Below are 56,653 nucleotides of genomic sequence, written 5' to 3'. Positions count from 1 at the left end.
CTCTCCGACCGGCTCGCCGTCGACTTCACGCTGCCGATCCCCGACGGCATCGAGATCGACGACATGGAGATCGCCGGTCCGGGTGGTTCGTTGCGGATACACCGTCGTCGGCGGACCGTAGACCGGCTGCGCATACTGCTGTGGCTGACCGTACGGCGGGTACTGCGGGGGGACGGTGCCCGGGCCCTGCCGCACCGTGATCGTGCGGCCGATGTGCTGTCGGTAGGGATCGGGCAGTCCGTCTGCGCCGGAATCGCGCCGTTCGACGTAGGCGAGCAGGTCGAGGTCGAGTCCCTCGCGGCGCATGCGGCAGTCGATGTAGATGAGGGCGGTCGCACTCGACTGGACCACCACGAGCACGGCCTGGAGCAACAGCGTCAGCACCTGCGTCGTCAGGAGCACGACGACGACGCCGATCATCTCGGAGACGGTGGGATCACCCGTCGGCGCGAGGACCGTCGTCAGCCCCGTCGAGAGGAAGGTCATCGGGATGCTGACGACCTGCGCGACCGCTCCGAAGACCAGCGAGATCACCAGGATCACACCCAGGGCGACCCAGAATCGACCGCGGATGAGCGTCCAGGATCGGACGATCGCCTGCCCGATGGTGGCGTGCTCGATGATGATCGCGGCCGGGGCGAGGAGCAGCTTGATCGTGAGCCAGTAGATCAGGGGAATCGATCCGAGGATCACGAGGACGGTGAGCCCGATCGCGATCGGCGGTGAGGCGATGCCGATCGCCACCAGAGCGACGACGGCGACCGCCACCGCAGCGATCACCGCGAGGGTGAGCACGAGCGCATATCCGATGAGGCGCCACACGATCGGCTTGACCTGCTGCCACAGCGCGCCGAGCGTGAGCTTCTCCGCGACAGCGGCGTGGGTGACCTCGACGACGACGATCCCCTGGACGATCACTCCCAGGGCGCCGGCGGCGAGGCCGAGCACGATGCCGGCGATCAGGGTGATCGCCACCGACCCGGCGAGCACCGTGTCGAACTCCTCGGTGCCGGGCGTCAGCGTGTCGAGGCGCGTGAACGACGCGATCGCGACGCCGGCGACGGCGACGATCACGACGAGGTAGGCGAGGGTCTGAACGACCAGGGCGAACCCGAGCAGCACTTTGGGGTTCTGGCGCAGCGCTGCGAACGAGCGTCCGAGGATCGTGCCGAACGACAGCGGGTGCAACGGGATGATGCCGGGTCGAGAAGCCGGTGTCCAGGCCGGATAGGCGGTCACGCGTTCCCCCTCATGCGTCGCGGTGTCGCGCGGCCCACATCGGCGCGAACCGTCCTATCGTGTCATATCGCGCCGACGTCTCAGCCGCGCATTCGGCGTGCGCTCAGGCGGCGTCCACTACTCTGTGGAGAGCGCATGGGGACGCCTCTGCCGAGCCCGTGCCGGACGCAAAGGACGAAGCGCGCGAAATGACTTCACGCATCCTGGTGGTCGACGACGACACCGCCCTCGCCGAGATGATCGGCATCGTGCTGCGCACCGAGGGATTCGACACGGTGTTCTGCGCCGACGGCGCGAAGGCCGTCGACACGTGGCGCGCCGAGCGACCCGACCTGATCCTCCTCGATCTCATGCTCCCGGGCATGGACGGCATCGAGATCTGCACGCGCGTCCGCGCCGAGTCCGGCGTCCCGATCATCATGCTGACGGCGCGCACCGACACCGCCGACGTCGTGAAAGGCCTGGAGTCCGGCGCGGACGACTACATCGTCAAGCCGTTCAATCCCAAGGAGCTCGTCGCGCGCATCAAGACACGCCTGCGCCCGACCGGCCAGACCACCGGCGACACCCTGCGGATCGGCGACCTCACCGTCGACGTCGCCGCTCACGAGGTGCGCCGCGGCGACGCCGCGATCGCGCTCACCCCGCTGGAGTTCGAACTGCTCGTCGCGCTCGCGTCGAAGCCTCAGCAGGTCTTCTCTCGCGAGATGCTGCTCGAGCAGGTCTGGGGCTATCACTACAAGGCCGACACGCGCCTCGTGAACGTGCACGTCCAGCGCCTGCGCGCCAAGGTCGAACTCGACCCCGACAACCCCAAGATCGTCACGACGGTGCGCGGCGTCGGCTACCGCGCCGGCGCGGTGGTGTGAGGTCGGCGTGACTTCCGCCGGTGCGGGGGTCTCGGCATCCCGCTCGTCGATGGCGGCCTGGCGCGACTGGCGCGCGTGGCCGGACTCGCTCTCCAGCCTCTGGCGTCGGTCCCTCCGCTTCCGCACGATCGTCGTCACCTTCGGCCTGACGGCGCTCGCCGTGACCGTCGCGTGCGTGTGGATGGCGCTGCTCATCCGCAACGACCTCTTCGACTCCCGACTGGTGCAGGCACAGGCCGACGCGCAGCGGGCGACGGTCGCCGCCCAGGAGACGCTCGACAGCGCAGCGGTGCAGGGCGATGCCGTCCAGCTGCAGAACCTCATGACGAGCGTTCAGGGTGCGCTGTCGCGGCAGTCCGCGAGCGACATGTTCGCCGCGTTCCGCATCGGCCCGCCGTCGGCGATCGCGCCGCTGAACTTCACGAGCGATCCCCGCGCCGAGGAGATCATCAGCGAGGCACTGCGCGATCGCGTCAGGCTTGAGGAGGGCACCGACCTGCAGTGGTGGCAGTCGGTGGGTCTTCCGGCCGACGACGGGAGCGAGATCCCCGGAATCGTGATCGGCCAGCAGCTGCAGGTGCCGGAGGTCGGCCCGTACGAGCTGTACTTCGCCTACGACATGCAGGACGCATCGCAGACCCTCGGATTCGTGCAGGGCACCCTGTGGTTCGCCGGCATCGGGCTCGTGCTCCTCATCAGCGCCATCGCGTGGTTCGTGCTGCGATCGGTGACGGCGCCGATCGCCGAGGCCGCCGAAACCAGCGCGAAGCTCGCGGCCGGCGAGCTGCGGGTGCGACTCCCGGTGCGCGGCGAGGACGAGCTGGCGACCCTCGGGCGCTCGTTCAATGCGATGGCCGACAGCATCGAATCGCAGATCAAAGAGCTCGCCGACCTGTCGCTCGTGCAGCAGCGCTTCGTCTCGGACGTCTCGCACGAGCTGCGGACGCCGCTGACGACCATCCGCCTGGCGGCGGACATGATCAACGATCAGCGTGACGAGTTCGATCCCGCCACTGCGCGGGCTGCGGAGCTCCTCAACGCGCAGGTGCAGCGATTCGAGACTCTGCTGACCGATCTGCTCGAGATCAGCCGCTACGACGCGGGCTCGGTGCAGCTCGAACTCGAGCCCACGAGCCTCGCCCATCTCGCCGAAGACGTCATCGCCTCGATGCAGCAGCTCTCGGAGCAGCACGGCACCGACGTGCGCCTCGTGGCACCCGGCGGATACTCGCCGGTGGACATGGATCCCCGTCGCGTGCGGCGGATCGTGCGAAACCTGCTCGGCAATGCGATCGAGCACGGCGAGGGCCGCCCCATCGTGGTGTCGGTCGACAGCTACCGCGAGTCCGTCGCCCTCGGCGTGCGCGACTACGGACTGGGCATGAAGCCCGAAGACGTCGATCGGGTGTTCGACCGGTTCTGGCGCGCCGATCCGTCGCGCACGCGCACGATCGGCGGCACCGGCCTCGGCCTCTCGATCGCGATCGGCGACGCGCGCCTGCACGGCGGCGAGCTGGCCGTGTGGAGCGAACTCGGCCGCGGGACCAACTTCGTGCTCACGGTGCCCCGTCAGCCCGGCGGGCTCACCGGACCATCCCCGATCCCGGTCGATCCGGGCGACGACGCCGTCGCGGCGCTGGACGACCTCGGCCTCACCCAGCCGATCGACGTCCTCGACATGGACGAGCTTCGGGCGCTCGACGGCCGCGATGCGACGAGACGCGGGGGTGCGTCATGAGGCGCCTGCGCAGTGCCCTCCTCGCGGCCCTCGCCGCGGTCGCCGCTGTCGCGCTCAGCGCGTGCGCAGGCCTGCCGACCAGCGGCACGGTCCACCCGGGCCTGCAAGCGGGCGCGACCTCGTCGCAGTCCGAGTCGTTCTTCATCCCCGATCGCCCGCAGCCGGGCGCGACGCCCGAGCAGATCGTCGAGGGTTTCATCCGGGCCGGCGCCGGCCCCGGGGCGAACGGGCAGTGGGATCGCGCCCGCGAGTTCCTCGCGCCGAGCCTGCGGTCGCAGTGGAAGCCGGAGGCGCAGGTCACCATCGACCTGCCGGGTGATCGCGTCGCCGTCGCGCCCGAGGACGGCCGCGTCGACCTCGCCCTCATCGCGGTCGCGACCGTCGACGAGCGCGGCACCTATCAACGGACGGAAATCGGCGCCCGCTCGCTCCCGTTCCGCCTCGCGCAGCAGGCAGACGGGGAGTGGCGCATCACCGAGGCGCCTGACGGCGTGGTGCTCAGCCGCGACTTCTTCCCCAGCGTGTTCCACCGCTACTCGGTGATGTACTTCGATCAGACCTGGGAGTACCTCGTGCCCGATGTGCGCTGGTTCCCGACGTCGAACGCAGCCAGCCGCATCACCGATGCCCTCGTCAACAAGGCCCCGAGCGATTGGCTCGCGGCATCCATCTACAACGCGTTCCCCGACAGCGTGTCGGCGCTGCCTGCCGTCCCCGTCTCGGCGGGCTCCGCCCAAGTCGAGCTCAGCGATACCGCGCTCGCCGTGGAGCCCGCGGTCCTCGATCGCATGCTCACCCAGCTCGAGGCGAGCCTCGCCTCGGCGGGAGTGACCGATGTCGAGATGGAGGTGGGCGCGGCGCCGCTGACGGCATCGCCCGTCGAGACCCGGTCGACCCGCGTGCCGGCGGTTCCGCTCGTCCTCACGGCGGACGGCTTCGGGTTCCTCACCGGCGATGCGATCGATCCGATACCGGGCCTCTCGCCGGCGGTCGAAGCGGCCCAGCCCGTCGCAGTGCAGATTGCGCCCGACCGTGATCTGGCGGCACTGCGCCTCGCCGACGATTCGGTGGTGCGCGTGGGGGCGAACGGCTCGTACGAGACGCTCGATCAGCGCGGATCGCTCGTGGATCCTTCGATCGACCCGTTCGGGACGGTCTGGAGCGTGCCGGAGGATCGTCCTGCCGAGGTCGTCGCCTTTCTCGAAGACGGCCGGCGCCTGGACGTCGCCGATGCGTGGCCGGGAGCCACCGGCATCGCCGCGATGGCGGTGTCGCGCGACGGCACCCGGATCGCGGCGGTGATCGGCTCGGGCGGGAGGACGGCGCTCTGGGTGGCGGGCATCGAGCGCGACCCCGACTCGGTGCCGGTGCGCCTGGGCGATCCGGTGCAGCTCGCCCTCATCGCGGGCACCGGTGTGGGGATCGCGTGGCTCGACGACCTCACCGTCGGCGTGCTCTCGCACGAGGGCGAGGCCTCGGCGATCCTCGAGCAGGTCGTGGGCGGCCCGGCGAGCACGACGGCCGCAGCGGCGTCGATGGTGCAGATCGCGGGCGGAACGTCGCTGTCGACGGTGCGCCTGCGCGCCGCGGACGGCATCCTCTACGTCAAGCGCGCGACGAACTGGGAGCAGACCGCGGCCGACGTCCTCGTGCTCGCCACCCAGCAGGGCACGCCCCGCTGAGGCCGGTTCCTCCCCAGCGGGGGAGTGCGCGGCGACTCTCCCCGATCGTGCGATCGGACGCGTGCGCAGAGCGTCGCACGGCGACGATGGGGCGATGGATGCCGTCCCGTCGGTGCCGCAGATCGTGCGCGCTGCCCTCGCCGACGCTCTCGCGCTGGTGCTGCCGGTCTCGTGCGCGGGGTGCGATGAACCCGACGTCGCGCTCTGCGCGGCGTGCCGCGCGGCCCTCGCACCGTGCCCCGTCCGCCGCGAGACCGCCGGCGCGGGCTCCCTGCCGGTCGGGGGCGGCCTCGCCTTCGAAGGTGTCGCTGCCCGGGTGATGCGCGCGCTCAAGGAGGACGGGCGCCTCTCGCTCGCCCGTCAGCTCGCCCCTGCGCTGACGGCGGCGGTCGCGCGGGCGGGTGGCGGTGACGCGCTGCTCGTGCCCGTGCCGACCTCGCGAGCCTCGTTCCGCCGCCGCGGCTTCCGCGTGCCCGATCTCATCGCCGCTCGCGCGGGGCTCTCGGTGACGCGGGCGCTGCGGCCCGTGCGGCGCGTGGCCGATCAGCGTGGCCTCGGCCGACTCGAGCGCCGGGGGAACGTCGCGGGCAGCCTCGTCGCGCGGGGCGTGCACGGTGTGCGCGTGGTCGTCTTCGATGACGTCGTGACCACCGGCGCGACGCTCGACGAGGCGGTGCGGGCGCTGCGCGCCGCCGGCGCCGACGTCGTGGGCGCGGTCGCGGTCGCCGCGACGCCTCGGCGCACGCCCTTCACCGGGCGCATCGCAGTCACATCCGAAACTCACAGGTGACATGGGCGGGGTGCGCGGCTACCTTGGGGGGACAAGGCGACTGAAGGTCCGCCCTTGGCCGGGTGGACCGGAACAAGGAGGTCAGGGATGGATACCAGCATCGTCGGCGTGGGAGTGGGGATCACAGATCGTTTCCGCTCGGTGGTCGAAGACAAGGCCGCCCGCATCGAACACCTCGCGCCGCGCGCTCAGCGCGTGGAGGTCAAGGTCACGCATCGCGCGTATCACAACGGCCGTGTCGAGGACGACACGGTCGAGCTCACCCTCAACGGGAAGGGACCCATCGTCCGAGCCGAGGCCACCGACGGCGACAAGTTCGCCGCTCTCGACATGGCTGTCGACAAGCTGTGCGAGCAGCTGCGCCGGGCCAAGGACAAGCGAGTCGACGCGCGCAACCACCCGCGTGGCGCGAAGTTCGAGAAGGGAACCGGTTCGCTCGAGGGCATCGACGTGCAGCCCGCCTCGGTCGAGTTCCTCCGCGCTGTCGCGACGGGAGAGATCCCCATCATCACCGGCAACGAGGAGGAGGCGGACTACACCCCCGTCGTCATCCGCACGAAGGAGTTCCACCCTGAATGGATGTCGGTCGAAGAAGCCGTCGACCGCATGGAGTTGGTCGGTCACGACTTCTTCCTCTTCGTCGATGCCCGCACCGACCACCCGAGCGTCGTCTACCGTCGCAAGGGCTGGGACTACGGCGTGATCTCGCTCACGACGCAGGCAGCGCCTGAGGCGGTCGCCTCGTAAGCGCACGGCGTCCGGCGGACGCCCACTGACTCACTGATCGGATGCCCCGGCCCACCAGGCCGGGGCATCCGCATGTCGTCAGTCGAACATCCCGTCGAGGAGGCTCCCGATCACGAGGCCGCCGAGGATGCCGCCCATGAGGTCGTTGCCGCCGCCGCCGCGCCGGCCGCCGCCCCAGCCCTGCTGCTGCGGACCGCCCCACTCGCCAGGGCCGCTCTGCGGGCGTGACGAGTCGATGTCACGCTGTGCGAGCTGAAGCGCCTCACTCGCGAGGAACGCGGCTCGTCGGGCCATCGCGAATGCCTGCTCGCGGTGGTCCTCATCGATGAGGGTGGTGGCGGCGGCCGACGTACCGAGGTAGCGGTCGAGGTCGATGCGCGTGCGCTCGGCCTCGGCGAAGCGCGTGCGCGCGTCGGCGCCGATCCAGCCGCGGTGCCCCGCGATCACGTCGCGGACCACGGCGAGCTGCCGGTCGGCGTCGTCGATCGCGTGCCGTACGTGCTCGAGTGGGGGGATCGGTCGCGCCGCGCGCTCGCGGGCCGTGGCGATCGCGGCATCCAGCCCCGCGTTGGCCTCGCGCAGGCGCGTCAGCAGTTCGAACGGGTCGGTGTTGACGCCCGCAGCGGGAAGCGAGGCGAGAGCTGACTGCAGCGCCGCGATCGCGGCGGTGACGGCGGGGGTCGCGGGCTCTTTGAGGGCGACCGCGACGTCTTCGCGCGAGTCCTCGACGATCGCGGCGAGGGTGGATTCGGCACGCAGCGCCTCGACCTCGAACGTCTCGACCGCGTCGATGAGCGTCTCGGCGCGACGGGCTGCCTCGGTCGACGCCTCGAGCGCCATGTTGGCCTGCTCGCGCTGCCCAGCCTCGCGCCGGCGCTCGGCGATCCCCGCACTGTGCTCGGCGAACCCGAGCAGCTGCTCGGCCTCGGCCGGGTTCGCCTCGACCTGTGCGAGCGCGTGCGCGGAGTACCGCGCGCCGAGGCGCTGGACGGTCTCGCGGGCGTGGGGGATGCGGGTGCGGAGGCGCGCAGCATCCGCCCTCACCTTCGCGATGATCTCGGGCGCCCGACGAGCGCGGGCGATCGGCTCGGCGAGAGCGGTCGTGCGGTCGTCGAGGAGCTCTTCGGCCCACTCGCACAGCTGAGCGATGCGGGCATTGCGCGTGCGCAGCTCTTCGGGGGTGTCGGGGATCTCGTCGTGGTTCAGCTGGTGCAGGTGGAACGCCTCTTGCATGTGCGTACGCACCGCGTCCAGCGCCTCACGGAGGTCCTTCGTCGCACCGGGGCCGAGTTCCGCCTCAGCGAAGGCGAGTTCGTCGGTCGTCAGTCGGACGCGCTCATCGGCGGCGACGAGCGCCGACCGTGCGCGCCGTGCGAGGTCGGCGTCCTGTGCGTCGAGTTCTTCTTTGTCACGCTTGCGTTTGCCCCAGAATCCGGCCATGGATCGATCCTACGGGCGCTCCTGGGGAGCAGGCTGACCGCTGTGAGCGGATGCCGGTCCCGAGCCGTGCGGCTAGTGCCGGGGCTTGCGCGCCGGACGGTCGTCGCCATCGCGGCGGCGGCCGCCGGGGCCGCCGGTGTCGAGGCGCAGTTCGATGAGCTTCCCCGAGATGCGCGTGTCGGCGAGCTTGGCGAAGGTGTCACGGGGGAGATCGGACGGCAGCTCGACGAGCGAGAAGTCGGGGCGGATCTGAATCGCGCCGAAGTCGTCGCGACGCAGTCCCCCCTCGTTCGCGAGCGCGCCCACGATCTGGCGCGGCTCGACACGATGGCGCTTGCCGACGGCGATGCGGTAGGTCGCCATGCCCTCACGGGGCTGGCGCGGGCGGCGCTCGGGGCGCTCGCCGCCGTCGGTGCGATCGAAGCGGCCGGGGCGGTCACCGCGGTCGGTGCGGTCGGCGAAGTCGCGCTGAGGGCGGGCGGGCTCGGGCTCGAGCAGCAGCGGCGACTCGCCCTGCGCGACGACGGCGAGGGCGGCGGCGACGTCTACCTCGGGCACGTCGTGGTTGCGCACGTAGTGTGCGATCACGTCGCGGAAGCCGTCGATGCGGTCGGTCTGGCCGAGCGCGGCGGTGATGCGGTCGTCGAAGCGTGCGAGGCGTGTGACGTTGACGTCTTCTGCCGTCGGCAGCTGGATCTGGGTGAGCGGCTGGCGCGTCGCGCGCTCGATCGCGTTCACGAGCCCGCGCTCGCGGGGCGTCACGAAGCTGATCGCGTCGCCCGAGCGGCCGGCGCGACCCGTGCGGCCGATGCGGTGCACGTACGACTCGGTGTCGGTGGGGATGTCGAAGTTCACGACGTGCGAGATGCGCTCGACGTCGAGACCACGGGCGGCGACGTCGGTGGCCACAAGGATGTCGAGCTTGCCCGACTTCAACTGGTTGACGGTCTTCTCGCGCACAGGCTGTGCGACATCGCCGTTGATCGCGGCGGCGGAGTAGCCTCGGGCGCGCAGCTTCTCGGCGACCTCTTCGGTCGCGCTCTTGGTGCGGGCGAAGACGATCATGCCCTCGAAGTTCTCGACCTCGAGGATGCGCGTGAGGGCGTCGATCTTCTGCTGCCACGACACGATGAGGTAGCGCTGGGTGATCGTCGCCGAGGTGGTGGTCTTGGTCTTGACCGTGATCTCTTCGGGGTCGTGCAGATACTGCTGCGACATCCGTCGGATCGCCGCGGGCATCGTCGCTGAGAACAGCGCGACCTGCTTGGTGTCGGGCGTGTCCTTGAGGATCGTCTCGACGTCTTCGGCGAAGCCCATCTTGAGCATCTCGTCGGCTTCGTCGAGCACGAGGTACTTCAGCTCAGACAGATCGAGGGTGCCCTTTTCCAGGTGGTCCATGATGCGGCCGGGGGTGCCGACGATCACGTGAACGCCGCGGCGGAGCGCCGACAGCTGCACGCCGTAACCCTGCCCGCCGTAGACGGGGAGCACGTGCACGCCCTTGACGTGCGAGGCGTACTTCTCGAACGCCTCGCACACCTGCAATGCGAGCTCGCGCGTGGGGGCCAGCACGAGGGCCTGCGGGGTCTTCTGCGACACGTCGAGACGGTCGAGGATCGGCAGCGCGAAGGCCGCGGTCTTGCCGGTTCCGGTCTGGGCGAGACCCACGACGTCGCGGCCCGCGAGCAGCGTCGGAATGGTCGCCGCCTGGATCGCGGACGGGGTCTCGTAGCCGACGTCGCGGAGTGCCTTGAGCACCGCTTCGCCCAGGCCGAGGTCGGAGAACGTCATCGCTGCGGGCTCTGCGGGAGCCTCGGCTTCGATCGGGGCGTCGGTTTCGGTCACGCTTCAGGGTAGTGCGTGCGGCCTGTGAGGCGACAGGATGCCGCGCCCGCGGCATCCGAGACGCGTGGCCGAGCCGCGCTCAGCGCGGCCGTGTGCTCGCGAGTGCGAGCTCGGTGATGTCGATGGGCTCCGTCGGCGGCAGGCTGATCGCCGCGGGATCGATGGCGGAAGCGGTCGGTGTCATGACTCGTCCTCTCTGATGGTCTGATGACTCACTGGGTAGTGTCCGGATCGCCCGGATTCGTCTCACGCGATCGCGGTGCGGCGGGTGAGGTCGGGATGCCGGGGCGGCACGAGCCACGCGGCGAGCGTCACGCCGATCGGCAGCCCGAGCCCGAGAAGGGCGAGCCACACCCATGGCGTGTCGGCGATGTCGAACGATGAGGGGTTGGCCATCGCGAGACCCCAGATCGACAGGTACCCGGACGCAGTGCCGAGCAGCGCGCCGATGCCGACGATGACCATCGCCTGCCACGCGTTCACGTTGCGTCGCAACATGGTGCTCCCGCCGACCGCGGTCAGCGTGGCATCATCGGGGCGCCGCTCGAACCGCGCGAGACCCAGGACGACGGCACTGGCACCGAGCACGAGCACGACGGTGACGCCGAGGATCAGCCACAGCCAGGGATCGATCGGCGCAGGGCCGGACTCGACCTGGGCATACAGTCCGGCATCCGCGCCGACGCGCATGTCCTGCGTCTGAGCCGTGATCTCGTCGATCGTTCCTTGATCGAGCGGCACAGCGTAGGTCGCGATGAGCTGTGACGGCACGTACGCGATGCCGAGCGCAGCCGCCGTCTCGGGTGTGACGATGATCTCGAACGGCTGCTGGTGTCCGACATCGATGAACGCGACCTCGAGCGGGTGCTCGGCTTCGGGGTCGATTGCGGCGTCCTCGCCCGGAGTGCCGTTCCACGCCATGAGGCTGTTGTAGCTCTCGGCCGTCCACTCCGTCAGGACGACGTGATCGTCCTCCGTGAGGAAGTCGCGGTTGGTGGCGACCGCCGCGCCTCCGCGCAGCGCGGCAAGGACGTCGTCGCTCAGGGTGGCGCCGAGGGCCGTCTCGATGTCGTCGACCGCGATGATCGAGAGGTTGCCTGACGCAGCGTCGTAGGGCTGGACGCACTCTCCCTGACAGTCGCCGTAGCCCTGACGTGCGACGGCGAAGTACGGTGCGTCGGGATCGACCGGCTGACCGGTGGCGTCCGTCTCGGGCCAGGAGATCGTCGATACGAGGGCCGTCGCCTGCGGACTCGTCGGCGCGACGACATCGGTCGCCGCATCGACCAGGGCGGCGGAGTCGGCGGACCCCATCTGCCACATGCCGACCACGAGGGCATCCTCGGGCGCCTGATACCAATGCTGGCGTGCGCTCTGTGCTGCGGTCAGAGCGGTCGACGAGAGGGCGAACGAGGCGGCGAACACGCATGCGCCGATCACGGCGAAGGCCGGCACGACGCGCGAGGGTGTGGCCGCGGCATCCCGACTGGCGATCCGAGGCGCGAGCCCGAGGGGAGTGAGGATGCGCGAGATCTGCACGAGCAGCCAATGGGAGGGGATGAGCGCCCCGATCTGGAAGACGAGCGGGCCGAGCACGACGGCGTAGAGCGCCGTGAAGAACAGGGGACTCTGCTGGTCGCCGTCCTCACCGAGCGCCAGCGTGCCGCCGATCACGAGCACCCCGGCGACGACGGCGCCGAGCCCGGTGAACATGACGATCAGCCCCCAGAGCGGGCGGTGCGGCCGAAGCAGCGCCGGGCGCCGCGCGCCTCGGAGCGCCGACAGCGTGTCGCCCTTCGTGGCGGCGCGGGCGGGTGCGGCCGCCGCGAGCGTTCCGACGATCACGGCGAACACCAGGATCGGCAGCACCAGCATCCACGGCAGCTGGAATCCGAAGTTGCCCCAGAAGGTGCCCTGCGCTCCGCGATCCGTGATGAGGAGCGCCAGCGCGGCGCCGGCCGCACCGACGACGGCGCCGAGAACGCCGCCGACCATGCCGAGCACAGTTCCCTGCAGCAGCACGATGCGGAACACATCGCGGCGTGATGCCCCGACACTGGCGGCGACCGCGAGCGCGCGCTGCTGGCGACGGGCCGCGACCGAGAACGCGGCGCCCGCCAGCAGCACCACGATGTAGCCGCAGATCGCCGCGGCGATCGAGCCGACCAGCAGCACCGTCCACAGTGGGGTCTCGCCTCCACCCCACTCACTCAGGCGCGCATCCGCCGGTGGGTCCATCACCAGATCGCGGGCGTAGGCGACGTATCCGGCGTGGTTGAGCTCTTCGAGCTCTGCGAGGGTCGGCTGCCAGTTCTCGGTGTACCAGCGCACCATCGCGCCGTCGGCGGCGATGTCGGCAGACTGCTGCGGGAGGAACAGCTGTTCGACGGATGCTTGTGCCGAGACCGACCTCATCGTGCCGGTGATCATCATCGAACGACCCGTGTCAGGGAACACGACATCGTCGCCGATCTGGGCATCGAGTCTGTCCAGCGCGCCGGGCGACACCATCATCTCGTCAGCGGCAGTGGGGGCGGCGCCGTCGATCAGGACATACATCCCCTCGAACGCCGGATCCCACACATCGCCGACCGTTGTCGGCAGCCAGCCCACACCGCGGGCTGTCTCGACGCCGACGGTGACGTATGGGCTCACCTCGAAGACGGTCGTGCCAGCGGGGATCGTTTCGGGCGGCCCGACCGGCGCAGGTTCTTCGGGGTTCTCCGGCGCGCCCGTTTCGTCGCGATCGATGTCGGAGTTCCACGGTTGGTCGACGGCCTGCCAGCGACTCGGGTCGGGTCCGCCGACGATCTCGATCCAGGCTTCGTTCTGGCCGAGTTCGACGGTCACCTTCTGCTCGGCGCTCGGCACGTGACTCTGCCAGAACACGGCGGCTCCGGTGAGCCCTGCGACCGGAAGGGCGACGAGCAGCGCGACCAGGGCGCTCGAACCCTTGGCCCGCCACGTCTGGCGTCGCGCGATCCTGATGTCGGCGCGCCAGCGCGAGGATCGCGACGGGCGCCGATCGGCAGGCTCGGCGGTCGCGGCGGCTTCCGTATGCGCCTCGAGTACCGCAGTCATCGGGCGGCCAGCAGCGTCTCGGCGCCGTCGCGTCGCGATTCGTCGATGATGCGGCCGTCGCGCAGGAACACGATGCGGTCGGCGAACGCCGCGTGGCGCGCCTCGTGGGTCACGAGGATGCCGGCGGCGCCGGCATCCACCCGCGCGCGCAGCATCTTCAGCACCATCTCTCCGGTGACCGAGTCGAGCGCGCCCGTCGGCTCGTCGGCGAGGATCAGCCGACGCCCGCCGACGACGGCGCGGGCGATCGCGACACGCTGCTGCTGGCCGCCCGACAGATCGTCGGGGTAGGCGTGCAGCTTCGCTTCGAGCCCGACCGAGGCGAGCGCGTCCCGACCCGCCCGGCGCGCCACTCGGGGTCGGAAGCCGTCGAGCTCGAGGGGCAGCGTCACGTTCTCGAGCGCCGTGAGGGTCGGGATGAGGTTGAAGTCCTGGAACACGAACCCGAGCGAGCGGCGCCGCAGCGCCGCGAGCTGCTTGGGGGTCTGCGATGAGAGGTGCTGACCCTCGATCACCACTTCGCCCGTGGTCGGAGTCGCGAGCCCGCCGGCGATCGACAGCAGCGTGGACTTGCCCGAGCCTGACGCGCCCATGATGGCGACGAGTTCGCCCTGAGAGACTTCGAGGTCGACTCCCGAGAGTGCTGAGACCGCAGTCTCACCCGAACCGTACTGCTGCGTCACGCCGATGAGGCGGAGGATGCTTTCGGTCATCGAACGGATCCCGTCGCAGCGGGCGTCTCGGTGATGGCCGGATCTTTCGCAGGTCTCCCGCGCTTGGGTCGGTCGGCCGACAGCGTGAGGGCCATCGCATGCTCCGGATGCAGTGCGAGGCGCTGCTCGGTGTGGTCGAGCCAGCGCACCTCGGCCTCGGCGGCGAAGATCATCGAGTCGACCACGAGCGACCACGCGAGCTCTTCGGGGCCGTCGGGATTGCTGCCGGCGTACTTTGCGCGATTGAGCTCCTGCAGCTGCCCGAGGGACGCGCGCCGCTGCGCGTGGATGATCTGCGCGACGTCGACGCCGGGAAGGGTGGACGCCACGGCCAGCTTGATCGCGAGTTCGTCGCGCGTGCCGGACGACCGTTCGACGGGAGAGGCCAGCCAGTCGCGAACCTCGGACGATCCGGCATCCGTGATTTCCCAATAGACGTGGCCCTGCTCGTCGGTGTCGCCCTTGACGACGAGGCCGTCGCGCTCGAGGCGGTCGAGGGTGTTGTAGATCTGGCCGACGTTCAGGGGCCAGGTCGACCCGGTGCGCCGGTCGAACTCGGTTCTGAGCTGATAGCCGTAGCACGGCCCCTGATCGAGGATCGCCAGCAGGCTCTGTCGCACCGACATCGTCGTCTCCCGTCATTCCCGATGCATACCGGGTATCTAGTTGCCGAGTATATACATACCGAGAAACGCGGTGTCCAGCATCCAGCCCATTCCAAGATCACAGGCGGGTAACATGGGCGGGTATGCCCGGGAGTCTGAGCCCGGGCGGCATCGGCGCCGATTCGCGCCGCACCTGACAGATGGAGATCGTCCTGTGGCCAACCCCCTCGAGAAACTGCTTCGCGCCGGCGAGGGCCGCATCCTCCGGCGGCTCCAGCAGGTCGTGAAGGCCGTCAACGCCCTCGAAGAGGACTACGCGCAGCTCACCGACGACGAGCTGCGCGGCGAGACCGTAGAGCTTCGCGCCCGTCACGAGGCCGGCGAGACGCTCGACCAGCTCATGCCCGAGGCGTTCGCGGCCGTCCGCGAGGCGGCGAAGCGCACGCTCGGCCAGCGCGCGTACGACGTGCAGATCATGGGCGGCGCAGCCCTCCACCTCGGCAACATCGCCGAGATGAAGACCGGTGAGGGCAAGACGCTCACCGGCGCCTTCCCGGTGTACCTCAACGCGATCGCCGGCAAGGGCGTGCACGTGGTCACCGTCAACGACTACCTGGCGTCGTACCAGTCCGAGCTCATGGGCCGCATCTACCGGGCCCTCGGCATGACGACGGGCAACATCGTCGCCGGCCAGACTCCCGAGGTGCGTCGCGAGCAGTACAACGCCGACATCACCTACGGCACGAACAACGAGTTCGGCTTCGACTACCTGCGCGACAACATGGCGTGGCGCAAGGAAGACCTCGTCCAGCGCGGTCACTTCTTCGCGATCGTCGACGAGGTCGACTCGATCCTCATCGACGAGGCCCGCACCCCGCTGATCATCTCGGGGCCGTCGTCGGGTGAGGCGAACCGCTGGTTCGTCGAGTTCGCCAAGATCGCCAAGACCCTCGAGGTCGGCGTCGACTACGAGGTCGACGAGAAGAAGCGCACCATCGGCGTGCTCGAGCCCGGCATCGAGAAGGTCGAGGACTACCTCGGCATCGACAACCTCTACGAGTCGGCGAACACCCCGCTCATCTCGTTCCTCAACAACTCGATCAAGGCGCTGGCGCTCTTCAAGCGCGACACCGACTACGTCGTGATGAACGACGAGGTCATGATCGTCGACGAGCACACCGGCCGCATCCTCGTGGGCCGCCGCTACAACGAGGGCATCCACCAGGCGATCGAGGCGAAGGAGGCGGTTCCGGTCAAGGCCGAGAACCAGACCCTCGCCACCGTCACGCTGCAGAACTACTTCCGCCTCTACGACAAGCTCGCCGGCATGACCGGTACCGCCGAGACCGAGGCGGCGGAGTTCATGTCGACCTACCAGCTCGGCGTCGTGCCGATCCCGACGAACAAGCCGATGATCCGCAAGGACCAGTCCGACCTCGTCTACAAGAACGAGCAGGCGAAGTTCGCCCAGGTCGTCGAAGACATCGCCGGTCGTCACGAGCTCGGCCAGCCGGTGCTCGTGGGCACGGTCAGCGTCGAGAAGAGCGAGTACCTCTCGCGGCTGCTCGCCAAGAAGGGCATCAAGCACGAGGTCCTCAACGCGAAGAACCACGCGCGCGAGGCCGAGATCGTCGCACGCGCCGGGCGCGTGGGCGCCGTCACCGTCGCCACGAACATGGCCGGTCGCGGCACCGACATCATGCTCGGCGGCAACGCCGAGTTCCTCGCCGTGCAGGAGATGCGCGCCAAGGGCCTCGACCCCGTCGAGACCCCGGACGAGTACGAGTCCGAGTGGGACGCCGTCTACGAGACGATGAAGGAGCGCGTCGCCGAGGAGAGCACGAAGGTCGTCGAGGCGGGCGGTCTCTACGTGCTCGGCACCGAGCGCCACGAGTCGCGCCGCATCGACAACCAGCTGCGCGGTCGCTCCGGCCGTCAGGGCGACCCCGGCGAGAGCCGCTTCTACCTCTCGCTCACCGACGACCTCATGCGCCTGTTCCAGTCGGGCGCCGCCGAGGCGATCCTGGCGCGGACGAACTTCCCCGACGAGGTCGCGATCGAGTCCGGCATGGTGACGCGCGCGATCAAGTCGGCGCAGAGCCAGGTCGAGGCGCGCAACGCCGAGATCCGCAAGAACGTCCTCAAGTACGACGACGTCCTCAACCGTCAGCGCGAGGCGATCTACTCGGACCGCCGGCACATCCTGCAGGGCGACGACATCGCCGACCGCGTGCAGCACTTCATCGAAGACGCCATCAACGCCGTCATCGACGATCACACGGGCTCGGGCCACAACGAGAGCTGGGACTTCGACGCCCTCTGGACCGAGCTGAAGACGCTGTACCCCGTGAGCGTCACGATCGACGAGGTCGTGGCCGAAGGCGCCGGACGCCGCGGTGGCATCACCGCCGAGGGGCTTCAGCGCGAGATCCTGTCGGACGCGATGATCGCCTACGGCAAGCGCGAGGAGACGCTCGGGACCCCCGCCACGCGCGAGCTCGAGCGCCGCGTGGTGCTGCAGGTGCTCGACCGCCGCTGGCGCGACCACCTCTACGAGATGGACTACCTCAAGGACGGCATCGGCCTGCGTGCGATGGCCCAGCGCGACCCGCTCATCGAGTACCAGCGCGAGGGCTACCAGATGTTCCAGGCGATGATGGGGCAGATCAAGGAGGAGTCGGTCGGCTACCTCTACAACCTCGAGGTCGAGGTGCGTCGCGCCGGCGAAGGCGACGCGCAGGTCGAGGCCAAGGGCCTCGGTGCAGCCCCCGTCGAAGGTCAGCGGCTGCAGTACTCCGCGGCCAACGACGCCGGCGAGGTCGAGGTGCGCAACGACCGCGGTCAGGTGCAGCAGGCGGCGACCAATCGCCTCCGCCAGGCGGCGGCGCAGGCTGCTCCGGCTGCCGCACCGGCGGCCGAGCCCCAGCGCGGTGCGTTCGGGCAGAAGACGGATGCCGCGGCCCCCGCGCCCGCGCAGCAGGCGCCGCAGAACCGCGCGCAGCGCCGGGCGGCCGAGCAGCGCAAGAAGTGATGCGGCGCGGGTCAATGCCGCGAAGCGGCGTTGAGGCGTGCCGGATCAGATCGAGTAGCGCCGCGTAGCGCCGCGTATCGAGATCTCATGCGGGCCACGGGCGGTCGATTGGCCTCGGCATCCCGCCGATATCCTGGGGCGATGAGTCCGCTTCGCACCCTCGATCAGTCCAGCAAGCTCAAGGATGTCCTCTACGAGATCCGCGGGCAGGCCCTGGTCGAGGCCGATCGGCTCGAGGCCGAGGGTCACACGATCCTGAAGCTCAACACCGGCAACCCCGCGGTGTTCGGATTCGAGGCGCCGTTCCAGATCGTGCGCGACATGATCGAGGCCGTCCCGCACTCGCACGGCTACAGCGACAGCCGCGGCATCATGTCGGCGCGGCGTGCGATCGTCTCGCGGTATGAGGAGGAGCCGGGATTCCCGGCCTTCGACCCCGACGACGTCTACCTCGGCAACGGCGTCTCCGAGCTCATCACCATGACGATGCAGGCGCTCCTCGACGAGGGCGACGAGGTGCTGATCCCGGCGCCGGATTATCCGCTGTGGACGGCGATGACGAGCCTCGCCGGCGGGACGCCCGTGCACTACCGCTGCGACAACGACAACGGCTGGCAGCCCGATCTCGAAGACATCCGCGAGCGGATCACGCCGCGCACGAAGGCGATCGTGGTGATCAACCCGAACAACCCGACGGGTGCGGTCTACACGAAGGAGGTGCTCGAGGGCATCGTCGAGATCGCTCGCGAGCACTCGCTGCTGCTGCTGTCGGACGAGATCTACGACCGCATCGTGTTCGACGATGAGAAGCACATCCCGCTCGCGACCCTCGCACCCGACCTCCTGTGCCTCACCTTCAACGGGCTGTCGAAGACGTATCGCGTGGCCGGCTACCGCTCGGGCTGGCTCGTGATCACCGGGCCCAAGGCGCACGCGGCGGGGTTCCTCGAGGGCATCCAGCTGCTCGCCTCGACGCGGCTGTGCCCGAACGTCCCCGCGCAGTTCGCGGTGCAGGCGGCGCTCTCGGGCGTCCAGTCGATCGACGCCCTGATCGCTCCGTCGGGGCGGCTGCACGAGCAGCGGGATGCCGCATGGAGCGCCCTCGAGGCGATTCCGGGTGTCTCCTGCCTCAAGCCGCAGGGGGCGTTGTACGCCTTCCCGCGACTCGACCCGAACGTCCACGAGATCCGCGACGACGGCAAGCTCGTCTACGACTTCCTCGTCGCCGAGCATGTGCTCCTCGTCCAGGGAACCGGCTTCAACTGGCCGACTCCCGACCACCTGAGGATCGTCACGCTCCCCGAGGCCCGTGTCCTCACCGAGGCGATCGAGCGCCTCGGCAACTTCCTTTCGTCGTACCGCCAGTGACCCTTTGACGGATGCCGCGGCATCCGTCAACCCCCTCGCCCGACGCGGCCGGTCGGCGCTAGCGTCGAGGAATGGCCATCCAGATGAATCAGGCGGCCTTTCGCCACGCGCGCACCCTGGTGCGCGACGGCAGGGTTGTGAAGGACGAGCAGGGGGACTGGTCCGAGGCTGAACCCACCCCCGATGAAGAGAACGCGTTCATCGAACGCGAGGGCTGGAAAGCGTACGGCCGATGGCACCTGGGCTGCGACGGCCGCGAGAGCGAAGAGACCAAGCAGGCGTACTCATTCCCGTTCGGCGACTTCCGCAAGGTGCATCGATCGGGTGTGATCGCCGCGGAGAGCCGCGCGGGCCAGCACGGCCACCTCGAGATCCGCGACGCATTGAAGGCGCTGCTGCGGCTCATCGACGAGGTGTGAGCCCGCACGGACGGCGCGAGAAGAGACGACCGGGCGGCCACATCGTTGGGGCCCGCCCGCCCGCCGGTCGGGAACGCGTGTCAGAGCAGCGCGAGCGAGGTGGCGCGCCAGCGGCCGTCCATGCCCTCGAGGCGCACCGCGACGGCGCGCGTTCGCGCCGGTCCCTGCACGACGACGACCGATTCGACGACGCCGTCGGCGGGCGATTGGCTGCGCAGCGCCAGGATCGCGTGCACGGGCCGCCGGGCGGGGACTCCGCGGGCGCTGCGAGCCCGCGCCGACAGATTGGCGCGTGTGACCAGCTTGCGATACGGATCCTCGGTGAGCCAGCGGGCGAGCTGATCGACCTCGCGCACCCCCGAGAGCACCTCGAGGACGCCGACGGTGAGGTTGCGCAGGAACGGCTCGGGGTCGGGGAGGGCGTGCTGGGAAGTGCGCTGCGGCGCGAAGAACTCGGCGAGTTCGTGCGCGTCGCCGGGCGCGCGGAATGCGCGGGCTGAGCCCGCGGGCGTCGTTGCCATGGGTGCCTATCTCGACAGGGGGGATGTCTTGCGGACAGTAGAACACACGGAGAACTCACAGGAAGAATCGGCGAGGGCTCCTGTGGATAACTTGTGATGCAGTCGTGATGAAGTGCCCTACCCTCACTGGGTGCACTGGGACCGCTTCTTCGACGACCTCGAGGATCAGCTCGCCTCTGAATGGGAGGCCGAGCGCGCCGCTCTCGACACCGAGGCGGAGCGGCTGCGGCTGTCGCGCGTGACGCTGCGCGATCGGCTGACACTGCTCGCCGAGCGCGATCCGAGCGCCGCGGTCCCGACTTTCGAGCTCGCGGACGGCACGATCCTTCGGGCCGCGGTCAGCGGCGTCGGAGCGGACTGGGTCGCACTCGCCCTCACCGAGGGGCGGCCGGCCGGGGCGCTCGTCCCGCTCGGGGCGCTGGCGTCGATCGGCATGGCCCATGCCGAACTGCTGCGCTCGGCGCGACCCGCGCCGTCACGCTCCTCCCTCACCGAGCGGCTCACCCTCGGGTTCGTGCTGCGCGACCTCGTCCGGCGCCGTGCGTCGGTGACCGTCCACACGGCATCGGGTCGCACCCTCGCGGGCACGATCGACCGGGCCGGGGCCGACCACCTCGACCTGGCACTCCACGAACCCGGATCAGCGCGCCGTGCCGACGCCGTCACAGGCCACCGCCTGGTGCCGTTCACGGCGATCGCGTGGGTGCGCGTCGACGGTGCCGGCTCGCTCGTCTGAGCGGCGCGGCGCTGACCTCCGGTGCTCAGTCGGGGTTGCGGACCACGCCGGTGCCCCAGAGCTCGGGGAAGCTTGCGGCGCTCGACTCGCGCCACAACGCCATGCGGCGGGCGATCTCGGCCTCGTCGTCGAGGTACGCCGTCACGCTCGACTCGTCGATGCGCCAGCGTGCGGGAGCACCGACGCGTACGCCGCGCAGGCGGCTCTCGTACACGAGGGCCATGACCTCGTCGACGGTCACACCGAGCACCTCGGCCACTTGGGCCGGGGCGAGCAGACGCACGTCAGACGTCGGGTTCTCGGGCATGACCCCCATTATGGCCCCGGGCTCTCGGCCGGGACCGGACGCCCGGTCGCCTGTGGATAACGACGAAGGCCGTTCCGCGGCGTGGGTCACCATGGTTGTCATGACCGCACTCGAGCCCGCCCGCGCCGTGCGCCGCGCCTTCTGGGGCGACGCCCGCTTCTTCCTCGGCATCCTGCTGATCGTCGCTTCCGTGGCGGGCGTGTGGTTCGTGGTCTCGGCCTCACGTCAGACTGCGCCGGTGTTCGCGGCGACGCGCACGATCGTGCCGGGAGAGGCGATCGGCAGCGGTGATGTGCGCGCGGTAGAGGTGGCGCTCGGACAGCTCCGCGACCTCTATCTGTCGGAGCGCGAGCTCGACGCCGGCCTCGTCGCGACCCGCACGATCTCCGCCGGCGAGCTCGTCCCGGCGGATGCCGTCGGCGACGCGGCTGAGGCCCGCACAACGAGTGTCGTGGTGCGCAGTGCCGTCGACGTCCCTGCATCGGTCGAGGCGGGGACCGTCGTCGAGGTGTGGGCGGCGCCACTGGACGAGCACGGCGATTTCGACGTGCCGCGCATCCTCGTCCCCGACGCGACCGTGGTCTCCGTCACGCGCGACGACTCGATGCTCGGCGGCGGGGCGGCAGCGCTGGAACTCGTGATCCCTCGCGCCGACGTCGCCGCCACCCTCGCGGCCATGGCCGACGAGTCGGCGCTCTCGGTGGTGCCGACGGCGGGCGCCGGCTCGTGAAGGTCGTCGTCGCCGTCGACGACGGATCGGCCTTGGCGTCGGCGCTCACGCGCGAGGGCCACGACGTGATCGCCGTGGTGGCTGCATCCGCCCTGGTGCTTGCGACGGACGATCGGATGCCGGGCGACGACGTCGAGCGCGTGCTGCGCGCGGTCGCGAACGCCGAGGCTGTCGTGCTCGAGGTGACGCGCTCGACGATGAGCGCCGCGGTCGTCGCGATGTGCGACCGCGCGGGCACCCGCATCGTGCCGCTGTGCGCGTCGGTCGGTGAGGAGCGCGTCGCAGCGGCCTTCGGCCTCGAGAGCCCGGTGCCGTTCGATGCGGAGCCGTGGCACATCTCAGCGGCGCTCGACGCGATGCCCGTACGATCGCACGCGAGCGTGACCGGGGCCGAGCGCGCCGACCCGCCGGCGTCGCCGACGGAGCCGCCGCTGCCACGGGTCATCGCGGTGTGGGGACCGGCCGGCGCACCCGGCAGATCCACCCTCGCGATCGAGCTCGCCGCCGAACTCGCCCGCGGCGGGCGGCACGTCGCGCTGGTGGATGCCGACACCCACGCGCCCTCGATCGCGCTCGCGCTCGGCCTCGCCGACGAGGGGCCGGGGTTCGCCGCCGCCTGCCGGCAGGCCGAGATCGGCGGACTCGACGTGCGCGAGCTGTCGCGCATCAGCATCCCACTCGGCCGCACGGGCGTCGAGGTGCTCACGGGGATCAACCGGCCCTCCCGGTGGCCCGAGCTCACCGACGCGCGCGTGAGCGGCGCTGTGGCGGTCTGCCGTGACTGGGCGGACTTCACCGTCGTCGATGTGGCCTCCTCGCTCGAGCGCGACGAGGAGATCGTGAGCGACTTCGACGGTCCGCGCCGGAACGCCGCGACTCTTGCGGTGCTGCGCACTGCCGATCTCGTCGTCGCCGTGGCCGGCGCCGATCCGCTCGGCGTCTCGCGCTTCCTCCGCTCCTACCCCGACCTCCGCGCCACGATCGGGGCGACGCCTGTGGCGGTCGTCGCGAACCGGCTGCGCCCCGGCGCGCTCGGAATCGACGCCCGAGGCCAGGTGCGGCGTACGCTCGACCGCTTCGGCGGCATCGGCGAGGTGTGGTTCCTGCCGCAGGACCCGCGATCCGCCGACGCTGCTCTCCTGGCGGCGCGCCCCATCGCCGACGTCGCCCCGAAGTCGCCGCTGACCCTCGCGGTGCGCCGCTTCGCGGGTGAGGCGATCGCCGCTCCGACCACCGCGCAGCGCGCGGGTCGCAGCATCCGTCGCACGGCGAAGCGCGCCGCCTGAGGGTGATCGGGGCGCGCCGTCGCAGGATTTCCCGGCCCAGGGGAGAGGCGCTCTAGGCTGGACGGATGTCGACCCTCAGCGATCTCGTCTACGCCCAGGGCCGGTCGAGCGAAGCGGACGTGGAGTGGCTTCACCGCCTCGCCGGCGACGGACAGCTGCTCGCCGACCTCGCCTTCGCTGACATCGTGCTGTGGGTGCCCACCGCCGACGACTCGTTCGTCGCCGTCGCGCACACCCGGCCGAGCGGCGCGGCCACGCTCTTCTATCGCGACATCGTCGGCGATCGGGTGCGCCCGCAGTGGCGCACGCAGGTCAAGGACGCCTTCCAGACCGGCCGCATCGTCGACTCGGCGTCGCCCGACTGGTTCGAGGAGACCCCGACGCGCGTGCGCGCCGTGCCGGTCGTCCGCGCGAAGGGCACCGAGGTGCAGACGCTCGGCGTGGTGACCCGCCACACGAATCTCGGCGAGGCCCGCACGCCGTCGCGCCAGCAGATCACCTTCAACGACTGCGCGGACGACCTGTTCGGCATGGTCGCGTCGGGCGAGTTCCCCGATCTGTCGGCGCCGACGGCTCCGCGCCGTGGCGCCCCCCGCGCATCTGACGGCCTCATCCGCCTCGACGTCGACGGTGTGACGACCTTCGCCAGTCCGAATGCGCTGTCCGCCTTCAACCGCCTCGGCTTCGACGACGAACTCGAGGGCGAGTCCCTCGTCGGCGTCGTGACCAGCATCCTGCCGACCAAGCGCCAGTTCGACGAGTCGCTGCCGGTCGTGGTGACGGGACGGGCGCCGTGGCGCACCGACCTCGAGGCGCGAGGGGTGACCGTTTCGCTGCGGACGATTCCGCTCCGCGACCACGGCACGCGCGTCGGTGCGATCGTGCTGTGCCGCGACGTCACCGAGATCCGCCATCAGGAGCAGGAGCTCATCACGAAGGACGCGACGATCCGCGAGATCCACCACCGCGTCAAGAACAACCTGCAGACGGTCGCGTCACTGCTTCGCATCCAGGCGCGCCGGTCGCACTCCGAAGAGGCGCGCGATGCGCTCACGCAGGCGATGCGCCGCGTCTCGGCGATCGCGGTCGTCCACGACACGCTCTCGGAGGGCCTCGCGCAGAACGTCGATTTCGACGAGGTGTTCGCGCGGGTGCTCAAGCTCGTGGCCGAGGTCGCAGCGGCCCCCAATACGCGTGCGCGGACGCACTCGCGCGGACTGTTCGGGACGCTCCCGAGCGAGTACGCGACGCCGCTCGCGCTGGCGCTCACCGAACTCGTCACCAACGCCGTCGAGCACGGGCTCGCCGGGCAGGAGGGCGACGTCGAGATCATCGCCGAACGCACCGACGAGCACCTCGAGGTGCGCGTGCGCGACACCGGCTCGGGCCTGCCCGAGGGTCAGGTCGGCCGGGGGCTCGGCACGCAGATCGTGCGCACGCTCATCCAGGGCGAGCTCGGCGGCACGATCGACTGGCACACGATCACCGGAAGCGGCACCGAGGTGACGATCGAGATCCCGCTGCGCTACATCGAGCGCGCGAAGAGCTGACGGCTGGGTCGGACGCCGCGGCATCCGACCCGTCCTGGGTCAGGAAGCGCGACGGGCGCGAGCAGCGCGACGCTTGAGCGCGCGACGCTCGTCTTCGGAGAGCCCACCCCACACGCCCGAGTCCTGGCCGGTCTCGAGTGCGTACTGCAGGCAGATCTCGGTGACGGTGCACCGGGCGCAGACGGACTTCGCCTTCTCGATCTGATCGACAGCCGGACCGGTGTTCCCGACGGGGAAGAACAGTTCGGGGTCGACGGTCAGGCAGGCGGCTTTGTCGCGCCAGTCCATGGTGGTGCTCCTTGTGACGATGTGTCGGTAATTGCGGTGGGCCCGGATTCGGGTCCGGTACCCTGTGGGGGTGCGAGTCTTGCTCGCCCCACGTCACTGTGGGAGCACACGGCTTCAACAATCGTCCCATAGCGGTTAACCGGAAATCAAGGGTTGATCAACGTGTCTCTGTGCACGTTGCTGTGGATCTGCTCCACGCAGTGGAGGAATCGCACAAACGAGCCCGGTCTGGGCGGGAAGGTGGGTAAGAATGCGGACAAGTGCGTCCGGATACGCCGCAGCGGTCGTCGTCGCGCTCGAGGGAGTCGGGATCGCCGCTCTCGTCGTGTGGCAGATCCTCGCGATGGTAGCCGGCGACACCGGCTCGCTCGCCAGCTCGATCGCACTCGTGGTGCTGACAGCGGTCGGCGCCGTGGCCGTGCTCGCATTCGCCGTCGCGATCTGGCGCGACCGGTCATGGGGCCGTTCGGGTGGCATCGTCACGCAGGTGCTCATCCTCGCGGTCGCGCTGGGCGCCGCGACCGGCGCGTACGCCGACCCGCTGTCGGGGCTGGTGCTGGCGGCGCCGGCGATCGTCGCCCTCGTGCTGCTTGTGCTCGCCGTCCACGCGGCCGGTCGCGCCGCGAAGGACGCGGCGTCGGCCTGACGCTTTTCAGACGCCGAGGAGTCCGCGCACCCGCGCCACATGGCCGGTGGCCTTGACGTTGTAGAGCGCGTGCTGCACGACGCCGCCGGCGTCGATCACGAACGTCGAGCGGATGACTCCCTCGACGAGCTTTCCGTAGTTCATCTTCTCGCCCCACGCGCCGTAAGCGTCGTGGACCGCGTGGTCCGGGTCGGAGAGCAGGTCGTAGGGGAGTGAGTCGCGCTCGCGGAACTGCCGGAGCGTCGCGGCGTCGTCGCGCGAGATGCCCAGGACCGTGTAACCGGCGGCCTGCAGGGGCACGAGGCTGTCGCGGAAGTCGCAGGCCTCGGTCGTGCAGCCCGGGGTCATCGCCGCGGGGTAGAAGAACAGGATGACTCCGCCGCCGCGGAGGCCCTCGAGCGAGACGGAGCGCTCGTCCTGATCGGTGAGGGTGAAGTCGGGAGCGGGGGAGCCGGTTTCCAGGAGTGCAGTCGCCACCCCTCCACCCTAGGCGCCGCGGCCGCCGCCGGACGAGGACTTGTCGGCGAACGTCTCCAGCAGTCGCTGGAGAGAGTCGAGCCGCGCCGCGCCGCGGGGGCCAAGCCGGCCCGCCTGGAGCGCCTCGATCATGGCGCAGTCGGGCGCGTCAGGCAGGTGGGTGCACCCGCGAGGGCAATCCTCGGCGATCTCGGCGAGTTCGGTGAACGCGCGCAGGATGTTGGCGGTGTCGACGTGGCCGAGGCCGAATGAGCGGACGCCCGGTGTGTCGATCACCCAGCCGTTGCCCGCCTCGCCGACGTACCGCAGCGACACGGTCGAGCTCGAGGTGTGGCGTCCGCGCCCGGTGACCGTGTTGACGTGGCCGGTCGCGCGGTGCGCGGCGGGAACAAGGGCGTTCACGAGGGTCGACTTGCCGACGCCCGAGTGCCCGACGAATACCGTCGAGTGCCCCACGAGCGCCGCGCCGATCCGCTCGATCGGCATCCCGCCGGTGTCGTCGTCGGACTCGCGCGCGCTCGTGAAGACTTCGAGATCGAGCCCGTCGAAGTGCGTGAGGAAGGCCGTCGGGTCGGCGAGGTCGGTCTTGGTGACCACCAGAAGCGGACGGATGCCGGCATCCAACGCTGCGACCAGATATCGGTCGACGAGTCTTTCGCGGGGCTCCGGGTCTGCGGCGGCGACCACGACGAGCATCTGGTCGGCGTTGGCCACGATCACCCGCTCCACCTGGTCGGTGTCGTCGGCGCTGCGCCGCAGGAGTGAGCGGCGCTCTTCGATGCCGATGATGCGCGCGAGTGTGCCCTCCGAGCCGGTGCGATCGCCGACGACCCGGGCGCGGTCGCCCGTGACGATCGGCATCTTGCGCAGCTCGCGGGCGCGGGTGGCGAGCACCGTGCGCTCGTCGGGACCGTCCTCGTCGGCGAGGACCGTATAGCGACCGCGATCGACCCCGAGCACGCGCGCGATCTGGGCGTCCAGGTGCGCCGGACGGCGCTTGGTGCGGGGCTTGTTCGCCTTGGGATTGGGGCGGACCCGCACGTCGGCCTCGTCGAACTCGGGTTCGTCGTCGTCGTCGGGATCGTCGAGCCAGCTCACGATGCCTGCATGGCCTCCGCCGGGACGCTGCCCGGAGTGTCGCCGGCGTCGAGCATCCGCTGCCACAGCTGCGGGAACTCCGGCATGGTCTTCGCGGTCGTGCCGATATCGTCGACCTCTACGCCCGGGACCACGAGCCCGACAAGAGCGCCGGTCGTGGCGAGGCGGTGGTCGTGGTGGGCGCGCCAGCGTCCGCCGTGGAGCGGGCGGGGAACGATGCGGATGCCGTCGGCGAGCTCTTCAGCCTCGCCGCCGAGCGCGCGCAACTCTCCCACGAGGGCCGCGATGCGGTCGGTTTCGTGCCCGCGGATGTGGCCGATGCCGTGCAGCGTCGAGGGTGCGTCCGCGAAGGCTGCCAGGGCGAAGATCGTCGGAGTGAGCTCGCCCGCGGCCGAGAGATCGAGGTCGACGCCGTGGATCCCGGAGCCGGCGGTGACCGTGAGGGCACCGCCCCGGCGAACGACTCGGGCGCCCATGAGCGCGAGGATGTCGGTGAGCATGGCGCCGGGCTGCGTCGAGTGTGCGGGCCATCCGGTGACGGCCACCGAGCCGCCCGCGATCATCGCGGCGGCCAGGAACGGTGCGGCGTTGGAGAGATCGGGCTCGATCGCGATGTCCTTGCCCCGCAGCGACCCCGGCGGCACGATCCACTCGCCCGGAGCGGGGCGCTCGACGTGGATGCCGCGGTGGGCGAGCGATTCGACGGTCATGTCGATGTGGGGGATGCTGGGCAGCCGCTCGCCGGAATGGACGAGGTGAAGGCCGACGTCGAACCGGGGGGCCGCCAGCAGAAGGCCCGAGACGAACTGGCTCGACGCGCTCGCATCGATCGTGACCTCGCCGCCGCGCACGTGACCGTGGCCGCGGACGATGAAGGGCAGGGTCCACCGCGCGCCGTCGTCGATGTCGACGCCGATCTCGCGGAGGGCGGTGATCATGGCGCCCATCGGGCGGTGCAGGGCGCTCTCGTGAGCGGTCATCGTGACGTCGCCGCGCGCGAAGCCCCCGAGGGCCGCGACGAAGCGCATCACGGTTCCGGCCTGCCCGCAGTCGATCTCGGTGCTGCCGCGCAGCGGCCAGACCGGGGTGACGACGATGTCGTCGCCGAGTCCGCCTTCGCGCGGTTCGAGCTCGATTCCGACGCCGAGGGCCCGCAGCGCCTCGACCATGCGGGCGGAGTCGTCGGAGTGGAGCGGCGCGATGAGTCGGCTCGGCCCGTCGGCGAGGGCCGCCAGGATGAGCTCGCGGTTGGTGAGCGACTTGGACCCCGGAACCGTGACGGTCGCGTGCAGTGGTCGGGTGGCGACCGGCGCACGCCAGGGTCCGCGCGCAGCGGGCGCGGAAGCGGGGGAATACCCATCGGCTGTCATCGGGTTCTACCCTACTGAACCCTGCCGCCGGGGCAGGTTCTGACAAACCGAAGCGGAGACGGATGATCGCCACTCTCGATCGCACCGACACCGGAACCGACGCCGAAGCGGTCCTCGCGTTCCTTCCTCCGGACTCGGAGGCCGCCGCCGTAGACTGGCGCGTGATGACCACCACCGATGACGAGGCCCAGGCCCAGCGACCCCAGGACGCGCGCACGCAGTTCGAAGAGCAGGCGCTGCCGTTCATGGATCAGCTCTATGCCGCGGCGATGCGCATGACGCGCAACCCCGCCGACGCCGCTGACCTCGTGCAGGAGACCTTCGTGAAGGCCTTCGCGTCGTGGAAGACGTTCACGCAGGGCACGAACCTCAAGGCGTGGCTGTACCGGATCCTCACGAACACCTACATCAACACGTACCGCAAGAAGCAGCGCGAGCCCTACCAGGGCACGATCGACGAACTCGAGGACTGGCAGCTCGGCGGTGCCGAGTCGACGACCGCGACGAGCACTCGCTCGGCCGAGGCCGAGGCGATCGACCACATGCCGGCCTCGGTCGTCAAGGACGCGCTGCAGTCCATCCCCGAGGATTTCCGGCTGGCGGTGTACCTCGCCGACGTCGAGGGCTTCGCCTACCAGGAGATCGCCGACATCATGAAGACCCCTATCGGCACGGTCATGAGCCGCCTGCATCGTGGCAGGCGCATGCTTCGTGAACTGCTCGCCGACTATGCGAAAGAGCGCGGCATCACCGCCGCCACGAGGAGCACGAAATGACCGACTGCGGCTGCGACAAGGCGCGGCGAGACCTCGAGGAGTACCTGCGCAACGAGGTGTGCAAGACCCAGCACGCCGACATCGCCGAGCACCTGGAGCACTGCCCCGGATGCCGCGATGAGGCCCTCGTGTCGCGCACCCTCACCGAGGTGGTCGCGCGCGCGTGCAAGGAGAGCGCTCCCGAAGAGCTGCGCGATCAGGTTCTCGCGAAGCTGCGGGCGGTCCAGGCCGCGCACTGAGCCTCGTCAGGGCTGCGGCGCGAACACCGTCAGCGAGCGCGGGACGACATCGATCGTGAGCGGCAACGCGCCGATCGGATCTCCGTCCGCGTAGGCGGTCACCCCCGGCGCCGAGAGCCGCACCGAGCGCACGCGTCGCGTCGTCACCTCTTCGAGACTCGTATGCGTGCCCCGGTAGACGCGTGGCAGCAGGCGCAGCAGTCGCAGCCGCCCCGCCGGGCGCACGAGGATGAGGTCGAGCAGACCGTCTTCGACGTCCGCGTCGGGACAGATCGGAATGCCACCGCCGTAGCTGGTGCCGTTGCCGACGGTCGCCATCACCCGGTCGCCCGTGAAGCGCTCGGTCGTGCCGTCCGCCAGCACGGCCTCGATCTCGTAGGGAATGCCTGCGAGGGTCAGGAACTCGATCAGGATCGCGATGTTGTAGCGCGACCCGCCGCGCGGCCAGCGCATCGCGTTGGCGCGGTCGTTCACCTTCGAATCGAATCCGCTTGCGAGGACGCTGCCGTAGAACGCGGTCGATCCGTCCTCGCGCGTGACGCGTGCCAGGTCGATCGTCCGGGTCGAGCCCGTCACGATCGCGGCGGCGGCGGCTGCGGCATCCATCTGGCGAAGCCCGAGCGCCGTGGCGAAGTCGTTGCCGGTGCCGGCGGGGATGATGCCGAGAGGGATGCCGGTGCCGGCGAGCTCCTGGATCGCGAGGTTTACCGTGCCGTCGCCGCCCGATACCGCGACCGCGTCGACGCCGAGGTCGATCGCGGTCCGCAGCAGCGCGCTGGATTCCGCGGCGCTGCCACCGCTGACGATGCTCGTCTGCACGCCGTGCGCGCGCAGGTGCTCGGCCGCCTCCATCGCCGCTCCCGTGTGCGCACCGGAACGGGCGGCGGGATTCGTCAGGAGTGCCAGCTTCATGCGTTCGGTTCCCCGCTATGGAGAACTGCCGCTGGGACGACGAGCGCTCCCGGGTTCATGATCCCCCGCGGATCCACGACGCTCTTGACGGCGCGCAGGATCTCGGTGCCCAGGGTGCCGATCTCGGCCTCGAGATACGGGCGGTGGTCGCGGCCGACCGCGTGATGGTGCGTGATGGTGCCGCCGGCCTCGCCGATCGCCTGGGAGGCGGCATCCTTCGCGTCCGCCCATTGCGCCTGGGGATCGGCGGTGAGGGCCGACACGACAGTGAAGTACAGCGACGCCCCCGCGGGATACACGTGCGAGATATGGCACATCACGATCGGCTTCGTGCCGCGGGCGGCCAGGCTCGCCGTGAGGGCGTCCGTGACGGCGCTCTTGAGGAGGAGCAGGTTCGCCCACGTCGTCGCCGTCTCGAGGGTCTCGGCCAGGACGCCGATGTCGAGCAGGCTGTCGCGCAGGGCGGGCGAGGCGAAGCGGCCGCGCTCCCACGATCGGGCGGGCTCCGCGCCGCGCGACTTCGCGCCGTGCGCGGCGAAGACGGCGTCGAGGGCGGCGAGCGTCTCAGCGGCATCCCGGTCGGTCTCGCCCTCGCACGTGGCGACGGCGAGAGCGCCGCGCGTTCGGGTCAGGTGCCCGCCGAGCATCGCATTGACGCGCGTCTCGGGTTCGTCGCTCAACCGGAGGACGGTGGGACGGATGCCGCGCTGCGTCGCCTCGCGGACGGCGTCTGCGCCCGAGCGGAAGTCGGGGAAGGTCCAGGCGCCGTAGGCGGTGGCCGCCGGAATCGGCCGGATGCGCACGGTCACCTCGGTGAGCACGCCGAATGCCCCTTCGGATCCCAGGAACAGCTGCCGAAGGTCGGGGCCGGCAGCGCTCGCGGGCGCACGGCCGAGCTCGAGGTCGCCGGCCGGCGTCGCGATCCGCAGTGCATGCACGAGATCGTCGAAGCGCCCGTAGCCCCGCGATGCCTGCCCGCTCGAGCGCGTCGCGGCGTAGCCGCCGAGCGAGGCGTAGGCGAAGCTCTGCGGGAAATGGCCGAGCGTCCAGCCGTGCGCGGCGAGGAGCTCCTCGGCCTGGGGTCCGGTCGTTCCGGCGCCGAAGGTCGCGAGCCGCGACGATTCGTCGAGCGCGAGGAGCGCGGCCGTGCGCGCGAGATCGAGTGCGACGACCGCGCGGTGCGCGCCGGATTCCGGATCGACGCCGCCGACGACCGAGGTGCCGCCGCCGAACGGGACGACGGCGATCCCGCGCGCGTCGCATGCGGCCAGTACCGCGGCGATCTCGGAGTGGTCCGCGGGCGCGATGATCGCGTCGGGCGCGGTCTGCGGGTCGTCGAGCCGACGGCGGAGGAGATCGGGCGTGCTCTTGCCTCCGAGATGCAGCATCCGGACGTCGTCGTCGCGGGTGGCGTTGGCCTCGCCGACGAGGGCTCCGAGCGCAGCGAGGTCGGCGTCGGGGAGGGCCGACGGAGTGAGAATCGGTCGCCGGCGCCGCGACACCGGATGCGCCTTGCCGGGGAGGAGCGTCGCCACCACGGTACGGGCGGCGGCCGGGAGATGCGCCGGCTCCGTGCCCCACGCGTCCCACGCGGAGCGCGAGCGCGGGGTCGGCAGCTCGGGGGCGGAGGAATCGTCGGAGCTCGCCGGCTTCGTCGCAGACATGGCGACAGTATGACACATTCTGTATGGTTGTCACATGGCCGAAGGCGCCCCCGACACCGAGAACGCGATTCTCGACGCTGCCCTCGTCGAGGTTCTCGCCCACGGGATCCGGCGCACGACGGCATCCGACATCGCGCGGCGCTGCGGCATCGCCCGCCAGACGCTCTATCGCTACTGGCCCGACGCGCAGTCGGTGTTCGCCGCCCTGGTCACCCGCGAGCTCCTCGCCGTGCTGCCGGCGACGACCGGGCCCAGCGACCTCGACGACTTCGTCGCGGTCCTCGTCGACACCGCCGACGGAATCCGGCGGATGCCGCTCGTCGAGCGCCTGCGCGAGACCGATCCCGAGCTGTTCGCCCGCTACATCCTCGAGCGGCTCGGCACCAGCCAGCGCGCGATCCATGCGCGGCTGTCGGACGGCATCGCCGCCGGGCAGGCTGCTGCGTGGATCCGAGAGGGCGAACCGGCCGCGCTCGCGGCGATGGTGCTCCTCATCGCGCAGTCGGCGGTGCAGTCCTCGCCGCTCGTCGCGGAGTGGCTGTCTGCGGATGAATGGCGCGACGAGCTCGCTCAGGCGCTGCGCGGATATCTCGGGCAGGACGCGCCGTGACGGTCTCCATCGTGGGGCGGACGCCCCATCCGTCGGCGCTCAACGCCTCGCGACGATCGCGTGAGCTCGACGCGCTCGCGGCAGACCCCGTCGTTGACGTGCTCGTGATCGGCGGCGGCGCCACGGGGGCGGGGATCGCGCTGGATGCCGCGAGCCGGGGCCTGCGCACCGTGCTCGTCGAACGAGGTGATCTCGCCCACGGCACGAGCAGGTGGAGCTCGAAGCTCGTGCACGGAGGCCTCCGGTACCTCGCATCCGGACAGCTGGGGATCGCCCACGAGAGCGCCGCCGAGCGGCATCTGCTCATGACGCGGCTCGCCCCGCACCTCACGAGGGCACTTCCCCAGGTCGTGCCGCTGTATGCGCCCGGACATATGTCGCGCGGCGCATACCTCAGTCTCGGCTACGGTCTCGGCGACGGACTCCGCCGCTTCGTCGGCACTCCGGGAGTCGTCCTGCACTCGCCAGGGGTCATCGGCCGCCGCGAGACGCTGCGGCTCGTCCCCGCTGTCGACCCCGCGGCCCTTCAGGGCGCGGTGCGCGGGTGGGACGGACAGCTCATCGACGACGCGCGCCTGGTGGTGGCGATCGCGCGCACCGCCGCCGGCTACGGCGCTTCGGTGCTCACCCGCGTCGAGGCGGTCTCGGCCGCGGGGGAGGGTGCGGTGCTGCGCGATGTGCTCACCGGCTCGGAAATCGCGGTGCGCGCCCGCGCGGTCGTCAGCGCGACCGGGGTATGGGCAGGCGAGCTCGATCACGCGCTGCGGCTGCGGCCGAGCCGCGGCACGCACCTCGTGGTGGCATCGGATCGACTCGGCGGATCCGAAGCCTCGCTCACGGTGCCCGTGCCGGGGTCTTCGAGCCGCTTCGTCTTCACGCTCCCCGCACAGCACGGCCGGACCTACATCGGGATCACCGATGTGCCCGCCGACGGACCCATCCCCGATGTGCCGCATGCGACCGAGCCCGAGATCGAGATGCTGTTGGCGACCGTCAACACCGTGCTGCGGCATCCGCTCGACCGTTCCGATGTGATCGCGACCTTCGCCGGCCTGCGCCCGCTGCTGGACGGCGCCACGGCGTCGGACGAGACGAGCGACCTGTCCAGACGCCACGCGATCGTCGCGTCGTCGTCGGGTGTGCTGAGCGTCGTCGGCGGAAAGCTCACGACCTACCGCCGGATGGCCCAGGATGCCGTCGACGTGGTTGCCGTGAGCCGGCTCGACGGCCGTGATGCGGCCTCGTGCCGGACGCGCGGCATCCCGCTCGTGGGAGCCTGGCCGCGCCATCGGCTGGGCGAGATCGCCGCGGCATCCCGTCTCGTGCGTCGCTACGGCGCCGAGGCCCCGTTCGCCGCAGGACTCCCCGACGGGCCCGCCGCCGCGTGCGGCGTCACCGCGCAGGAGCTGCACTGGGGCGTCGCCGTCGAGGGCGCGCTCAGCGTCTCTGACCTGCTCGATCGGCGCACGCGCCTCGGGCTCGTCGCAGCCGATCGCGAATCGTCGACGGATGCCGCGGCTGCGGCGTTCGCCCGTGCCGGCGTCGACCCGATCTGACCCGCGTCGGGGCGCCGAAAACCTGCCCGGTGATCCGACACGCCGCCGAGCGGCGTCCGGATGCGGCGTGTCGCCGTCACCGAGCAGGTTTTCGGAACGTCGCGAAAGCTAGAGGGTCAGCGCCTTCTGCATGATCGCTGCCTGCTCGATCGCGTGCACCTTCGGCGAGCCGGTCGCAGTCGAGGCAGCCGCGGCGCGCGAGACGCGACGGATCGTTCGCCCGTGCAGGTGCTTGACGACCTCGAGTGCGATGAACGGCCACGCACCTTGGTTCTCGGGCTCGTCCTGCACCCAGACGAGCTGGGCGTTCGGGTAGCTGTCGATGACGGCGTTGAGCTCGGCGATCGGAGCCGGGTAGAACTGCTCGAGGCGCACGAGGGCGATCTCGGGGTTCGGGTTCTTCTCGAGCTCGGCGCGGAGATCCCAGTGGATCTTGCCCGAGTGCAGCAGCACGCGCTTGACGGCGGCCTTGTCGGCGACCCGGCTGTCGTCGAGGACCGGCTCGAACTTGCCCGAGAGGAACTCCTCGACGGGGCTCGTCGCGCCGCGCAGCCGCAGCATCGCCTTCGGGGTGAAGACCACCAGCGGGCGACGCGGACGCGCGTAGGCCTGGCGGCGGAGAAGGTGGAAATAGGATGCCGGCGTCGACGGGCGCGCAACGGTCATGTTGTCCTGCGCGCACATCTGCAGGTACCGCTCGATGCGGGCCGAGGAGTGGTCGGGTCCTTGGCCCTCGTAGCCGTGGGGGAGCAGCAGCACGACACTCGATTGCTGGCCCCACTTCTGGTCGGCCGACGAGATGAACTCGTCGACGACCGACTGGGCGCCGTTGGCGAAGTCGCCGAACTGTGCTTCCCACAGCACGAGGGCGTCGGCGCGCTCGACGGAGTAGCCGTACTCGAAGCCCATCGCGGCGTACTCGCTCAGGAACGAGTCGTAGACCCAGAAGCGGCCCTGATCGGCGCCGAGGTTCGCGAGCGGGATCCACTCCTGGCCGTTCGCGCGATCGTGCAGCACCGAGTGGCGCTGCACGAAGGTGCCGCGGCGCGAGTCCTGGCCGGCGAGACGCACATTGGTCTTCTCGAGCAGGAGCGAGCCGAATGCGAGCAGTTCGCCGAAGGCCCAGTCGATCGACCCGTTGCGGCTCATGTCGAGGCGCTTGTCGAGCAGCTGCTGCAGCTTCGCGTGCACGGTGAAGCCCTCGGGCTTGTTCACGAACGCGTCGCCGATGAGGTTCACGACCTCGCGGGCGACACCGGTGGTGTCTGGCTCACCTGCGGGCGGCTCGGCGGCCGCCTCGGCATCGGCATCCACCACGTTCGAGGTGCCGGTCTCGGCCGCGTGCGTCTCGGCGAAGGCGATCTCGAGGCGGTTCTGGAAGTCGCGCTTGGCCTGCTCGTACTCTTCCTCGGTGATGTCGCCGCGGCCGACGAGGGCCTCGGTGTACAAGCGCCGCACCGAGCGCTTCGCCTCGATGAGGTTGGTCATCAGCGGCTGGGTCATCGAGGGGTCGTCGCCCTCGTTGTGGCCGCGGCGGCGGTAGCAGACGAGATCGATGACGACGTCGCGGTGGAACTTCTCGCGGTACGCGAACGCGAGCTGCGACACGCGGGTCACGGCTTCGGGATCGTCGCCGTTCACGTGGAAGATCGGCGCCTGGATGGTCTTGGCGACATCGGTCGCGTAGACCGAGCTGCGACCGTCGGTCGGCGTGGTGGTGAAGCCGACCTGGTTGTTGACGACCACGTGGATCGTGCCGCCGGTGCGATAGCCGCGCAGCTGCGACATCTGCAGCGTCTCGACCACGACGCCCTGCCCTGCGAACGCAGCGTCGCCGTGCACGAGGATGGGCAGCCACGAGAACGTGCCGATGGGCTTGCGGTCCTGCTTGGCGCGGACGATGCCCTCGAGCACGCCGTCGACGGTCTCGAGATGCGACGGGTTGGCGGCGAGGTAGACCGGGAGTTCGGCGCCGCGGTCGTCGACGAAGGTGCCCTCGGTGCCGAGGTGGTACTTCACGTCGCCGGAGCCGCGCTTGCTTCCGATGGCGACCGAGCCCTCGAACTCGCGGAACACCTGTCCGTACGTCTTCCCGGCGATGTTGGTCAGGACGTTCAGGCGGCCGCGGTGGGCCATGCCGATCGCGGCGCCCTCGAGGCCCGCCTCGGCCGCGCCCTGGAGGAGCTCGTCGAGCAGCGGGATGAGCGACTCGCCGCCCTCGAGGCTGAAGCGCTTCTGGCCGACGTACTTCGTCTGCAGGAAGGTCTCGAAGGCCTCGGCCTGCTGGAGCTTGTCGAGGATGCGCAGCTGCTCGTCGTGGCCGGGCTTCTGGTACTTCTGCTCGACGTTCTCCTGGAACCACCGACGCTGGTCGGGGTCCTGGATGTGCATGTACTCGATGCCGGTCGTGCGGCAGTACGAGTCGCGGAGGACGCCGAGGATGTCGCGCAGCTTCATGGTGCGCTTGCCGCCGAAGCCGCCCGTGACGAACTCGCGGTCCAGATCCCAGAAGGTCAGTCCGTGCTGCTCGATCTCGAGGTCGGGGTGGGTGCGCTGGACGTACTCGAGCGGGTCGATGTCGGCCATCAGGTGGCCGCGCACGCGGAACGAGTTGATGAGCTCCTGCACGCGGGCCTGCTTGTCGACGCGCTCGGCGAGGTCGACGTTGATGTCGGCGGCCCAGTGGATGGGTGCGTACGGGATGCGAAGCGCCGCGAAGATGTCGTCGTAGAAGCCGCGCTGCCCGATGAGCAGTTCGTGCACCTTCTTGAGGAACTCGCCCGAGCCCGCGCCCTGGATGACGCGGTGGTCGTAGGTGCTCGTGAGCGTGATGGTCTTGCCGATGGCGAGCTCGTTGAGCGTCTTGTCGCTCGCGCCCTGGAACTCGGCCGGGTACTCGAGGGCGCCGGCGCCGACGATGCAGCCCTGACCCTTCATGAGGCGGGGAACGGAGTGCACGGTGCCGATGCCGCCCGGGTTCGTCAGCGACAGGGTCGTGCCCTGGAAGTCGGCCGCGGTCAGCTTGTTGCCGCGGGCGCGCGTGACGAGGTCCTCGTACGAGGCCAGGAACTCGCCGAAGCTGAGGGTGTCGGCGCGCTTGATGCTCGGGACGAGGAGTGCGCGGGTTCCGTCGGGCTTGGGCAGGTCGATCGCGATGCCGAGGTTCACGTGCGCCGGCGCGACGACCGACGGCTTGCCGTCGATCTCGGCGTAGAAGACGTTCTGGCTCGGGAACTCCTTGAGCGCCTGGATGAGCGCCCAGCCGATCAGGTGCGTGAAGCTCACCTTGCCGCCGCGTGTGCGCGACATGTGGTTGTTGATCACGATCCGGTTGTCGATCATGAGCTTGGCCGGGACCGTGCGCACACTCGTCGCCGTCGGGACGGTCAGCGACTCGTCCATGTTCGCGGCGAGGGTCTTCGGCATCCCCTTGAGGGCGGTGACCTTGTCCTCGGCCGCTTCGGCGACGGCCGCAGGCTCGGCCTTCGGCGCCTGCGCGGGGATCGGCTGAGGAGCGGCGGGGCGGGCGGTCGTCCGCGCCACCGGCTGTGCGCCGATGATCGGCACGGGCGCGGTGACCGGGTGCGGCTCGGTCGCGGTCGCGGTGGGTGGAGCCGCCTCCGACACCGGCGCTGCCGGCGCGGCCTCCGCCGGCGATGCAGCCTGCGCGGGGGGTGTCGTCGACCCCGACTCGGTGTCGACGGGGTGGTAGGCCTCGAGAATGGGCCACCACGCCTTGTCGACGGAGTTCTTGTCGATCTTGAACTGCTCGTACAGCTCGTCGACGAGCCACTCGTTGGCTCCGAACTCTCCTTCGTTCGAAACCCCGACGCCCGTCACCTGGCTCGACACGCTGGATCGCCTGCTTTCATCGGTGAAGATTGTGAGAACGTGCGGGGCATTACCACGCCCACACGCACGACTGTTAAGCGTAACCCAGTCTGGCGCAGTGGTCGGGGCGCCCGCGGATGCCGCCCCGGAAACTTCGCGCAACCTTATCCGCACAGGAACAGTCGCTACCCTTGGCGGACATGGAGTTCTACGGCGCGCAGCCCGAAGTCGACCTCACCTATTCGGACGTCTTCCTGGTGCCTCGGCGCTCGTCCGTCACCAGCCGCCTCGACGTCGATCTGTCGCCCGGCGACGGCACCGCCGCGACGATTCCGCTGGTCTCGGCCAACATGAACTCGGTCACGGGCGCTCGCCTCGCCGCGACGCTTGCTCGTCGCGGAGGCCTCGGCGTGCTGCCGCAGGACCTGCCGCTGCAGGATCTCGATGCTGCGATCCGGTGGGTGAAGGCGCAGCCGGTGCTGTGGGACACCCCGATCGTGCTCCCCCCCGATTCCACCGTGGCCGACGCCGCGCGACTGCTGCCGGCGACCGAAGGCCACGGGATCATCGTGGCCGATGCCTCGTCCGGCCGCGTCGACATGGACGGCATCCTCGGCGTGATCCCGGCGAAACGTCTCGGCACCGCCCTCCCCGACGCGCGCCTCGGCGATCTGGCGCGAGGGCGGACGGCATCCGTCGACGCGGTCGACATCGAATCCGCCCGCCACGCATTCGACGTCATCGTCGCCGCGGGTGCTGAGACGGTGTGCGTCGTCGACCACGGCCACCTCGTCGGCACGCTGTCGCGGCGCAGTGCTCTGCGCTCCACGCTCTACCGACCCGCCGTCGACGCGTCGGGGCGCCTCATCGTCGCCGCGGCGATCGGCATCAACGGCGACGTCGCAGCCAAGGCGAAAGCACTCGCCGCTGCGGGGGTGGATGTCCTCGTCGTCGACACGGCGCACGGCCACCAGGAGGGGATGCTGCGAGCCCTCCGCACCGTGTCGGATCTCGACCTCGGCATCCCGATCGCCGCCGGCAACATCGTGACCGCCGAGGGCGTGCACGATCTCGTGACCGCGGGGGCGACGATCCTCAAGGTGGGCGTCGGCCCCGGCGCGATGTGCACGACCCGCATGATGACCGCGGTGGGTCGCCCGCAGTTCTCGGCCGTGCTCGAGACCGCCGAGGCTGCGCGCGTCATGGGCGCGCACGTGTGGGCCGACGGCGGTGTGCGCTACCCGCGGGATGTCGCGCTCGCGCTCGCGGCGGGCGCGGCATCCGTCATGATCGGCTCGTGGTTCGCGGGGACCATCGAGGCTCCGGGCGAGCTGCAGCTCGACGCTGACGGACGCGCGTACAAGGAATCGTGGGGGATGGCCTCGACCAAGGCCGTGCACGAGCGGTTCGGACGTCTCGACCCGTACGAGCTCGCCCGCAAGGAGCTCTTCGCCGAGGGGATCTCGTCGTCGAAGATCTACCTCGACCCGCTGCGGCCGGGGCTGGAGGATCTGCTCGACATGATCACGTCGGGCGTGCGCTCGTCGTTCACGTACGCCGGCGCGGCGTCGGTGGCCGAGTTCCACGACCGCGCGCGCGTCGGCCTGCAGTCCGCGGCCGGCTACGAAGAGGGCAAGGCGCTTCCGGTCAGCTGGTAGGGTGCCGATCTCATTCGCTCGCGCTGCCGAAAGCGGCAAACGCGGTCGTCGGGTTCCGGCGCGGGAGGCGGTTTCGACAGCGCGATCGCCTGGAGCGTCGTCAGGGGCGGGGCTTCGAGCTCGGCAGCCCGTCGCCGGTGAGGATGTCGTACACGCGAAGCGGATGGTCGAGGTCGGTGGCTTCGAGTCGTGAGAATCCGCGAACTTCTCGCCTGATCTCGTTCTCGCGGTTCTTCTCATCGATGACGATCGCTGCAGGGTCGCGGTCTGGGCCGAACTCGGGGCTCCGGTACTTGCCCCGCCCGTCGATCTCGAGCCAATGATCGTGCTCCGGGAAGTAGCGATCGCCGAAGACCAGCCGCCCGGTGCGCAGCACGCGGCGTTCCTGCGGTCTCGATGACGGGAAGCCGAGCTGTCCGATCAGGACGCGTGCCTGCGTCTCGCGGACGTTCGCAGCGAGAGTCTCAGCGCCTTCGATGACCCGTCGTGCACGGACGTCCCCGCGCCGCGGCGCGCCGGAGTCCAGAAGCGCGAAGAGCTCCTCCTTCGTCGTGAGCGAGCCGCCTTCGCGCCCGGTCCACAGCGCCTGATCTACGGCGCTGGATGCGCGGAGGAACGGAAGCGAGCGGGCAAGATCGACCGCCGTCTGCGCAGTCGTCGTGATCTCGTGGCACCCGAACGGCATCCGCTCGACATGCTCGAGCCCGACGGCGTGACGACGAACCCACCCGCCTGAGCGTCCGCCGCCGGCGCGTTCGATGGTGACGTCGACGGTCTGCGGCCACGATCCGAGAACATCGATGTCGAGCTGTGCGGCGGCCGCGGCGTGGGACACGACGGTTCCCGGAGCGAGGCGTCGGGCGACCTCATTGACGCGGATCCGATGCTGCTCGATCGGTCTGAGTCGCCTCCATTCGTCGGTCAGGACGTACGCCCCGGGCGCGACGCGGGTCCAGATCTTCGTGGCGACGAGGCGTCGTAAGCGCTTGTCGTCGACGGCATCGAGCTGTTCACTGCGCCGCGAGACCACGATCGTGTCGTGGCGGGCCGTTCGCGTCGCCTCCATCGCTCCAGCGTGCTCGCTTCGGCTGGCTGCAGGTGCTGTGCGGACCGTCCTGTGGACAAGCCGAGTGCTGGCCGAGTTGGGGAGGAGACGCGGCTGCGGCTCGCGCGTCCGTCATTGTCTTCGTGTCGCTTCGCGCTCTCGAAACCTGTCGTCGCGGTCGTCGTGTTCACGCGCGTGTGGTGGTTTCGACAGCGCGAACGCCGGAGAAGGCGGGGCGGGGACGACGGATGCTGCCGCCGCGGCATCCGTCGGCGAGCGCGACCGGGGCCTGTCGTAGACTTGTCGGCACGATGGACGACCCTCCTAGTTGCAGACCCTCGCCCCACCGACCCGCCTCCCGTTCGATCGGGGGTGACGTGTGATGGATTACGTCATGTTGGGCGTGGGGCTTCTGCTCACGATAGGTACCGGTCTGTTCGTCGCCAGTGAGTTCGCGCTCGTGAACCTCGACCGCGCCGACCTCGAGGCCCGCCGCGAATCCGGCGAGACGCGCCTCGGGCTCACGATCAGCGCTCTGAAGATCACCTCGACGCACCTCTCGAGCGCGCAGCTGGGCATCACGCTGACGACGCTGCTCACCGGTTACACGATGGAGCCGGCGATCTCGAACCTCCTGCGCCCGGTGTTCACCGCGTGGGGGCTGCCGTCTGGCCTCGTGAGCCCGCTTGCGGTGGTCATCGCCGTGTCGATCGCGACGATCTTCTCGATGATCATCGGCGAACTCGTTCCGAAGAACTTCGCCCTCGCCGTGCCGAGGCAGACCGCCAAGCTCGTGATCCCGTTCCAGGTCGCGTTCACCACGGTGTTCCGTCCTGCCATCGTCGTGCTCAACGGCAGCGCCAACGGCGTGCTGCGGGCGGTCGGGATCGAGCCCAAGGAGGAGCTCTCGGGTGCGCGCACGGCCGAGGAGCTCTCGAGCCTCGTGCGGCGCTCGGCCCTCGCCGGCGTCCTCGAGGAGGACACGGCGTCGCTGCTGAACCGCAGCCTCACCTTCTCGAGGCTCACGGCGGCCGATGTCATGACGCCGCGGCCCAGCATCCACGCCCTCTCGGCCGAGGAGTCGGCCGAAGACGTCATCCAGCTCGCGCGACGCACCGGTCACAGCCGCTTCCCGGTCTACGACGAGTCGATGGACGACATCTCCGGCATCGTGCACCTGAAGGCGGCCGTCGGCGTGCCGCGCGAGCGACGGACGGACGTGCCGGCTGCAGCACTCGCGACCGAGCCCTTGCGGGTCCCCGAGGCCGTGCACCTCGACGTGCTCGTGTCGGAGCTGCGCGCCCGCGGCTACCAGATGGCGATCGTCGTCGACGAGTACGGCGGAACTGCCGGCGTCGTGACGCTCGAGGACCTCGTCGAGGAGATCGTCGGCGAGGTCCTGGACGAGCACGATCGCCGCCGCGCGGGTGTCGTCCGCGCCGAGGGTTCGGTGATCTTCCCGGGCGAGCTGCGCCCCGACGAGGTGCTCGACCGCACCGGCATCCGGATCCCCGAAGGAGACGTGTACGACACCGTGGGCGGCTACATCATGAGCGTGCTCGAGCGGATCCCCGTCACCGGCGACGAGGTCGAGGTCGAGGACGGCACGATCGAGGTTCAGCGCATGGACGGCCGCCGCGTCGACCGCGTGCGGTTCACCCCCACCCCGATGCCGCACGACGACGCGGCGACCGACGGGGGTGAGACCCGATGAACGACTGGGCGGGAATCGCATGGCTCGTCGTGCTGCTGATCGCGAACGCGTTCTTCGTCGGCGCCGAGTTCGCGGTCATCTCGGCACGGCGCTCGCAGATCGAGCCGCTCGCGGAGAGGGGCGTTCGCTCGGCCAAGACGGCGCTCTACGCCATGGAGCACGCGACGCTCATGCTCGCGACGAGCCAGCTCGGCATCACGATCTGCTCGCTGCTGATCCTGAACGTCTCCGAGCCGGCCATCCACCACCTGCTCGCCGAGCCTCTCGCGCTCACGGGCCTCGCCGAAGGCACCGTCGACGTCATCGCGTTCATCGTGGCGCTGCTGATCGTGTCGTACCTGCACGTCGTGTTCGGCGAGATGGTGCCCAAGAACCTGGCGTTCTCGCTGCCCGACCGGGCGGTGCTGATGCTCGCCACGCCGCTCGTGTGGATCTCGAAGCTCTTCCACCCGGTGATCTTCGTCCTGAACTGGATCGCGAACCACGTCGTGCGGCTGTTCCGCGTCGAGCCCAAGGACGAGGCCGCCTCGACCTTCACGCTCGAAGAGGTCGCGACGATCGTGAACCAGTCGCGCATCGAGGGCGTTCTCGACGACGCGGCCGGAACGGTCGCAGCCGCGGTGGAGTTCACCGACAAGAAGGCGAAGGACATCGCGGTGCCCCTCGCCGACCTCATCTCGCTCCCCGAGACGACGACCCCGGCGAAGATCGAGCGCGCCGTGGCGAAGCACGGCTTCTCGCGCTACGTGATCGTCGACGAGTCCGGCACCCCCGTGGGTTACGTGCACCTCAAGGACATCCTGCGGGCGGCCGAGGGAGCGGATGCCGCGACCGACGTCACCCTCCCGATCCCCGCCAAGCGCATACACCACATGGTGCCGGTGCTCGAGACGACCGATCTCGAGGATGCGCTCGCCCTCATGCGACGGGCGGGGCGTCACCTCGCGCAGGTGCGCAGCACCGCGGGCGAGACGACCGGGGTGCTCTTCCTCGAGGACATCATCGAGGAGCTCATCGGCGAGGTGCAGGACGCGACGCGTCGCGGCGTGCGCCGGATGCCGTGACCGCGGCGACTCGTTGACCGCGAGGTTCCGTGACCGTCGCGGCTCAGAGCCGCGCGCGCACGTACTGCTTCGGCCAGTAGTCGATGTCGGCGCCGAGCTCGCCGGCCGCGCGCAGGCCGTAGTGCGGGTCGCGGAGCCACTCGCGGCCGGCCATCACGGCATCCGCGTCGCCGCCCGCGAGGATGCGCTCGGCGTGCGCGGCGTCGTCGATCATGCCGACGGCGTTCACGGGCACCCCGGCGACGCGGCGGACGTGCGCGGCGAGCGGGACCTGGTAGCCGGGGCCGGTCGTGATCTGCTGATGGGCGACCAGCCCGCCGCTGGAGATGTCGAAGAAGTCCGCGCCGAGGTCGCGCGCCCATCCCGCGACCGTCGCGGTGTCGTCAGCATCCCACCCGCCGTCGGCCCAGTCGGTCGCCGAGAACCTCACGATCAGCGCAGCGGCCGGAGCGGCATCCCGAACCGCGGCGATCACGCGCAGCGGAAGCCGCGCGCGGCCCTCGAGCGAGCCGCCGTACTCGTCGTCGCGCCGGTTCGACAGCGGCGAGAGGAACTGGTGCAGCAGGTAGCCGTGGGCGGCGTGCACCTCGAGCACCTCGAACCCGGCCTCCATGGCACGGCGGGCAGCGGCTGCGAAGTCCGAGACCACCGCGTCGATCCCGGCGGTGTCGAGGGCTGCGGGCGTCTCGAACCCCTCGAACGCGATCGCCGACGGCGCTGCAGTCTGCCAGCCGCCGTCGGCCACTGCGACGGATCCCCGGTGGCCCGAGAAGGGCGACCACGTCGAGGCTTTGCGTCCGGCGTGGGCGAGCTGGATGCCGGCTACCGCGCCGCGCGAGCGGATCGCGGCGACGATCGGCGCCCACGCATCGCGCTGGCGGTCGTTCCACAGCCCGGTGTCGTCGGGTGAGATGCGCCCCTCGGGCGAGACCGCGGTCGCCTCGGCGACCACCAGCCCCGCACCGCCCGACGCGAACTGCGCGAGGTGGGTGTGATGCCATTCCTGGGGGATGCCGTCGACGGCGCTGTACTGGCACATCGGCGAGACCCACAGGCGATTGCGCATCGTGATGCCGCGGAGGGTGAGGGGGGAGAACAGCAGGCTCATTCGGGTGCTCCGCGGGTAGTGTGGCGCCATGACGCGGTCGTGGACGATCGAGGACGCGGGGCGCGTCCTCCGGGTGCCAACGGCGGCCGACGACAAGTATTCCCGGGGCGTGCTGGGGATGCGCACCGGCTCCGAAGCGTACCCGGGTGCCGCCGTCCTCGGCGTCGAGGCGGCGTGGCGCACCGGGCTCGGCATGGTCCGCTACCTCGGGCCCGTGCGCCCGACCGCGCTCGTGCTCGCGCGGCGACCCGAGACGGTGACCGCCGAGGGGCGCGTCCAGGCCTGGGTCGTCGGGTCGGGCACCGAGACGGCATCCCGCGTTCGCGCCGAGACCGACACCGTCCGCGGCATCCTCGCCGACACCGATCCGGTGGTCGTCGACGCGGGGGCGCTCGATCTCGCGTCGTCCGCCTCGGCACCGCGCATCCTGACCCCGCACGAGCGCGAGCACGCGCGGCTCCGCGCGGCGCTCGGTCTCGGTGCTCCTCGCGGCGACCGCACCGCGGCCGCGATCGAGACGGCGGAGGCGACGGGCGCGGTCGTGCTCGTGAAGGGCGCGGTGACCGTCGTCGCGGCTCCTGACGGCACCGTGATCCTGGTCGATGCCGGCACACCGTGGCTGGCGACAGCCGGAACGGGCGACGTGCTCGCCGGCGTCATCGGCGCGCTCGCCGCAGCCGCTGCGGCCGACGATCGGCCGGCGGACCCGGCGTCGCTGGCAGCCCTCGCAGCCTCGGGGGCGTGGCTGCACGGTCGCGCGGGCGTGCTGGCGTCACACGCCCGCGGCGGCGGGCCGATCACCGCACTCGACGTTGCAGAGGCCCTGCCGCTCGCCGTCGCCGAAGCGCTCGCACGCTGACACCCGTCGTCGGGCCGCGGCGTGACGGCTCCCTAGGATGGTGGGGTGTCGAGGCGGGCGGCGTTGTGGGTCGGGTTCGTGCTCGTGCACGCCGCCGTGATCGCGCTCGGATTCGCCGGCGACCATGCCGCGTCGTGGGATGTCGATCAGCTCTACCGCTGGTGGGCCTGGCAGATGCAGAACGGTGACGCCGTGCCGGGCATCACCGAGGACTGGGTCTACCCGATCCTCGCGCAGATACCGATCCTGCTCGCGGGGCTCGCGACGCCGGCGCTGGACTACACGCTCGCGTGGGGGCTGCTCGTGACCGTCGCCGACGCGTGCGCGTTCGCCCTGCTGGTCGGTCGCGGCCGGTCGCGCGGGCGCGTGACGGCGGCGTGGTTCTGGCTCGCGGCGATCCTCGCTCTCGGCGGCGTCGGGATGTTCCGCCTCGACGCCGTGACGGTGCCGCTGGCGATCGCTGGTTCGCTATGGCTCGTCGGTCGGCCGTGGGTCGCTGCGGTGCTCCTCGCCGTCGCGACCTGGATCAAAGTGTGGCCGGCGGCTCTCCTCGCCGCAGCGGTCATCGCGGTCAGGCGCCGGCTCGCGATCGTGGGAGGTGCGGCCGCGGTATCGGCGGCCGCGATCGCGCTCGTGGTATCGGCGGGCGGGGCCGCGCACCTTTTCGGCTTCATCGGCGACCAGGCCACGCGCGGCCTGCAGATCGAGGCGCCCGTGAGCACGTTCTACATGCTGATGGCCCTCGCTCGCGTCGAGGGAGCGTGGGTGTTCTACGACCCCGACCTCATCACGTTCCAGGTGACCGGCCCGTGGGTCGATCCGGTGATCGCCGCGATGACCCCCATTCTCATGATCGGGATGCTGCTGATCGCCGGTATCGGCGCCCTCCAGGCCTGGCGCGGTGCGACCTTCGCCGGACTCTTCCCGCCGCTCGCCCTCGCCCTCGTGCTCGGCTTCATCGTGCTCAACAAGGTCGGATCGCCGCAGTACATGACCTGGCTCATCCCGCCGCTCGTCATCGGTCTCGTCCTCAACCGGCGGCTTTGGGCGCTGCCGGCCGTGCTCGCGCTCGTCATCCTGGCCGTCACGCAGGGGATCTTCCCGTTCTGGTACGACGGCATCCTCGTGCTGGAGCCGTTCGGGGTGTTCGCCCTCGTCGCGCGCAATCTGCTGCTCGTCCTGCTGTTCGGATGGACACTGGTGCGCCTCGTCCTCGTGCGCACCCGCCGCCGCGGCGCGGCGGTGCCGGCATCCGCTCCCTGAACCACTTCCCATCCCCGATCCCGAACCCGGAGGTTCCCCATGCTCGTCGCCTTCTCCGTCGCCCCATCCGGAACCGGCCGTGCCGACGGCTCGGTCCACGACGCGGTCGCAGCCGCTGTGCGCGTCGTCCGCGACAGCGGTCTGCCGCACCGCACGACATCGATGTTCACCGAGATCGAGGGGGAGTGGGACGAGGTGATGGACGTCGTCCGTCGGGCGACCGACGCAGTCATGCCGTTCGGCTCGCGGGTCTCGCTCGTGCTGAAAGCCGACATCCGTCCGGGCTTCTCGGGCGAGCTCGACGGCAAGATCGACCGCCTCGAGGCCGCGATCGAACGCGCGGAGGGCTCGGTCGACGACGACTGAGCGGGCGATCACGGCATCCGCTCGAATCGATTCGACAGGATGCCGCGGCGGCCACTAGCATGAGCCGGTGACCTCCTCGAACCTCACGAGGGGGGCGGCGACGTGGGCGCTCCTCTCCCTCGCCGTCGGCAGCTTCGGCATCGGCATGACCGAATTCGTCGTCATGGGCCTGCTGCCGAACATCGCCGAAGATCTGCTGCCGACCCTGTGGGCGGCGGATTCGGCCGACGCCATCGCCCAGACCGGGTGGCTCATCACGCTGTACGCGCTCGGGGTCGTCGTCGGAGCGCCGACGATCGCCGGCAGCGTCGCGAAGTACCCGCGGCATCGCGTGATGATCGGGCTCGCTCTCGCCCTCACCGTCTTCAACGCGCTGACCTTCCTCGCCCCGACGTTCGAGCTGGTCGCGGCATCCCGCTTCCTCGCCGGACTCCCGCACGGCGCATACTTCGGCATCGGGGCGCTCGTCGCCGCCGACGTGCTCGGCCCCGGACAGCGGGCGAAGGGCGTCGCGTTCGTCCTCACCGGTCTCACGGTCGCCAACGTGGTCGGCGTGCCGCTGGGCACCTACCTCGGCCAGCAGGTGGGCTGGCGCGCGGCGTTCATGGTGGTGGCGGCGATCTTCGGCGCCGCCACGGTCCTCATCGCCTTCTTCGTGCCAGAGCACCCGGGCGACCCGGGGCGGACGCTGCGCGCGGAGCTGAAGGTCTTCCGCATCGGCCAGGTGTGGCTCGCGCTCGGGGTCGGCGCCATCGGGTTCGGCGGCTTCTTCGCCGTGTACAGCTACGTCGCGCCGATGGTGACCGAGGTCGCCGGGTCGCCCGAATGGGTGGTCCCCATCGTGCTCGTGCTGATGGGCCTCGGCATGACGATCGGCAACCTCGTCGGCGGCCATCTCGCCGACGTCGATCTCAAGCGCACGCTCGTCGGCGGGCTGCTCGCGCTCGCCGTGGTGCAGGCGCTGCTCGCGGTGACCTCGCACTGGATCTGGGCTCTCGCCTTCTTCGTCTTCCTCACCGGCTTCGTCTCGGCGGCCCTCAGCCCGACGATCCAGACACGGCTCATGGACGTCGCAGAAGACAACCAGTCGATCGCGGCGGCCCTCAACCACTCCGCCCTCAACATCGGAAACGCCCTCGGCGCCTTCCTCGGCGGTCTCGTGATCGCCGCCGGCTGGGGCTTCGTCGCACCCGCCTGGGTCGGCGTGCTGCTCGCGCTCGGCGGTCTCGGCATCGCCGTGGCGAGCCTCGCGGCCGAGCGCCGGCGGGCGGGTGCGCTCGTCTGACGACGGCGTGCCTTCGTGGGCTGGCGTCGCGTTCGCGCTGTCGAAAGCGGTAACCGCGCCAGGCGTCGGCGACCGCGGGTGGCGGTTTCGACCGCGCGACTAGGCTGAGCGGATGCCGGAGCCCCACGACCGCGTGACGTCGGCGTTCCGGGTGCTCGCAGACGCCGTCGGCGACTCGCGCCCGCGTCGGCCGGAAGATGCGTCGGACCCCGGTATCCCGGTCGCCGCGACCGTCGTGATCGTCCGCGACGGCGCCACCGGCCCCGAGGTGCTGCTGCTCGAGCGCCCCGACCGAGGGTCGTTCGCGGGGGCGTGGGTGTTTCCGGGCGGCAAGCTCGATGACGCCGATCGAGACGACGCCGGCGAGCCCGAGGTCGACTCCGCCCGTCGTGCCGGTGTGCGCGAGACGCATGAGGAGACCGGCCTGGTGGTGGGTGCCGAAGACCTCGTCACGATCTCGTGCTGGGACCCGCCGCCGGGGCTGCCGCTGCGCATCCGCACGTGGTTCTTCGCGGTGCACCTTCCCGATCCGCCGGCGGTGGCGGGGCTCGCGCTCTCGCCCGACGAGGCGATCCGCGCGGAGTGGATCCGGCCTGCCGAGGCCCTCGAGCGCCACGGCCGGGGCGAGCTCACGCTGTATCCGCCGACGTGGGTGACTCTCGACGCGCTCCGTGGCCAGCCTGACGCCACCGCGCTCCTCGCGGCGCTGCGCCTGGGCGACGTGGAGCAGTTCGAGACGGTCGCCCGGCGCGGCCCCGGCGGACCCCTGCTGCTCTGGCAGGACGACGCCGAGTACGACGAGCCGACGGATGCCGTGGCGGCAGCATCCGGATCCCGTCATCGCCTCGAAGTCGGCGTGCTTCCGTGGATCTACACGCGCACCGGGTGAGCCCGAAGCGCGCCGTCCGCTGAGACCTGCGGCGGATCGAAGTGCGCTGTTACACTGCCCGGGATGGCGCATGCGGGGGGTCGCATACGAGCATCGCGGTCGGTGGTCGCGGTGCTCGCCGTCCTGTTGCTCGTCGCCTCGGTGCTCGTGGTCGCGCCGCCGACGACCGCCGTTCCGATCGTGCCGTTCGCGGCGCGCTTCTCGGCCGACGACAACGGAACGGTCTCGATCTTCGGCAACAACCTGCTCTCGTGCCCGGCGAGCGACAGTCGATGCGCGAGCACCCGCGCCGGCACCACATCGCTGAACAACAACGGCTTCGCGATGACCCACCTCGACACCGACGCAGACACCTCCACCTTCAACTCGTCGAGCGCCCAGGTGAGCGCTCCGCCGTCAGGCGAGGTGCTGTGGGCAGGCCTCTACTGGGGCGCGCGCCTCAGCCGCGGCGTCGGCGGCACCGCAGGGGTAGGCGATCGCACGGTGATGCAGCTTCGCGTGCCGGGGTCGGCGTCGTACGCTCAGATCCCGTCGCAGGCGGGCTTCGGGCCGACCAGCGGTGATCAGGCGTACCAGCAGTTCTCCGATGTCACCGCGCTCGTGCGCTCGGCCGGGCCAGGCACCTACTGGGGAGCGAACGTCGTCGCCGGCACGGGTGAGGATCGCTTTGCCGGCTGGTCGCTCGTGGTGGTGTACCGCGCTCCCGGCCTGCCGTTGCGCAATCTGACGGTGTTCGACGGCTTCGCCGACGTCGGCAGGGACGAGCCGCAGCAGGTCAACCTCTCCGGGTTCCGCACTCCGGTCGTCGGTCCGGTCGAGTCGCAGCTGGGCATGGTGGCGTACGAGGGGGACTTCTCGACCTCGGGCGACTCGGCGCGGCTGAACAGCACGCTGCTGTCGACGACGCCGCTCTCGCGCGGCAGCAACTTCTTCAACGGCACCAACGACGACAACGGCACGAGTGTCGGCGCGCGCAGCCCTGCGCACGTGAACATGCTCGGGTTCGACATCAAGAACCTCGCCGCCACCGGCATCCCCAACGGCGCGACGAGCGCCACCATCTCGCTCGAGAGCACCGGCGACCGGTACTTCCCGGGGGTCGTGACGACGGCGATCCGCCTGTTCGCGCCGGACTTCTCGACCAGCTCCAAGACGGTGGCGAATCTGGCGGGGCGCACGCCGGCACTTCCGGGCGACGAGCTCGAATACACGCTGACCTACCCGAACACCGGCCAGGATCCCGCGACCCAGGTCGAGCTTTCCGACACGCTGCCGCCCGGCACGACGTTCCTCTCGGCGACGCCGACAACCGGCACGTGCACGGGCTCGGGGCGCGATGTGAGCTGTGCGGTCGGCACGATCGGCGTGGGCGCGACGTGGCAGGCCCGCATTCGGGTCCTCGTCGGTGCGGGCGCGGCAGGAACCACCCTCATCAACGCCGCCGTGCTCGACTATCGCGCCGCGACACTCGGTCGCGACCTCACCTACGTCGTCGCGCCCGCCACGATCGCGGTCGACGCGCTTGCGGATCTCTCGATCGCGAAGTCGCTGAGCCCGGGCACCGGGCTCGCCGGCACGCGGGTGACCTCGACACTGACGGTGTCCAACGCGGGACCCACCGCCTCGGCCGGCGTCGTCGTGACCGATCAGCTTCCGGCCGGTGTGACCTTCGTGTCGGCGGCGACATCGCAGGGGAACTGCGCGCACTCCGCCGGCGTCGTCACGTGCGCGCTGGGAACCGTGGCCGACGGCGCGGTCGTCGACGTCGACGTCGTCGTCGAGATCCCGCCGGGGTCGACCGTCGCATCGATCGTCAACGTCGCCTCGGTGACCGCGGCGACGGCGGATCCCGAGCCGGGCAACAACGCCGCCGGTGCTACGGCGGCCGTCGTGCGCGATGCCGACCTCTCGGTCGTGAAGACCGCAGCCGATTCCGTGATCGCCCCGGGGTCGACGACGACGTTCACGGTGAACGTCAGGAACGACGGGCCCTCGGATGCCGTCGGCGTCGTGATCTCGGACACCGTCCAGGATGACGCCCTCGTGCTGACCTCGGCCGCGCTCGCCGGAGCGACGTGCACGGTGAGCGGCTCGGCGGTCCGCTGTGAGCTCCCGCGACTCTCGCCAGGCGCTACGGCACTGATGACCGTGGGGGCGCGCGTCTCGCCCGATGCCGCAGCGGGTGCGTCGCTCGTCGATGTCGCCACCGCGAGCGCGAGCACGCCCGATGCGGACTCGTCCGACAACACCGACTCCGTCATGGTGACCGTCGACGAGCCGCAGGCCGACATCGAGACGACCAAGACCGCCGCCGACGTGGTCGCGGGCGGGCAGATCACGTACACCGTGGTCGTGACGAACCGGGGGCCGTCGACATCGCGCGGCGTGACCCTCGCCGACGCGCTTCCCGCGGGGCTGACCGCGACCAGCGTCACGCCGTCGCGAGGCACGTGCGCGCTCGGCCAGACGGTGTCGTGCGACCTGGGGGACCTGCCCGGCCCCGATGCGTCGGGAGGGGCGACGTCGGCGACGGTGACGATCGTGGCCGACGTCGCCCCCGACGCCGCAGTGGGCGCGCTCACGAACACGGCGACGGCGACGTCGGCGACGGCCGACCCCGATCCTGCCGACAACGCCGCGACGGCCACCTCGACGGTCAGCGCCCTCGCCGACGTGTCGATCACGAAGACCGCGGCCCCTGTTCAGCCGGCCGCGGGTGCCGACGTCACGTTCACGATGGTGGTCACGAATGCGGGTCCATCGACGGCCCGCGATGTGGTGCTCACCGATCCGCCGCCGCCTGGGCTCACCCTCCTGGGCGTGACGAGCGATCCGGGGGTGACGTGCGACGGTGCGGCGACGATCACGTGCGCGATCGGTGACCTGGCGCCGGGAGCGTCGACCACCGTGTCGGTCGTCATGAACATCCCGGCCGACTTCGACCTGCAGACCGGTGCTGTGAACACCGCGACCGTCGGCAGCACGACGACCGACCCGGCAACGGGGAACAACATCGCGACCGCCACCGTGACGGCGCGCGCGATCTCCGACCTCATCGCCCTCAAGTGGGACACGACCGACCTCCCGCCCGCGCCGGGGACGCCGCCGAGGGCGTTCGCCGCGGGTGAGATCGTCACCTACCGGCTGGCGGTCGGCAATTTCGGACCCTCGGATGCCGCCTCCGCCCAGGTCGTCGACACGCTGCCCCCCGGAGTGACGTATCTGGACTCCGTGCCGGAGTGCCGGTTCGAGGAGCCGAACCGGGTGGTGTGCGACCTGCCGACCGTGCCTTCGCAGTGGGCGGCGGTCTTCCCGGTGCGGGTGCAGCTCGACCCGGATCTCCCCGAGGGCACGCAGCTGACCAACAGCGTCCAGATCACCCTCCTCGACCCCGACCGGGTGGATCCGGTCTCGTCGAACAACTTCACGTCCGTCACCAACCCCGTCGTGACCTCCGCCGACCTCGGCATCGTCAAGAGCACGTATTCGCTCGACCTGCCGGACTTCACGTTCACGGTGCCGTCCTCCGCCCCCGCGGGAACCAACACCGGCTACGGACTCGACATCCGCAACGACGGTCCGAGCATCGCGCGAGACGTCGTGGTCGTGGACGCCTCGACGATGACCGACTTCTTCGTCAACCGGGTCGTCGTGGTGCGCGTCGATGCCGAGCCCCTCGACATCACCGCGTCCTGCTCGTGGAGCGGGGGCGACCTGCAGTGCCCGATCGGAGACCTGCCCGTCTTCGGGCCGGGGGACGCGAGCTGGCGCATCCAGGTCGACGGGGTGACGCTGTCGAACGCGCCGGCGGGCGCGTATGTGAACACGGCGACGGTCACCTCGGGGACACCCGACCCCGACGCTTCCGACAACACCTCGCAGGCGCCCATCACCGTCACCGAACCGGTCGCGACGCTCACGATCGACAAGACCGTCGTCGGGGGTCGCGACGTCGACGAGGACGGCGAGCCCGACATCGTGCCGGGGACGCCGTTCGGGTACCAGCTCGCGGTCGAGAACATCGTGGACATCACGCGCGAGGGCGCAGCGGATGCACCGGACGTCGTGGTGACCGATACGCTGCCGCCCGGACTCCTGCCCACGGCGGTAACGAGCACGCAGGGCACGTGCGAGATCACACTGCCGAGCACGGTGACGTGCTCACTCGGGACGGTGCTCGGTCCCGGAAGGATCCCCCAGCCGCCGCCGGTGCTCATCACGGTGTCGGGAGTGGCCGCGCCGAGCCTGTCGACCGGGACCATGCTGACGAACACCGCGACGGTCACCTCGCCGATCTCGGCGGAGGCCTCCGATGACGTGACGCAGCGCGTCGTCGCCGTCGCCGACATCGCGATCACGAAGGTGTCCGACGCGGCCGAGGTCGCGGCGGGTGCGATCGCCGGGTTCAGCCTCGTCGTCACCAATGCGGGCCCGTCCGATGCCGAGATCGTCGATGTCGCCGACATCCTGCCGCCGGAGATGGTCTTCGAGCCGGCGGAATCGGATCCGGCCTGCAACCTCGCCACCGAGCAGGGGACGACCTACGTGCAGTGCCTCATCGGCACACTGGCCGCGGGCGAAAGCCGCACCGTCCGAGTCTCGGGTCGGATCGCGGCCGATACGGCGCCCACGACGGTGATCAACACCGCCGGGGCGTCGTCGCAGATCGTCGGCGGCGATCTCGACTTCTCCAACAACATCAGCGAGGCCTCGGTCGCCATCGTCGCCTCGGCCGACCTGGTCGCGGCGAAGACCGCCGATGCCGACGGCTACCGGGTCGGATCGAACGTGACCTACACCGCCTCGGTGACCAATACCGGCCCGTCGGTGGCGACGGACGTCGTCACGGTCGACCCGATCCCCGCCGGTCTCGGCTTCGTGTCCGCGACCGGCCACGACTCACTCGCGTGCACCTTCGCCGACAGTGTCGTCTCGTGCACCGCGCCGACGCTCGCGCCCGGAGCGACGGCCTCAGCGACCATCGTCCTCGCGCTGCCTGCCGGACTCGAGCCGGGTCCGGTCGAGAACGCCGTCCGTGTCTCGTCGGCTACGCCGGATCCGGAGCCGGCGAACGATGCGGCATCCGTCGTCGTGGACGCATTCGTGCTCGCCGATACCGCCGTCTCGAAGTCGGTCGTGACGGCGGAGCCGACGGCGGGAAGCCCGCTCGTGTTCGCGATCGACGTCGTCAACCGCGGTCCGCAGTCTGCTCCTCGCGTCGTCGTCAGCGACACCCTCGAACCCGGGTTCGCCTTCGTGTCCACGACCGGCGGAACCTGCGGGCTGACGAACCCGGAGGGCCTCGACATCGTGACATGCGAGATCGGGGGGCTGGAGGTCGGTGCGACCGCCCGAGTGCTCATCACCGTACTCCCCGACTCGGAGATGCGGTCCGTTCGCAACGGGGCGCTGGTCGGTTCGGCGGCTCAGGATTCCCAGAGCGCCGACAACTACGACGAGATCGAGATCGCACTCGCGGCCCCGATCGACCCCGTCGATCCGGTGGACCCCGTTGATCCCGAGCCGCCGGTGGACCCCGGCGAGGAGACGCCGCCGACGCCACTGCCCGGAGCGCTGCCGGCCACGGGTGGGCAATGGCCCGTGCTCGCGACGCTGTGGGGGATCGTCCTCGCCGTGTCGGGCGCCGTGATCTATGTCGGCCGCGGACTGGTCGCGCAGCTCCGCTGGGCGCGGCCGCGAAGCTGACAGCTCAGGCCGCGAGCAGTCGACGCAGGTGCGCGCCCACCAGGTGCGTCTCGATGAGGAATCCGTCGTGCCCGAAGTCGCTCGAGAGCACGACGGCCGCGTCGCCGTCGAGGGTCGTGCGGAGGCCGCGGGCGATGCGGTGCTGACCCTCGATCGGGAACAGCCGGTCGCTGTCGATCCCGAGCACGAGCGCGGTCGCGGTGACGCGGGCGAGCGCATCGTCGACGCCGCCGCGATCCCGGCCGACGTCGTGGGAGTTCATCGCCTCGACGAGGGTGATGTAGCTGTTCGCGTCGAAGCGCCGTGTGAACTTGTTGCCGTGGAAGTCGAGGTAGGACTCCACCGCGAAGCGCCCGCCGAGCCCGAGCGGGCTCACACCCGACTGCCACGAGCGCTGGAAGCGCTGGTTGAGCTCGGTGGGGGAGCGGTAGTTCAGCAGCGCCATGCGCCGTGCGAGGGCGAGGCCGCGGTTCGGGCCGTCGCCGTCGGCGGCGTCGTAGTACTCGCCGGCCTGGAACCGCGGGTCGATGCGGATGGCCTCGAGCTGCACCGAGTTGAGGGCGATCTGGTCGGCGGTGTTGACCGGGGGAGCGGAGAGGATGCCGACTCTCGCGACCCGGTCGGGGACGCCCACCGCCCACTCGAGGGCGTGCATGCCGCCCATCGAGCCGCCGACGACGGCGGCCCACACGTCGATCCCGAGGGCGTCGGCCAGCCGCACCTGTGCGCCGACCTGGTCGCGGATCGTGAGGTACGGGAAGCGCGACGCCCATTCGTAGCCGTCGGGGGCGATGCTGGCCGGGCCCGTCGAGCCCTGGCAGCCGCCCAGCATGTTCGGGGCGACCACGAACCACCGGTCGGTGTCGATCGGGCCGCCGGGGCCCACGATGTCGTCCCACCAGCCCGACGTGGGGTGACCGGGTCCTGCGGCGCCGCGCACGTGGCTGTCGCCCGTGAGTGCGTGGAGCACGAGCACCGCGTTGTCGCGGGCTGCGTTGAGCTCGCCCCACGTCTCGAAAGCGAGGCGGTAGGCGGGCAGCTCCTGCCCGACCTCGGTGCGGAACGATCCGAATGCCGCGAAGTGCCGGTCGCCGGCCGGATCCCCGTCGCGCCACGCGCCGGTGGCGGGCGGGCGCCCGAGCAGCAGGCGCGCGTCGGCCTCCGTCACCGGTGCCGAGGGCACGGTGTCTTCGGAGGTCTGCCAGTCCATGAGGCCCATTCTGGTCTGCCGCCGGCGCGGCGGGCCGCGTGTTACGGCGCGCGGGGCGGCATGTGGGGGATCGGACGACGGATGCCGCGGCCCGGCGTGGGCCGCGGCATCCGTCCGCGTCGATGAGGAGGTCGTTACGCGCGCGCGGCCTCGGACACGCGACGAGCGGCTGCGAGAGCCTGCTCGAGGTCGGCCTTGAGGTCGTCGATGTTCTCGAGGCCCACCGAGAGGCGCACGAGGCCCGGCGTCACGCCGGTGGTGAGCTGCTGCTCGGGCGTGAGCTGCGAGTGGGTGGTGGAGGCGGGGTGGATCACGAGCGAGC

The 56,653-nt window shown here is 70.6% G+C and carries 45 protein-coding genes (1 of these 45 running past the window's edge); 26 read left to right on the top strand and 19 right to left on the bottom strand.

From position 1 onward, the window contains the following. A partial coding sequence (locus FFS15_RS11960) for a hypothetical protein (RefSeq protein ID WP_249354000.1) occupies positions 1–1,239 on the bottom strand: 1,239 nt, incomplete at its 3' end. Positions 1,240–1,427: 188 nt separating this feature from the next. On the opposite strand from FFS15_RS11960, the gene mtrA reads away from it, so the two are divergent. The 5 genes from mtrA (at position 1,428) to raiA (ending at position 7,065) form a co-directional block, all read left to right on the top strand. Further along, a complete protein-coding gene (mtrA, locus tag FFS15_RS11955) occupies positions 1,428–2,108 on the top strand; it encodes an MtrAB system response regulator MtrA (RefSeq protein WP_137845250.1) in 681 nt (226 codons plus the stop codon). 49 nt (positions 2,109–2,157) lie between these two features. Beyond that, positions 2,158–3,846 carry an MtrAB system histidine kinase MtrB gene (gene mtrB, locus FFS15_RS11950; RefSeq protein ID WP_137845264.1) on the top strand — a complete coding sequence of 563 codons (1,689 nt, stop codon included), beginning with the start codon at positions 2,158–2,160 and terminating at the stop codon, positions 3,844–3,846. After that, the gene (locus FFS15_RS11945) at positions 3,843–5,528 is read left to right on the top strand and encodes an LpqB family beta-propeller domain-containing protein (protein WP_137845249.1); all 1,686 of its coding nucleotides are present in this window, start codon (positions 3,843–3,845) and stop codon (positions 5,526–5,528) included. The genes mtrB and FFS15_RS11945 overlap by 4 nt, the downstream gene beginning before the upstream one ends. 94 nt (positions 5,529–5,622) lie before the next feature. After that, positions 5,623–6,318 (top strand): phosphoribosyltransferase family protein, encoded by a 696-nt coding sequence (locus FFS15_RS11940; protein WP_137845248.1) that lies wholly within the window; start codon positions 5,623–5,625, stop codon positions 6,316–6,318. A gap of 87 nt (positions 6,319–6,405) precedes the next feature. Next, positions 6,406–7,065: a ribosome-associated translation inhibitor RaiA gene (gene raiA / locus FFS15_RS11935; RefSeq protein ID WP_137845247.1), complete on the top strand. Its 660-nt coding sequence runs from the start codon at positions 6,406–6,408 to the stop codon at positions 7,063–7,065. 78 nt (positions 7,066–7,143) lie between these two features. Here raiA and FFS15_RS11930 read toward each other — a convergent pair whose 3' ends face one another. The 5 genes from FFS15_RS11930 to FFS15_RS11910 form a co-directional block, all read right to left on the bottom strand. After that, positions 7,144–8,505, bottom strand: a complete 1,362-nt coding sequence (locus FFS15_RS11930) for a hypothetical protein (RefSeq protein ID WP_137845246.1) — start codon at positions 8,503–8,505, stop codon at positions 7,144–7,146. Positions 8,506–8,577: 72 nt separating this feature from the next. Then, positions 8,578–10,296 carry a DEAD/DEAH box helicase gene (locus FFS15_RS11925; RefSeq protein WP_137845263.1) on the bottom strand — a complete coding sequence of 573 codons (1,719 nt, stop codon included), beginning with the start codon at positions 10,294–10,296 and terminating at the stop codon, positions 8,578–8,580. A gap of 300 nt (positions 10,297–10,596) precedes the next feature. Then, positions 10,597–13,431, bottom strand: a complete 2,835-nt coding sequence (locus FFS15_RS11920) for an FtsX-like permease family protein (RefSeq protein ID WP_137845245.1) — start codon at positions 13,429–13,431, stop codon at positions 10,597–10,599. Then, positions 13,428–14,144 (bottom strand): ABC transporter ATP-binding protein, encoded by a 717-nt coding sequence (locus FFS15_RS11915; RefSeq protein WP_137845244.1) that lies wholly within the window; start codon positions 14,142–14,144, stop codon positions 13,428–13,430. Before FFS15_RS11915 ends, FFS15_RS11920 begins: the two co-directional genes overlap by 4 nt. Beyond that, positions 14,141–14,770, bottom strand: coding sequence for a PadR family transcriptional regulator (locus FFS15_RS11910; protein ID WP_137845243.1), 630 nt, complete (start codon positions 14,768–14,770; stop codon positions 14,141–14,143). The genes FFS15_RS11915 and FFS15_RS11910 overlap by 4 nt, the downstream gene beginning before the upstream one ends. Before the next feature lie 193 nt (positions 14,771–14,963). Between FFS15_RS11910 and secA the strand changes: the two genes are divergently transcribed. The 3 genes from secA to FFS15_RS11895 all read left to right on the top strand — a co-directional run bounded on the left by secA (position 14,964) and on the right by FFS15_RS11895 (position 19,567). Further along, complete coding sequence (secA, locus tag FFS15_RS11905; RefSeq protein ID WP_137845242.1) at positions 14,964–17,780, top strand: preprotein translocase subunit SecA; 2,817 nt, start codon at positions 14,964–14,966, stop codon at positions 17,778–17,780. Between the two features lie 141 nt (positions 17,781–17,921). After that, complete coding sequence (locus tag FFS15_RS11900; protein WP_137845241.1) at positions 17,922–19,148, top strand: pyridoxal phosphate-dependent aminotransferase; 1,227 nt, start codon at positions 17,922–17,924, stop codon at positions 19,146–19,148. A gap of 71 nt (positions 19,149–19,219) precedes the next feature. Further along, positions 19,220–19,567 (top strand): hypothetical protein, encoded by a 348-nt coding sequence (locus FFS15_RS11895; RefSeq protein ID WP_137845240.1) that lies wholly within the window; start codon positions 19,220–19,222, stop codon positions 19,565–19,567. Between the two features lie 80 nt (positions 19,568–19,647). On the opposite strand, the gene FFS15_RS11890 is transcribed toward FFS15_RS11895, so the two are convergent. Then, positions 19,648–20,088 carry an Rv3235 family protein gene (locus FFS15_RS11890; RefSeq protein ID WP_137845239.1) on the bottom strand — a complete coding sequence of 147 codons (441 nt, stop codon included), beginning with the start codon at positions 20,086–20,088 and terminating at the stop codon, positions 19,648–19,650. A gap of 130 nt (positions 20,089–20,218) precedes the next feature. Here FFS15_RS11890 and FFS15_RS11885 point away from each other — a divergent pair, with 130 nt between their 5' ends. Continuing rightward, positions 20,219–20,824: a hypothetical protein gene (locus FFS15_RS11885; protein ID WP_137845238.1), complete on the top strand. Its 606-nt coding sequence runs from the start codon at positions 20,219–20,221 to the stop codon at positions 20,822–20,824. Positions 20,825–20,849: 25 nt separating this feature from the next. Here the strand turns inward: FFS15_RS11885 and FFS15_RS11880 are convergent, their stop codons facing one another. Then, positions 20,850–21,131 carry a helix-turn-helix domain-containing protein gene (locus tag FFS15_RS11880; protein WP_137845237.1) on the bottom strand — a complete coding sequence of 94 codons (282 nt, stop codon included), beginning with the start codon at positions 21,129–21,131 and terminating at the stop codon, positions 20,850–20,852. A gap of 100 nt (positions 21,132–21,231) precedes the next feature. Here FFS15_RS11880 and FFS15_RS11875 point away from each other — a divergent pair, with 100 nt between their 5' ends. The 3 genes from FFS15_RS11875 (at position 21,232) to FFS15_RS11865 (ending at position 24,697) form a co-directional block, all read left to right on the top strand. Further along, complete coding sequence (locus FFS15_RS11875; RefSeq protein WP_137845236.1) at positions 21,232–21,861, top strand: SAF domain-containing protein; 630 nt, start codon at positions 21,232–21,234, stop codon at positions 21,859–21,861. Further along, entirely contained in the window at positions 21,858–23,147 is a 1,290-nt protein-coding gene (locus tag FFS15_RS11870) for a P-loop NTPase (RefSeq protein WP_137845235.1), read from the top strand. Before FFS15_RS11875 ends, FFS15_RS11870 begins: the two co-directional genes overlap by 4 nt. A 65-nt stretch (positions 23,148–23,212) precedes the next feature. Next, positions 23,213–24,697, top strand: coding sequence for a PAS domain-containing sensor histidine kinase (locus FFS15_RS11865; RefSeq protein WP_137845234.1), 1,485 nt, complete (start codon positions 23,213–23,215; stop codon positions 24,695–24,697). Between the two features lie 39 nt (positions 24,698–24,736). Here FFS15_RS11865 and FFS15_RS11860 read toward each other — a convergent pair whose 3' ends face one another. Continuing rightward, the gene (locus FFS15_RS11860) at positions 24,737–24,985 is read right to left on the bottom strand and encodes a WhiB family transcriptional regulator (protein WP_018171995.1); all 249 of its coding nucleotides are present in this window, start codon (positions 24,983–24,985) and stop codon (positions 24,737–24,739) included. Between the two features lie 250 nt (positions 24,986–25,235). On the opposite strand from FFS15_RS11860, the gene FFS15_RS11855 reads away from it, so the two are divergent. Then, on the top strand, positions 25,236–25,631 hold the full coding sequence (locus FFS15_RS11855) for a histidine kinase (RefSeq protein WP_137845233.1): 396 nt from the start codon (positions 25,236–25,238) through the stop codon (positions 25,629–25,631). Between the two features lie 6 nt (positions 25,632–25,637). On the opposite strand, the gene bcp is transcribed toward FFS15_RS11855, so the two are convergent. Genes bcp through aroA form a run of 3 tightly spaced genes read right to left on the bottom strand, consistent with a single transcriptional unit; the run spans position 25,638 to position 28,576 of the window. Next, positions 25,638–26,108 (bottom strand): thioredoxin-dependent thiol peroxidase, encoded by a 471-nt coding sequence (gene bcp / locus FFS15_RS11850; RefSeq protein ID WP_137845232.1) that lies wholly within the window; start codon positions 26,106–26,108, stop codon positions 25,638–25,640. 9 nt (positions 26,109–26,117) lie between these two features. Next, complete coding sequence (rsgA, locus tag FFS15_RS11845) at positions 26,118–27,206, bottom strand: ribosome small subunit-dependent GTPase A (protein ID WP_137845231.1); 1,089 nt, start codon at positions 27,204–27,206, stop codon at positions 26,118–26,120. Next, a complete protein-coding gene (aroA, locus tag FFS15_RS11840; protein ID WP_137845230.1) occupies positions 27,203–28,576 on the bottom strand; it encodes a 3-phosphoshikimate 1-carboxyvinyltransferase in 1,374 nt (457 codons plus the stop codon). Before aroA ends, rsgA begins: the two co-directional genes overlap by 4 nt. Before the next feature lie 164 nt (positions 28,577–28,740). Here aroA and FFS15_RS11835 point away from each other — a divergent pair, with 164 nt between their 5' ends. Together FFS15_RS11835 and FFS15_RS11830 are read left to right on the top strand one after the other, a co-directional pair. Further along, positions 28,741–29,352 (top strand): sigma-70 family RNA polymerase sigma factor, encoded by a 612-nt coding sequence (locus FFS15_RS11835; RefSeq protein WP_249354002.1) that lies wholly within the window; start codon positions 28,741–28,743, stop codon positions 29,350–29,352. Further along, a complete protein-coding gene (locus FFS15_RS11830) occupies positions 29,349–29,591 on the top strand; it encodes a zf-HC2 domain-containing protein (protein ID WP_137845228.1) in 243 nt (80 codons plus the stop codon). Before FFS15_RS11835 ends, FFS15_RS11830 begins: the two co-directional genes overlap by 4 nt. Positions 29,592–29,597: 6 nt before the next feature. Here the strand turns inward: FFS15_RS11830 and FFS15_RS11825 are convergent, their stop codons facing one another. Both FFS15_RS11825 and FFS15_RS11820 read right to left on the bottom strand, forming a co-directional pair. Then, positions 29,598–30,503 (bottom strand): diacylglycerol kinase, encoded by a 906-nt coding sequence (locus FFS15_RS11825; RefSeq protein WP_137845227.1) that lies wholly within the window; start codon positions 30,501–30,503, stop codon positions 29,598–29,600. Continuing rightward, positions 30,500–32,167, bottom strand: a complete 1,668-nt coding sequence (locus tag FFS15_RS11820; protein ID WP_137845226.1) for an FAD-binding oxidoreductase — start codon at positions 32,165–32,167, stop codon at positions 30,500–30,502. The genes FFS15_RS11825 and FFS15_RS11820 overlap by 4 nt, the downstream gene beginning before the upstream one ends. Before the next feature lie 34 nt (positions 32,168–32,201). Between FFS15_RS11820 and FFS15_RS11815 the strand changes: the two genes are divergently transcribed. Both FFS15_RS11815 and FFS15_RS11810 read left to right on the top strand, forming a co-directional pair. Beyond that, on the top strand, positions 32,202–32,777 hold the full coding sequence (locus FFS15_RS11815; protein ID WP_137845225.1) for a TetR/AcrR family transcriptional regulator: 576 nt from the start codon (positions 32,202–32,204) through the stop codon (positions 32,775–32,777). Next, positions 32,774–34,333, top strand: a complete 1,560-nt coding sequence (locus FFS15_RS11810) for a glycerol-3-phosphate dehydrogenase/oxidase (protein ID WP_212743152.1) — start codon at positions 32,774–32,776, stop codon at positions 34,331–34,333. The genes FFS15_RS11815 and FFS15_RS11810 overlap by 4 nt, the downstream gene beginning before the upstream one ends. 108 nt (positions 34,334–34,441) lie before the next feature. On the opposite strand, the gene FFS15_RS11805 is transcribed toward FFS15_RS11810, so the two are convergent. After that, a complete protein-coding gene (locus FFS15_RS11805; RefSeq protein WP_137845223.1) occupies positions 34,442–38,185 on the bottom strand; it encodes a multifunctional oxoglutarate decarboxylase/oxoglutarate dehydrogenase thiamine pyrophosphate-binding subunit/dihydrolipoyllysine-residue succinyltransferase subunit in 3,744 nt (1,247 codons plus the stop codon). Between the two features lie 179 nt (positions 38,186–38,364). On the opposite strand from FFS15_RS11805, the gene FFS15_RS11800 reads away from it, so the two are divergent. After that, a complete protein-coding gene (locus FFS15_RS11800; protein ID WP_137845222.1) occupies positions 38,365–39,822 on the top strand; it encodes a GuaB1 family IMP dehydrogenase-related protein in 1,458 nt (485 codons plus the stop codon). 100 nt (positions 39,823–39,922) lie between these two features. On the opposite strand, the gene FFS15_RS18870 is transcribed toward FFS15_RS11800, so the two are convergent. Then, positions 39,923–40,888, bottom strand: coding sequence for a hypothetical protein (locus tag FFS15_RS18870; RefSeq protein ID WP_249353998.1), 966 nt, complete (start codon positions 40,886–40,888; stop codon positions 39,923–39,925). Between the two features lie 361 nt (positions 40,889–41,249). Here FFS15_RS18870 and FFS15_RS11790 point away from each other — a divergent pair, with 361 nt between their 5' ends. After that, a complete protein-coding gene (locus tag FFS15_RS11790; protein ID WP_137845221.1) occupies positions 41,250–42,581 on the top strand; it encodes a hemolysin family protein in 1,332 nt (443 codons plus the stop codon). Then, the gene (locus tag FFS15_RS11785) at positions 42,578–43,645 is read left to right on the top strand and encodes a hemolysin family protein (RefSeq protein WP_137845220.1); all 1,068 of its coding nucleotides are present in this window, start codon (positions 42,578–42,580) and stop codon (positions 43,643–43,645) included. The genes FFS15_RS11790 and FFS15_RS11785 overlap by 4 nt, the downstream gene beginning before the upstream one ends. A 43-nt stretch (positions 43,646–43,688) precedes the next feature. Here the strand turns inward: FFS15_RS11785 and FFS15_RS11780 are convergent, their stop codons facing one another. Then, on the bottom strand, positions 43,689–44,753 hold the full coding sequence (locus tag FFS15_RS11780) for an NADH:flavin oxidoreductase/NADH oxidase (protein WP_137845219.1): 1,065 nt from the start codon (positions 44,751–44,753) through the stop codon (positions 43,689–43,691). A 28-nt stretch (positions 44,754–44,781) separates the two neighbouring features. Between FFS15_RS11780 and FFS15_RS11775 the strand changes: the two genes are divergently transcribed. The 6 genes from FFS15_RS11775 to FFS15_RS11750 all read left to right on the top strand — a co-directional run bounded on the left by FFS15_RS11775 (position 44,782) and on the right by FFS15_RS11750 (position 55,121). Beyond that, complete coding sequence (locus tag FFS15_RS11775; RefSeq protein ID WP_137845218.1) at positions 44,782–45,612, top strand: ADP/ATP-dependent (S)-NAD(P)H-hydrate dehydratase; 831 nt, start codon at positions 44,782–44,784, stop codon at positions 45,610–45,612. Between the two features lie 45 nt (positions 45,613–45,657). Beyond that, positions 45,658–46,875 carry a glycosyltransferase 87 family protein gene (locus FFS15_RS11770; protein ID WP_137845217.1) on the top strand — a complete coding sequence of 406 codons (1,218 nt, stop codon included), beginning with the start codon at positions 45,658–45,660 and terminating at the stop codon, positions 46,873–46,875. A 39-nt stretch (positions 46,876–46,914) separates the two neighbouring features. Next, positions 46,915–47,241 carry a thiamine-binding protein gene (locus FFS15_RS11765; RefSeq protein ID WP_137845216.1) on the top strand — a complete coding sequence of 109 codons (327 nt, stop codon included), beginning with the start codon at positions 46,915–46,917 and terminating at the stop codon, positions 47,239–47,241. Positions 47,242–47,308: 67 nt separating this feature from the next. Further along, on the top strand, positions 47,309–48,526 hold the full coding sequence (locus FFS15_RS11760; protein ID WP_283205752.1) for an MFS transporter: 1,218 nt from the start codon (positions 47,309–47,311) through the stop codon (positions 48,524–48,526). A 112-nt stretch (positions 48,527–48,638) separates the two neighbouring features. Continuing rightward, entirely contained in the window at positions 48,639–49,415 is a 777-nt protein-coding gene (locus tag FFS15_RS11755; protein WP_137845215.1) for an NUDIX hydrolase, read from the top strand. A 63-nt stretch (positions 49,416–49,478) separates the two neighbouring features. Beyond that, the gene (locus FFS15_RS11750; protein ID WP_137845214.1) at positions 49,479–55,121 is read left to right on the top strand and encodes a DUF11 domain-containing protein; all 5,643 of its coding nucleotides are present in this window, start codon (positions 49,479–49,481) and stop codon (positions 55,119–55,121) included. Positions 55,122–55,125: 4 nt separating this feature from the next. Here FFS15_RS11750 and FFS15_RS11745 read toward each other — a convergent pair whose 3' ends face one another. Together FFS15_RS11745 and FFS15_RS11740 are read right to left on the bottom strand one after the other, a co-directional pair. Further along, a complete protein-coding gene (locus FFS15_RS11745; RefSeq protein WP_137845213.1) occupies positions 55,126–56,331 on the bottom strand; it encodes a homoserine O-acetyltransferase in 1,206 nt (401 codons plus the stop codon). Between the two features lie 134 nt (positions 56,332–56,465). After that, positions 56,466–56,653 carry the 3' portion of a bifunctional o-acetylhomoserine/o-acetylserine sulfhydrylase gene (locus tag FFS15_RS11740; protein ID WP_137845212.1) on the bottom strand. Its footprint extends 1,135 nt past the window's final position, so 188 of the gene's 1,323 nt are visible here — the last part of the coding sequence; its start codon lies beyond the right edge, outside the window; the stop codon is at positions 56,466–56,468.

Origin of the sequence: Microbacterium sp. 2FI, assembly GCF_005502885.1 — a bacterium.
GTDB lineage: Bacteria > Actinomycetota > Actinomycetes > Actinomycetales > Microbacteriaceae > Microbacterium.
Note: the sequence above shows the minus strand (reverse complement) of the source record. Positions and strands in the feature narration are given on the sequence as shown.

Coding starts and splice junctions, on each gene's coding strand:
- mtrA (WP_137845250.1), top strand. CDS start 1,428: ATGACTTCACGCATCCTGGTGGTCGACGACGACACCGCCCTCGCCGAG.
- mtrB (WP_137845264.1), top strand. CDS start 2,158: ATGGCGGCCTGGCGCGACTGGCGCGCGTGGCCGGACTCGCTCTCCAGC.
- FFS15_RS11945 (WP_137845249.1), top strand. CDS start 3,843: ATGAGGCGCCTGCGCAGTGCCCTCCTCGCGGCCCTCGCCGCGGTCGCC.
- FFS15_RS11940 (WP_137845248.1), top strand. CDS start 5,623: ATGGATGCCGTCCCGTCGGTGCCGCAGATCGTGCGCGCTGCCCTCGCC.
- raiA (WP_137845247.1), top strand. CDS start 6,406: ATGGATACCAGCATCGTCGGCGTGGGAGTGGGGATCACAGATCGTTTC.
- FFS15_RS11930 (WP_137845246.1), bottom strand. CDS start 8,505: ATGGCCGGATTCTGGGGCAAACGCAAGCGTGACAAAGAAGAACTCGAC.
- FFS15_RS11925 (WP_137845263.1), bottom strand. CDS start 10,296: ATGACGTTCTCCGACCTCGGCCTGGGCGAAGCGGTGCTCAAGGCACTC.
- FFS15_RS11920 (WP_137845245.1), bottom strand. CDS start 13,431: ATGACTGCGGTACTCGAGGCGCATACGGAAGCCGCCGCGACCGCCGAG.
- FFS15_RS11915 (WP_137845244.1), bottom strand. CDS start 14,144: ATGACCGAAAGCATCCTCCGCCTCATCGGCGTGACGCAGCAGTACGGT.
- FFS15_RS11910 (WP_137845243.1), bottom strand. CDS start 14,770: ATGTCGGTGCGACAGAGCCTGCTGGCGATCCTCGATCAGGGGCCGTGC.
- FFS15_RS11900 (WP_137845241.1), top strand. CDS start 17,922: ATGAGTCCGCTTCGCACCCTCGATCAGTCCAGCAAGCTCAAGGATGTC.
- FFS15_RS11895 (WP_137845240.1), top strand. CDS start 19,220: ATGGCCATCCAGATGAATCAGGCGGCCTTTCGCCACGCGCGCACCCTG.
- FFS15_RS11890 (WP_137845239.1), bottom strand. CDS start 20,088: ATGGCAACGACGCCCGCGGGCTCAGCCCGCGCATTCCGCGCGCCCGGC.
- FFS15_RS11880 (WP_137845237.1), bottom strand. CDS start 21,131: ATGCCCGAGAACCCGACGTCTGACGTGCGTCTGCTCGCCCCGGCCCAA.
- FFS15_RS11875 (WP_137845236.1), top strand. CDS start 21,232: ATGACCGCACTCGAGCCCGCCCGCGCCGTGCGCCGCGCCTTCTGGGGC.
- FFS15_RS11865 (WP_137845234.1), top strand. CDS start 23,213: ATGTCGACCCTCAGCGATCTCGTCTACGCCCAGGGCCGGTCGAGCGAA.
- FFS15_RS11860 (WP_018171995.1), bottom strand. CDS start 24,985: ATGGACTGGCGCGACAAAGCCGCCTGCCTGACCGTCGACCCCGAACTG.
- FFS15_RS11855 (WP_137845233.1), top strand. CDS start 25,236: ATGCGGACAAGTGCGTCCGGATACGCCGCAGCGGTCGTCGTCGCGCTC.
- aroA (WP_137845230.1), bottom strand. CDS start 28,576: ATGACAGCCGATGGGTATTCCCCCGCTTCCGCGCCCGCTGCGCGCGGA.
- FFS15_RS11835 (WP_249354002.1), top strand. CDS start 28,741: ATGACCACCACCGATGACGAGGCCCAGGCCCAGCGACCCCAGGACGCG.
- FFS15_RS11830 (WP_137845228.1), top strand. CDS start 29,349: ATGACCGACTGCGGCTGCGACAAGGCGCGGCGAGACCTCGAGGAGTAC.
- FFS15_RS11825 (WP_137845227.1), bottom strand. CDS start 30,503: ATGAAGCTGGCACTCCTGACGAATCCCGCCGCCCGTTCCGGTGCGCAC.
- FFS15_RS11820 (WP_137845226.1), bottom strand. CDS start 32,167: ATGTCTGCGACGAAGCCGGCGAGCTCCGACGATTCCTCCGCCCCCGAG.
- FFS15_RS11815 (WP_137845225.1), top strand. CDS start 32,202: ATGGCCGAAGGCGCCCCCGACACCGAGAACGCGATTCTCGACGCTGCC.
- FFS15_RS11800 (WP_137845222.1), top strand. CDS start 38,365: ATGGAGTTCTACGGCGCGCAGCCCGAAGTCGACCTCACCTATTCGGAC.
- FFS15_RS18870 (WP_249353998.1), bottom strand. CDS start 40,888: ATGGAGGCGACGCGAACGGCCCGCCACGACACGATCGTGGTCTCGCGG.
- FFS15_RS11790 (WP_137845221.1), top strand. CDS start 41,250: ATGGATTACGTCATGTTGGGCGTGGGGCTTCTGCTCACGATAGGTACC.
- FFS15_RS11785 (WP_137845220.1), top strand. CDS start 42,578: ATGAACGACTGGGCGGGAATCGCATGGCTCGTCGTGCTGCTGATCGCG.
- FFS15_RS11780 (WP_137845219.1), bottom strand. CDS start 44,753: ATGAGCCTGCTGTTCTCCCCCCTCACCCTCCGCGGCATCACGATGCGC.
- FFS15_RS11775 (WP_137845218.1), top strand. CDS start 44,782: ATGACGCGGTCGTGGACGATCGAGGACGCGGGGCGCGTCCTCCGGGTG.
- FFS15_RS11765 (WP_137845216.1), top strand. CDS start 46,915: ATGCTCGTCGCCTTCTCCGTCGCCCCATCCGGAACCGGCCGTGCCGAC.
- FFS15_RS11755 (WP_137845215.1), top strand. CDS start 48,639: ATGCCGGAGCCCCACGACCGCGTGACGTCGGCGTTCCGGGTGCTCGCA.
- FFS15_RS11750 (WP_137845214.1), top strand. CDS start 49,479: ATGGCGCATGCGGGGGGTCGCATACGAGCATCGCGGTCGGTGGTCGCG.
- FFS15_RS11745 (WP_137845213.1), bottom strand. CDS start 56,331: ATGGACTGGCAGACCTCCGAAGACACCGTGCCCTCGGCACCGGTGACG.